Genomic DNA, 55054 nt, shown 5'->3' on the forward strand with positions numbered 1-55054 from the left:
AGATTTCACTTGACGTGAAACCCGCTCACTCGTTGTTCAGTTTTCAAAGATCAACTTCGTTTTCAGTGTCACTGCGTTTCAGCGGCGACTTTTATAATATAACATGTTGTTTCAGATTTTGCAATAGTTTTTTTTGACTTTTTAACTATCAGTTTGAACTACTGCATCATGGCAACTTATTCCGTCAAAAATCGGAACGTTTCATAATTTAACACATTACAAATAGCAAAGTCAAATACAATTTTATCCTATTGCTTGACCCGTGGGAAGCGTGAATTTCTAGCGTATTTGGAGAGCTCTTTAGAGGGGGCGAATCGAGCATACATACGAAATACAGTTTTATATCTCTTAGCAATCGCGTCACGGATATCCTGGTCCAAACGTTGATCGCTCATATCAAGCAGCATCTCGTCCAGTTCTTTGCGTAGAACATAGTCGAGCTCCTTGCATTCTTTATCATTGAACATCATTCCCAACATAACTACAGCTCCTCTATCGACTCAGTTTATATCTATATCAGCCATAATCCCAACTGCACATAACATATCCGCGGCTTTTGACCGCTTTACTGTTATGCACAGTTTTCGGGAAAATTATGACATCAATTATCAACGAACCAAGTAAAAAGTGAGCGTACTTTCAACTACCGCCGCGATCAACAGTAATATCACTGTCCAAAAAGCAGCTCTAATAAGTGAGTTAAAGAAATCCCGCCATTTAATCGTCCTTTCACTTTGATCCCGGGCCCCCAACTCTCCGAGACCTTTAAGCACATAGTAACCGAACTGAATCCCGAAGGCAGCAGCCATAATGATTGCTGGAATCTCGATAATTCCATGAGGCAGCAGTCCTTTTACGATGAGATCAAATAAATTAGCCCCGTGCTGTGCCGAAGTTGTAACCAGGAAACCAAGAACAAGCCCATTCATCAGCAGGAACACAGCTGGTAATATGCCAAACAATGCTCCCAAGATAATAACTCCTAGACTTTTAATCACGTTATTCAGAAAGATAAATTTAAAAAAGCTTAGCTCCGGCACCGCGGATTGGGATAATTGCTCACTATAATTTCGCAAAGTCTCAATATCAGGCATGACCAGGCTAGTAATTCGCTCCGTCTCCACCACCCCCATCAAAATGCCAACGGCAAAGAAGGCGATCGAGACCCACAGCGACTTTTTATATTTTCGTAAATCACGCATAAATAAGCGAAATGACAGCATGATATCTCCTCCTGTAGCAATTTTTTTACATAAAGTGTGTGTTCAAAAAGTTCGGTTTTCAGCACCGAGAAGGTTGGATGAAGCTAGGGTCTGAGGAATAAACTTTTGGGACAAGAAAGGGTCATATTCCCGAAAGGTACAGGCATATATTTGTACAAGCGAAATTCATTCTGATAACGAGAGGGGCTAATCAAAGCATGAACAACTTCTTCTATGTCCTTAACGGGAAGAAAATCAAAAGGTTTTTCTTTGTTTTTGCCGCGGCCCTGTTTGCAGCAGGTATCGTCTATGTGGAGCAGAGCCATATCACCGTATTCTCCGAAGAGAGCAGCCCCGCCGCCATCTACAGTGTGCCTACGGAGAAGAAATTGATTGCCCTGACCTTCGATATCAGTTGGGGAGACAAACGGGCAGAACCCATCCTGAAAGTACTCAAGGACAAAAATGTTCAGAAAGCGACCTTCTTCATCTCATCCCCTTGGGGAAAAAGTCATCCGGAAATTGTGAAAGCAATTCAGGAACAAGGATTTGAAATCGGCAGCCATGGACACAAACATGATAACTACAGCGAATTAACCGATGAAGAAATCTCCAAGCAAATTACTACAGCCCATTCTATTTTAACCGAATTGACTGGAAAAGCACCAAACCTCCTGCGACTTCCTAATGGCGATTTTGACAAACGTGTATTATCTATTGCTGACGGGCTGGGGTACAAAGTGATTCAATGGGATACAGATTCTCAGGATTGGCAAAATAAAGGCGTCGACAAAATTGTAAATCGCGTCGTTAACAAAGCACATCCTGGTGATATTGTTCTCCTGCATGCTAGTGATTCAGCCAAACAGACGCATGAAGCTCTCCCTATTATTATCGATCAACTTCGGCAAAAGGGATATGACTTTGTGACGGTCACTGACTTACTTCAGGAAGCAGGAGTAAAAGGCAGCGAGGTTCGCGATCAAGCCTGGATTCAGGAGCAAATCGATACAGCAGCTGGTATGTAATTCAACCATGACTGTACTTAATAAAAAAAGGACCCCCATCTCTGTTCTTAAAGATGGAAGGTCCTTTTTACATTTTATACTCTTTGAACAATTCTTAATTTATCATTTCTTGACTATGTACCTGTGGAGACTGCTTAGGTTTCAATATGCGGTGCAAAATCAATATCTGATAGGCATTACAAGCAATCAATGGACCAGCAATCCAGGCGGTCGCTTGATCCACCTCGATTTTCAGCACGCCGATCGTCTCTACAATTGTTACGGCAATCATGAAGAATAAAGTGGGTATCCATGCGGAGTCGTTCGTCATTCTTGCTTTGAAATAGGCCACGGCGATGGCGACAACTAAAATAATTCCCCCCAACACAACATCGGAGTAGGAACTTTTGTTACCGCCTACAAAAATACGCAAAAACATTAATTCAAATAAGGCCAGTGCTGTCAATACAAGTTGGATATATTGCCAGGTTCTACGGGAGAACACGCCCGTTCCCATATAATTGACCATCATATATGCGAAGAATCCCATCTGGGAGTATACGCTGACCATGACCCCAACACCTAACAATAAACCAATGTTGACAAAAAGATCTGCCGTCCCATTCAGCTTCATAGTATTCGTCAACTGTAGAACCAGACCAATCACGAGCGAACCGGCGGCTCCAACCACCAAGGTCGTCCAGAATAAATGCAACCATCTTTTTAAATTCAAATAAGCCACCTCCCACTATCGAAATATTTTACCAATGATGGCAGCAAAAAACCATCGTTTTTAATCGGATAATTCTTTTTTTTAGCCACATACTACAAACATTGATACTCATAAGGAGGCTGGAACCATGAAGTGGGTGGGTTACTACCGCTGGTCATTATGCATCATACTTACACTTACATTAACGGCATGCGGCTCTGAGCAAGGCTCATCGCAATCTTCCCAGGGCGGATATAAAGATACAAAATCGATGGTTATCGACATTTTGAAGACCGACGACGGTAAAAAAGCAATTTATGAGGCCCTAAGTTCACCGCAGAGCGAATCTGGCAGCAGCTCAGGCTCTTCCTCTGACTCCGGATCCGGATCTGAATCATCCGGTTCTGGTTCTGGATCAGACTCTGGGGGCTCCTCCGGATCAGGCAGCAGTTCGGGCGGTTCTGGTGGCGGGTCGGGCGGCGGTGGAGGAAATTATAAAATCAAGATGCTCCTTCCATCCAACACATCTGAGGAGGTCAAAATGGCCGTAAAGGACACGATTACCTCCCCGGCTTACAAAAAAGAAATTGAGAAAATTATGACGGACCCTAAATTTGCCGGCAATTTTGCCAAGGCCATTAGTGCTCAGAACAAGCAGCTTCATATGGATCTAATCAAGGACCCTACTTACCAGAAATCTATGCAAGAAATGATGAAATCGCCTGAGATTATGCAGATGTTCCTGGATCTAACTAAATCGTCCGATTACCGTAAGCAGACGATGACCATCATGCAAGAAGCGATGCAGAGCCCTATATTCAAGATGGAGGTTATGGAACTGCTCAAGACCGTTGTTCAAGAACAGCTTATTCCTAAGGTCGAGAAATCAAGTGAAAATCAAACCGAGAAGCAAGGCGGTAAGAGTGGTGGAGAGCAAAAGAAACAAGGCGGTGACAGCGGTTCCGGCTCCAGCGAAGAAAGCTAAGCATAATCATGTCCCACTTCGATATATATAATCGAAAGACTGAACCTATAGGTTCAGTCTTTTTGACATTTTGCTATTACTGTAGTAGCGATTTCGCCATAAATATATCCGCTCGGTGTATCCTCCTTATAAATCGATGGAGAGAAGTCTGGCTCCGACGGATGGTTGTCCGGCGTTCCAAGCGGGATTTGCGCTAGCAGGTCCGTGTGTAGTGTCTCGGCCAAGCGCGCACCACCACCACGACCAAAGATATAGTCCTTCTTATGGCAATCTGAACATTCATAATAGGCCATATTCTCCACCACACCAAGCACTTCATGCTCGGTCTTCAGCGCCATAGCGCCGGCTCTGGCAGCGACGAAAGCTGCTGTTGCATGTGGCGTTGTAACAATAATCTCGCGGCTCTGAGGGATCATCTGATGTACATCCAGCGCTACATCCCCCGTTCCTGGCGGCAGATCAAGGATCATATAATCCAGTTCTCCCCAATGGACATCTGCGAAAAATTGTCGCAGCATCTTCCCGAGCATCGGTCCACGCCAGATCACTGGTGTGTTCTCCTGAATGAAGAAGCCCATCGACATTACCTTAACGCCGAACCTCTCCACTGGCTGAATAACCCCATCCTCGATCGCTGGAGCCGTCTCGATCCCCATCATATCTGGGACACTGAAGCCATAAATATCGGCATCGATCAATCCGACCCTTTTACCAAGACGGGCTAGTGCTACGGCTAAATTCACAGCAACTGTGGATTTACCGACTCCGCCTTTGCCGCTGGCGATTGCAATGAAATGGACTCCGGATTTTGGGTCCAGAATCGATAATTGTTCTAGCCCTGCTCCATGTCCTCTTGGCGCCTGGGACGCAGCCCCTTCAGCTTCATTGGACGTAACGGCTTGTCCCGCTTCCTGGCGCTCATGCTCGGAAGGTTCGCGGAAGCGCAGATGCAGATTGTTGATGCCAGCTTCCTGAAGACGGAAGCGAATCTCTTCCTCCAGCTTCTGGCGCGTATTCTCATCCTGCTTCAAGCTGATTACTGTCAAAGAAACCTTATCTTCCTTGATCATCATATTGCGTATCCAATTCAAATCGATCAAGCTACGTCCCAATACAGGTTCTGCAATAGGTCTAAGTACGGCCTCAAGCTGTTCCTTTGTTAACACAGACAACACCCCGGATCTATTTAGTAATCGAATAGTTGGTATAAATATGATATTAATTATATCATTTCCTGCTGTTGTCTGCTTTGCTTCCACTTTCTTTTTTAGAAATATATTTCATGATTCCTTGATAGATTGAAGCGGCCACTTTCTGTTGGTATTTCTCATCCCCAAGCAGTCGGGCTTCCTCTGGGTTCGACAAGAAACCGACCTCTACCAATACCGCAGGAATTTTTAATTCCTCCAGTAAATACACCGATTTATCGGAGCGCTTGGCAACTCTGTCCGTGTTATTTAGGCCATTACGCAACTCATCCTGAATGAACTCGGCCAATGTAACGCTATCCCCGTTATTGGTTGAAAAGAAGGTTTGGGCCCCGCTCCACCGCGAAGAGGGAACACTGTTCATGTGAATGCTTACGAACACCTTCGCTTGCTTCTCCTCGATATAACGAACCCGCCGTTTCAAATCCTCCGTCTTGCGCTTCTTGTATCCCTTAGTATCTGCACTCGCTAGATCTCGATCTTCTTCCCTCGTCATATATACGACCGCGCCCGCCTGCTGCAAATAATCCCGCAAATACAACGTCACTGCCAGATTGATATCTTTCTCAATGATCCCCTGCTTGCTTACCGCACCACCATCAGGACCTCCATGACCCGCATCGAGAGCAATCGTCGTCCCCGCCAGCGGCAGGCTCCAATAGCTCGCGGTCTTTATGGTCGGAACTTCATATTTTGCAAATCCGATCAATAATCCAAGCAGTGCAATTCCGAGCAGTCCCCATTTGATATGATTTAACTTCAGCCAGACAGTTACCTTATCCTTGGAGTTCATAAAAAAGCCACCTCCATCCCCATAAATGACACTAATCATCTATATGGGACGAGGTGGACAAATATTACAAAATAACGATAGACTATATAAGTCCGTGATCAAAAAGGTCGGTTTTAAGCACCGAGAAGGTTGGATGAAGCTAGGGGCTGAGGAGCGGAGCGTACGTTTTGGGTACGTGAGCACCGGAAGGCCCGGCTGAATTCAAGATTCGATGTCGAATTTACTTCCTGATTCACTTCGTGATCAAAAGCGGCCTATATGACAACCTGATGACTCATTCCTTCGATCAGCACTCTTGCAACTTCAGGACGGGTAAATTCAGGCGGAGGACAAATTCCTTCGCGAAGAAGGCCTCTCACCTTGGTTCCAGACAAGGTCAAGTGATCCTCTGCGGGATGCGGACACGTCTTACTCGAAGCCATATTGCCGCATTTTGTACAGAAGAAGCTATGCTCAAAAAATAAAGGCGTAATCCCTAATTCTTCTGCTGTAAAATTGCTGAATATCTCCTGCGCTTCGTAAGTCCCATAGTAATCTCCTACACCCGCATGGTCGCGCCCGACGATAAAATGGGTGCAGCCATAATTTTTACGAACCATAGCATGAAAGATTGCTTCCCGAGGGCCCGCGTAGCGCATCGCCGCCGGGAAAACGCCGAGAAATGTACGACCCTGTGGATAATAATTGTCTAACAGCGCCAGGTAACTCTGCATTCTAACATCCGCTGGCACATCGTCCGACTTCGTCTCGCCAACTAGCGGATTAAGGAATAGACCGTCAACAATCTCCATCGCACTCTTCTGGATATATTCATGGGCCCGATGCACCGGATTTCTTGTTTGGAAGCCGACCACTGTATTCCATCCTTTATCCGCGAATATACGCCGAGTCTGTGCTGGATCGTAATAGAATTCAGTAAAGCGGTCCGGTCTTGGACGATGCAGCACTTGCACTGATCCGCCAATATAAATAGGTGAACGCTCCAGCAGCTTCTTAACCCCTGGATGCTCTGAATCTGTTGTCTTAAATACTTGTTTGGCCTCATACTGCTGATCTACCTTATAAATACTTCCGACTTCAAGCACGCCATATACTATGCCATCCTGTTCGCCCACTAAGGCAATCCGCTCTTCTATGGAGAGCTCCGCAGCTTCCTGTTCACTAAGCGACAGGGTAATCGGAATGCTCCATACTGTGCCATCTGCAAGTCGCATATGCCTCACAACCGAATAATAGTCATCCTCGTTCAGGAATCCTGTTAAGGGAGAGAATGCACCGACTCCAATTAAATCGAGATCAGAGATCGTCCAGGCATTGATACGTACGGACTTCAGTTTCTTCGCTTCCTCTAGCAAGCGTTCACGTTCCTCGCCGGTGACGAGTCGATTGACGAGCGTACCGCCATGTGGTGAAATTACAGTCATAATGTATCCTCCCTCTCATTAGCTTCATCCTATGCATCATTTATGCAATCCGCACTCTGTCTTCTCTGATTCTGCCCAACGACCTGCACGAGGATCCTCTCCCGGCCTAACCGGGCGCGTACATTGTTCGCAGCCGATACTTGGGTAGTTCTGATCATGTAATGGGTTGTATACGAGATCATGCTCCCGAATGTAATTCCATACATCTTCACTAGACCAATCTGCAATTGGATTGAACTTGATGAGCCCAAACTTCACATCGTATTCAATCTTCTTGGCATTTGCTCTCGTTGGAGCTTGATCTCGTCTGATTCCAGTAATCCAAGCTTCATATTTGGATAGAATCATACTTAACGGAGCTACCTTACGGATGTTACAGCAGGCATTCGGATCCCTCTTCCACAGTTCCGCTCCATATTGCTGCTCCTGTTCCTCTGGCGTAATTTCCGGGGACACTCTCACGAACTTTAGACCGTATCTCTCCACTAGTCGATCCCGGGTCTCATAAGTCTCCTTGAAATGAAAGTCGGTATCCAGGTAGAAGATGTCCGTCTTAGGACTTATCTTCTGAAGCATGTCTACAAGCACGACATCCTCCGCGCCGAAGCTGCAGGCAAAGGTTATGTTGGGAAATGTCTCAATTGCCCATGCGATAATCTCCTGCGGCGTAGCCGACTCAAATTCTACAGCTTTCTCCTCAATCAGTGCCTCTTTCTCCAGTAAATTCATGCTCCGCCCCCCATGTCTTGGAATAAGTCCTACTAATCAGATTTGAATTATCAATATATAGTATAAATATTTCCAGATAGAAGTCAATGAAAAAAGCGCCCAACTGGGCGCTTCAATTCATAATTAAAATCCGTAAGGGGGGTTCATATGATGGTTCGTAGGCTTCTGGGCAGCACTAATCATAAGAAGAATACCTGTAATCAAATGCATAATCATACCAAGGATAGGAATCCAGGCAACGACCGAAGTAACGATTCCGACAATCGAACCATATTTCGATTCGTTATTATTTGCAGATAGGACTAATGTAATAATATGTAGTACAAACATGATGAACAGCGGTATGTATGAAGTTCCCACAATGATCAGTCCGCCGATAAGCGGAATACCGAGGAAAATTTCCAGACCCCCAGTAACCCATTTTAGCGTTCTTGAGTTAGACATAGAATACTCCCTTTCTATAGTCAATTTTGTTCTAACAAGCCGAATATACCAGAACAACTCGCCAATTCCCACCATTTTATTTATATTCAGGAATACGTTTAAGGATGAATCCTCTACTGGAACCTTAATAAAATGCAAAAAGCCCCTGACCGAATGGCCAAGGGCATATATTGCAAATATTAACGCTTCGAGAATTGTGGCGCGCGACGAGCGGCTTTAAGACCGTATTTCTTACGTTCTTTCATCCGTGGGTCACGAGTCAGGAATCCTGCTTTTTTCAATGCAGGACGGAATTCTGGGTCAGCTTTGAGCAATGCACGGGAAATACCGTGGCGGATTGCGCCTGCTTGACCAGAGATACCACCGCCGTGAGCAATAACAATTACGTCATAGCTGCCAAGCGTTTCCGTCAAAGTCAAAGGTTGTTTTACGATCAGTTTAAGAGTTTCCAGACCGAAGTATTCATTGATATCACGCTTATTAATGACAATGCGTCCTTCACCCGGTACAAGGCGAACACGAGCTACCGAATGTTTACGACGACCTGTCCCATAGTATTGTACTTGTGCCATGAAACTGTCCTCCCTTTTTATTATCCGCGAAGTTCGTAAACTTCAGGTTTTTGTGCTGCATGTGGATGCTCTGTGCCAGCATAAGCTTTCAATCTCAGCTTCATTTTCTCGCCCATGCGAGTCTTAGGCAGCATTCCGAATACAGCCGATTCAATGACGCGTTCAGGTTTAGTGTTCAAAAGATCCTTAGCAACAGTCACTTTCAAACCGCCTGGATGCAGGGAATGACGATAGTATTTCTTGTTATCCAGCTTCTTGCCAGTAAGAGCAATCTTCTCAGAGTTGATTACGATAACAAAGTCACCGCCGTCAACGTGTGGAGTAAAGCTTGGTTTATGTTTGCCGCGGATAAGTGCAGCAACTTCGCTAGCCAGACGGCCCAGCGTTTTGCCTTCGGCATCAATGATGTGCCATTTGCGCTCAACTTCAGCCGGCTTCGCCATGTAGGTGGTACGCATGTAATGATCCTCCTTCATTCTCGTTCAAATGGTTCATTTATCTTCGTTCATTGTCATTTACTAATCAAGCAATTTGTAAATTAACGTACTGTGAATATCTTAATCGGGGCCGTGGGATAGCCATTAAGAAACACAACTTCTATTTTACAGGATGAAAAAGTAATGCGCAAGTATTTTTTGAATGAAATTCAGTCAAAAAGATCGCCAAATACATCGAGCACAGACTTCTTCTTCTTATACTTGTTGTTGTATCCCTGATTATGCTTTCCGGCATGATGATCATCATAGCCGCGCCCATGATTCGGTGAGTGGTCCGTATGCTGTGGGTTATCCCGATGATCATACCACTCGTTAAAGGCAGGCCTAGCCTCCCGTACCTCTCTCATCAGCTTCTCCAGTTCTCCACGATCCAGCCATACACCTTTACATTCAGGACAGACATCAATCATGACTCCGTCCTTCTCAACCTCTCTCATCCGAACATCATCGCATACAGGACATCTCATACCAACATTACCTCCTATAGTAACGTAATTGATTCATTCTGTATTAATGTACGGGCATAGATACGATCAAGTTTCGTAATTATTCAGCTCAGTTAGATCGCCTGCAGTGAGATCCGTCTCCTCATAGAGAACCTCCCACAGCATCAGCCCTTTACTCTCAGCGGTTGGTCCGGCGGCAGCACGGTCCTGCGCCTCCAATATACTCTTCATATCCTCCGGCTTACGCTTACCCTCGCCTACCTGAAGCAGAGTGCCCACGATAATCCGCACCATATGCTGAAGAAAGCCGCTCCCGGTCATAAATATATGGATGATCCCCTGCTCATGCGAGCCAGAGTAGTTACCCGACCGATCCACTTCGATCCATGCCTCATAAATCGTACGCACATGGCTCGCCTTGGTCGAATGACGAGAAGCAAAGGAAGTATAATCATGAGTCCCGATCAAGTACTTCAGACCCTCCTGCATGTTCTCAACATTCAACCGTCCAGGGTGGTGGACTTGATAACGACGGTTAAATACATCAGGTACCCGATTCGCATTGATTGAGAATCTATATGTCTTCCGTTTCGCCGATCGACGAGCATGAAAAGACATCGGGACCTCCTGCACATCCGTCACACGTATATCGGCTGGCAGCCGACCATTCAGCGCCATTCTCCAGCGATCCACCGGAATCCTGGATTCCGTATGCACGTGGAAAGGCTGCTCTCTGGCATGCACCCCAGCATCTGTACGCCCCGAACCGTGGATCTTCACGACCTCACCTGTCAACCCTAGAATTGCTGCCTCCAGATAGTCCTGAACGGTATTGCCATCGGGCTGGGTCTGAAACCCGAAGTATTCAGTTCCATCGTAGCTGACGGTCATTAACAGGTTACGCATTAAGATCCTCCCTTCGGTAAACAATAAGATTACCTTCTCGGAACCCTCTCACCCCTACACACAGAAAAACTCTCCGCTAGCTAAGCCACATAAGGCGAGCCGACAGAGAGTTTGACGTACAATGGGTTATTCCCGGTATTAAGCGCGATCTACCAATTCCAAGTAAACCATAGGCGCAGAGTCACCGCGGCGTGGTCCCAATTTCAAGATACGAGTGTATCCGCCTGGACGCTCAGAGTAGCGTGGTGCCAGCTCCGAGAACAGTTTTTGGATTGCATCTTGCTGACCGTCGATAGATTCACGACGAACATAAGCTGCAACTTGACGACGAGCGTGCAGATCTCCTTGTTTTGCCTTGGTGATCAGCTTCTCAGCGATAGAACGAACTTCTTTCGCTTTAGCCTCAGTCGTTTGGATACGTTCATATAAGAACAGGTCGGTTACCAGGTCACGGAACAAAGCCTTACGAGCGCTGGAATTACGGCCCAACTTTTGGTATGCCATTTGAGTTTTCCCTCCTTCGCTAGAGACGATTCACTAAAAAGAGTCTATTCTTCCGTACGAAGCCCTAAACCAAGCTCCTCGAGCTTCTCTTGAACTTCTTCCAAAGATTTGCGACCAAGGTTACGCACCTTCATCATATCTTCTTCCGTCTTCGTGGTCAGCTCTTGTACCGTATTAATGCCGGCACGTTTGAGGCAGTTATAAGAACGAACGGACAGATCGAGCTCTTCAATCGTCATCTCAAGAACTTTCTCTTTCTTGTCTTCTTCCTTCTCAACCATGATTTCAGCGTCCTTCGCTTCGTCAGTCAACCCAACGAATAGGAAGAGATGCTCGGTCAAAATCTTTGCTCCGAGACTAACCGCTTCTTCAGGTTTAATGCTGCCATCGGTCCATACTTCAAGCGTCAGCTTGTCATAGTTGGTCACTTGGCCAACACGGGTATTCTCTACAACGTAATTGACGCGAGTAATCGGGGTATAGATCGAATCGACGGGAATGACTCCGATCGGCTGATCGTCTCGTTTATTACGATCTGCTTGAACATAACCACGACCACGTCCCGCATAAATGCGCATATGAAGTCTCGAACCCGGCTCCAGCGTTGCAATATGAAGCTCCGGATTCAGAATTTCCACATCGCTGTCCGCACGGATATCTCCTGCTGTAACTACTCCTTCACCTTCCGCATCGATCTCAAGGATTTTCTCCTCATCCGAATGGATTTTAAGTGAAAGAGCCTTCAGGTTCAGAATGATTTCCGTCACGTCCTCCATTACACCTGGGACAGTCGAGAATTCATGCAGAACACCATCGATTTGGACCGAGGTTACCGCAGCACCAGGCAGGGAAGATAGCAAAATCCGGCGAAGCGAGTTACCCAAAGTGGTGCCATAACCACGCTCTAGTGGTTCCACTACAAATTTACCATAGGTGCCTTCATCGTTAACTTCAACGGTCTCAATTTTCGGCTTTTCGATTTCTATCACGAAAGTACCCCTCCTTCAAACACTCGTTCCTACGCAAACTGCCATGTCTACTGAAGTCTTATCATGTAGTATGCCTAAACAACCATTGTTACCAAAATATGCTGTTGCTATACCACATTAGATGCGGCTTCATTATACACGACGGCGTTTTGGAGGACGGCATCCATTGTGAGGAATCGGAGTCACGTCTTTAATCATGTTAACTTCAAGGCCTGCCGCTTGCAAAGAGCGGATAGCGGCTTCACGGCCGGCTCCAGGACCTTTAACCATAACCTCGACAGTTTTCATGCCATGTTCCATAGCTGCTTTTGCAGCAGATTCAGCTGCCATTTGTGCAGCAAACGGAGTGGATTTACGGGAACCCTTAAATCCAAGACCGCCGGAGCTTGCCCATGAAATTGCGTTGCCATGTGGGTCTGTAATCGTAACAATCGTATTGTTGAAGGTGGAGCGGATATGCGCTACACCAGACTCAATATTTTTGCGATCACGACGTTTTGTACGTACGACTTTTTTTGGTTTAGCCATTGTTCAGTTATCCTCCCTTCTTATTTCTTCTTGTTCGCTACAGTACGACGAGGACCCTTACGAGTACGGGCATTCGTTTTCGTACGTTGTCCGCGAACCGGCAGGCCACGACGATGACGTACACCGCGGTAGCATCCGATTTCGATCAAACGCTTAATATTTAAAGAAATTTCACGACGCAGGTCACCCTCAACCTTGACCGTCTTGTCGATCGATTCGCGTAGTTTGCTAACCTCATCTTCCGTCAAATCACGAACACGAGTGTCCGGATTGATGCCTGTTGTGCTCAGGATTTTCTGGGAAGTCGTTTTACCGATTCCGAAAATGTAAGTTAAGGCGATCTCAACGCGTTTATCACGTGGCAAATCCACACCAGCTATACGTGCCATTTTACGCTACACCCCCTTCTTTAACCTTGTTTTTGTTTGTGCTTTGGATTTTCACAAATCACCATGACGTGGCCTTTGCGACGAATGACTTTGCATTTTTCGCAAATAGGCTTTACAGAAGGTCTTACCTTCATGTTGACTACCTCCCTAAAGTTTTGCGAAGCAAAACTCTCTTCGTAAGGATTAGCTAGGTTGCATCGCAATCCTAACTTCTAACATGTGATCGAGCTTTGCTTGGCAAAGCCCTCTTCACAAAGATGAACAAGTCTTACGTATCGTAAAACTTGTCTCGATAGCAGCCTGTATTACAGACTATTCCATCATACTGTAAAGACTAAACTTCAATCAACCTTAATATAGTACCACAAAATAAAAGTAAAAGATATGGTATCTATTTACGATATGTGATACGTCCTTTGGTCAGATCATAAGGTGATAATTGAACCACCACTTTGTCTCCCGTCAGGATCCGAATAAAGTGCATCCGCAATTTACCGGATACGTGAGCGAGAATTTGATGACCGTTCTCAAGCTCTACCTTGAAGGTAGCGTTAGGCAACGGCTCAATCACCGTTCCTTCTACTTCAATGACATCTTCTTTGGACACATTCAGTCTCCTTTCTCTTCGGCATTAGCATTGGCGGTTGCTATATATACGCTAACTGCATGACGCAGTTTACCGTTTGTCACCCTACCGCTTTCTTGCAAACTTTGAACAACCTCGCTGCTGATCATGGACTGAAGTTCAAGATGTTGAACGTTCTTACGTTTAGGCTGATCAAATTTGCGTTTGTCTCCATTCGCGATCAACACGAATCGGTCATCCACAATATCAATAATCACATAAACGTCGCCTGCATCTCTGCCTTTCAGCACCTTCGCCAGCTGGCCAACTTGTGGTACGGAGCGGTGCATCATTATAACCACCTACTCATCCAGCTTGGTAAGGATCTCCATGCCGTCCGCCGTGACTGCTACTGTATGCTCAAAGTGAGCACAGAGTGAACCGTCCACCGTAACGACTGTCCAATTATCTTCCAGCGTTCTTACGAATCGCTCTCCCGCATTAACCATCGGTTCAATAGCAAGTACCATGCCCGCTTTGAGCCTAGGTCCGCGATCAGGCGTACCGTAATTAGGAATCTGCGGCTCTTCATGCAGCTCTGTTCCTACGCCGTGACCGACATATTCACGAACGACCGAGAAGCCTGCATCTTCAATGTAACGTTGGATTGCATGCGATATCGTATATAAGCGCACATCAGGCTTAACAAGAGCCAGGCCGGCGAAAAGTGATCCTTCTGTCACATCCAGAAGTTTCTGTGCATCAGCGGATATTTCACCAACTGGATACGTCCATGCCGAGTCTCCATGATAGCCACGATATTGCGCACCTATATCAAGCGTAATGATGTCGCCTTCGTTCAATTTGCGTTTGCCGGGAAAGCCATGTACCAATTCATCGTTGACCGAAGCGCAAATGCTATAAGGAAAACCGTTGTAATCCTTAAAAGACGGCAAAGCGCCTTGACTGCGTATGAACTTGTCGGCGATGTGATCGAGTTCACCCGTCGTAATTCCAGGCTCGATTGATTTCGCCATGAGCCTGTGCGTTTCCGCGACGATCCGCCCTGCTTCTCTCATAAAGCCTAGTTCCGTTTCGGATTTACATATGATCATTACACCTGACCTCGCAGTATAGATACGATCTCTTTGGAAACCGAATCAATTTCCTGTTCTCCATCAACTTGACGAAGCAAACCTTTATCTTCATAAAACTTGAGGAGAGGTGCAGTTTTGTTGATATATTCGTCCAGTCGAGTGCCTACGCTCTCTTCGTTGTCGTCGGAGCGTTGGTACAGCTCACCGCCGCACTTATCACAAACACCTTCCTGAGCAGGAGGATTAAAGATCACATGATACGTAGATCCGCAAGACTTGCAGATACGACGTCCGGTAAGACGCGCCATCAGCTTATCACGATCTACCTTCAGGTTAATGACATGCTCCAGCTTTCTACCAAGCTCGTTCAGCAGTTCTTCCAGCGCTTCCGCTTGCGAAAGGGTTCTTGGAAAACCGTCCAATAAAAAACCATTTTCGCAATCGGACTGCTGCAGGCGCTCACGAACGATGCCAACTGTAACATCATCAGGCACCAGGAGGCCCTTATCAATATACTCCTTCGCTTTCATTCCTACAGGAGTACCCTGCTTCATTGCCAGACGAAATGCATCGCCTGTCGAAATATGCGGAATGCCGAATTCATTAACGATAACCTCAGCTTGTGTCCCTTTACCTGCTCCAGGAGGCCCCATGAATAAAACGTTCATGTTTTTTTCACTCCCTCCTAGAATCTCCTTACAAGAAACAGCATAATAGGCGCCAGGAGAGCTGAAGTTCAAACTCGGCCTGGTACCTATCTACTATTTATTAATAAAGCCTTTATAATGCCGTTTAATCAATTGTCCCTCAATGGTCTTCATCGTATCCAGTGCAACACCGATCACGATCAGAATCGAGGTTCCACCGATTTGTACAGTCTTAGGCAGGTGAGCCAAAGCACCTAAACCAACCGGAAGAATCGAAATTACGGCCAGGAACAGAGCTCCTGTCATTGTCAGACGCGTCAATACCCGCGTCAAATAAGTTTGTGTCGCCTTACCCGGACGAATGCCTGGAATAAATCCGCCATTCTTCTTCATGTTCTCAGCAAGCTGCTGAGGGTTCATCTGCACGAAAGTATAGAAGAACGTGAATCCGATAATCATCACAACATAAAGCACCATACCTAATGCATGGTCAATGGCCAAGTTCTTGCTGACCCATTGCGCCCAGCCATGAGTTGACCAGAAGCTGGCAATGATAACCGGGAATTGTAGAAGCGATACAGCAAAGATGACTGGAATAACGCCTGCCGAGTTAATCTTCAGCGGAATATGTGTATTCTGGCCACCATACATCTTATTGCCCACAACGCGCTTAGCATATTGCACTGGAATTTTACGAATCGCTTGTTGGATGTAGATTACACCAATAACGATAAGTACGCAGACCAATACGATTGCAATTCCCTTTACCACATTCATGAAGGTTTGTCCTTCAACGATAAATTCGGAACGAGCAATGTTCTGGATATGAGACGGGAATCCAGCAACGATCCCAGCGAAGATAATCAACGAGATCCCGTTACCAATCCCTTTATCCGTGATCTGCTCACCAAGCCACATTAAGAACGAAGTACCAGCAGTCAGCACAATTGCAATAACAAGGTAATCCGCAAATGTAGCATTTGGTACCATATCAGTACCATACAAGCGGTTGAATCCGATCGAAGTCGCGAACGCTTGAATCAATGCCAAAATTACCGTGCCGTAGCGGGTAATCTGGGCCATTTTCTTCTTACCATACTCCCCTTGCTTCGCCCATTCCGCAAACTTCGGAATAACGTCCATAGAGAGCAGTTGAACAATAATGGACGCCGTAATATACGGCATGATCCCGAGCGCAAAGATGGAGAAGTTCTTGAGAGCACCGCCCGAGAAGGTGTTCAGGAACCCGAACAAGTCGCTCCCTGCATTGTTGACCGTCTCAAACACCCGGGTGTCAACACCCGGAACCGGAACAAAAGATCCGATCCGATAGATGATAAAGATAAACAATGTAAACAGAATACGCGTGCGCAGGTCCTTCACGTTCCAAATGTTCTTAATGGTTTTAAACATTAGATCACCTCGGTTTTACCGCCGGCAGCCTCGATTTTCTCTACCGCAGATTGAGAGAACTTATTTGCTTTAACCGTCAATTTGACAGTAACTTCACCGTTGCCAAGAATCTTGATGCCGCTTTTAGCGTTTTTCACGATACCTTGATCCATCAACAGTTCAGGAGTAACCTCTGTACCCGCCGCAAAGCTGTTAAGTTCCTCGATGTTCACAATCGCATACTCTTTCCGCGTCGGATTGATAAATCCGCGTTTTGGCAAGCGACGATACAACGGGTTTTGACCGCCTTCGAAGCCCGGACGAACACCACCGCCGGAACGAGCGTTTTGACCTTTGTGACCACGCGTAGATGTTTTACCCATACCACTACCAGTACCGCGACCAACGCGTTTGCGTTCGTGACGGGAACCAGCAGCTGGGGAAAGCTCATGTAACTTCATCGTTCGTTGCACCTCCTTATTTATTGTTGGCATTAGCCCATAACGTTAACCCGCTTAACGCGGGTCAGTCAGTACTGAATGCAGTTATCGCTTCAGATTACTCCGCAATCTCTTGAACCTTAACCAAGTGGCTTACTTGATTAACCATGCCACGAATAGCAGGATTATCGTTATGAACCACAGTTTGGTTAATTTTGCGAAGTCCCAATGTTTTCACGGTAGTACGTTGGTTCTCCGGACGTCCGATCAAACTACGCACGAGGGTAATTTGCAATTTAGCCATGAGAATTCCCTCCTTAACCGAGTAGTTCTTCGACGGATTTACCGCGTAATTTCGCAACATCCTCAGCGCGTTTCAGACGGGAAAGACCCTCCAAAGTCGCGTTGACCATGTTGATGGAATTCGAAGAACCTAAAGATTTTGTAAGAATGTCGCCTACGCCTGCAAGTTCGAGAACCGCACGAACAGGACCACCGGCGATAACTCCTGTACCTTCTGATGCTGGTTTCAACAGAACGCTACCAGCGCCAAAACGTCCAGTTACCAGGTGAGGGATTGTAGTCCCTACGATTGGTACGTAGATAAGATTTTTCTTCGCATCGTCGATACCTTTGCGAATCGCATCTGGAACCTCGCCAGCTTTACCGATACCAGCACCAACCCAGCCTTTGCCGTCACCGACAACAACCAGTGCGCTGAAGCTAAAACGACGTCCGCCTTTAACTACTTTAGCAACACGGTTAATGTGTACTACTCTTTCAGTCAGTTCTAAAGTGTTCGGATCTACACGCAAGTGATTAACCTCCTTTTATAAATATTTTTAGAATTCAAGACCTGCTTCACGAGCTGCTTCTGCCAAAGCTTGAATTCGTCCATGATACAAGTAACCGCCGCGGTCGAATACCACAACTTTCTTGCCTTGCTCTTGTGCACGCTTAGCGATCATTTCTCCAACTTTACGTGCAGATTCAACGTTACCGCCGTTCTTGATTTCACCGCTAAGTTCTTTATCAACTGTCGAAGCGGATACGATCGTTACACCAGCCACATCATCGATCAATTGAGCATAGATGTGTTTGGAAGAACGGAATACGTTAAGTCTTGGACGTTCAGCCGTACCAGTCACTTTTTTACGTACACGCAAATGTCTTTTTAGACGCGCTTTATTCTTATCGCCTTTAGTGATCATGACTTTCATTTCACTCCCTTCGGTTTACCTTCAAGCCATTTCGATTATGCTGCCTTCAGGCAAGCATAATAAGAAGAAACATTATTTCTTCTTACCAGCTTTACCTTCTTTGCGAATAATACGTTCGCCTTCATACTTGATACCTTTACCTTTGTAAGGCTCAGGTGCACGTACAGCACGAACTTTCGCAGCATATTCGCCTACGCGTTCTTTGTTGATCCCTTTAACGATGATCTTTGTGTTGGCAGGGACTTCAAATTCGATGCCTGCTTCCGGAGTGATTTCTACCGGATGGGAGTAACCCACGTTGAGTACCAGTTTCTCGCCGGATTTGCTTGCGCGGTATCCGACACCAACTAGTTCAAGAGTCTTGGAATAACCTTCAGTTACCCCGCTCACCATGTTGCTCACTACACTGCGAGTAGTACCGTGCAGGGAACGATGCAATTTATTATCAGAAGGACGTTCTACGAGGATTTGGTTGTCTTCAACCGTTACCTTAATGTCCTTATGAATCTCACGAGTCAAAGTGCCTTTAGGGCCCTTCACTGTAATGACGCTATTGTTAAGTGTGACATCCACACCACTAGGTACTGTAATTGGTTTGCGACCAATACGTGACATTTGCTGCACCTCCTTGTTTTGTGACGTTAATTACCAAACGTAGCAGAGAACTTCTCCGCCGGCTTTCGCTTGACGAGCTTCCTTATCGGTCATAACTCCCTTGGAAGTAGAGATAATCGCGATACCCAAGCCGCCGAGAACACGCGGAACTTCGTTACTCTTCGTATATACGCGAAGACCTGGTTTACTGATTCTTTTCAAACCAGTAATAACGCGCTCGTTATTGGATCCGTATTTCAAGAAAACACGAATGATCCCTTGTTTATTATCATCGATATACTCCGCATCACGGATGAAACCTTCGCGTTTCAAGATCTCAGCGATTTGTTTCTTGATCGTGGATGCAGGCATTTCCACCGTTTCGTGACGAACTGTGTTCGCATTACGAATACGTGTAAGCATATCTGCAATTGGATCTGAAATGTTCATTCATGAAACCTCCTTCCCGTTGTTGATGGTTTACCAGCTTGCCTTCTTAACGCCAGGGATCTGGCCTTTATATGCTAATTCGCGGAAGCAAATTCTGCAGATTTTAAACTTTTGCAATACAGAATGTGGACGACCACAACGTTCGCAGCGAGTATAAGCCCGCACTTTGAATTTTGGCGCACGTTGCTGTTTAACTTTCATTGAAGTTTTTGCCACTAAACCTGACACCTCCTAAATAATTTCGGAGCTGATATGCCATTTATTATTTAACAAATGGCATTCCGAGCCCTGTAAGCAGCTCGCGGGACTCTTCGTCCGTTTTAGCTGTCGTAACGATAACGATATCCATACCACGTACTTTATCAACTTTGTCATACTCGATCTCTGGGAAGATCAATTGTTCCTTAAGACCAAGTGTGTAGTTACCGCGTCCATCGAACGCTTTGTTCGATACGCCGTGGAAGTCACGAACGCGTGGAAGCGTTACATTGAACAATTTGTCGAGGAAATAGTACATACGCTCGCCGCGAAGAGTTACCTTCACACCGATTGGCATGTTCTCGCGAAGTTTGAAACCAGCGATGGATTTCTTAGCGCGAGTGATTACTGGTTTTTGACCAGCGATAAGTTGCATATCATTAACAGCAGAATCAAGCACCTTCGAGTTAGCAACAGCGTCACCAACACCCATGTTAATAACTACTTTCTCGATTTTCGGTACTTGCATCACTGTAGAGTAGTTGAATTTTTGAATCAAAGCAGGTGTTACTTCGTTCAAATAGCGTTCTTTCAATCTAACTGCCATGAATCATGGACCTCCTTTCTTAAGTTCCTGGATTAGTCGATTACTTCACCGGATTTTTTAGCTACACGAACCTTCTTGCCGTTGTCCAATACTTTGTAACCGATACGAGTTACTTTTCCGCTCTTAGGATCAACGTGCATTACGTTCGATACATGAATCGGAGCTTCCTTCTCGATAATGCCGCCTTGTGGATTCAACTGGCTAGGCTTTTGGTGTTTCTTCACCATGTTCACGCCTTCCACAAGAACGCGGTTCTCACGAGGATAAGCGGCGATGACGCGGCCTTTTTTGCCTTTGTCTTTACCGGAGATCACGATAACCGTGTCGTCCTTCTTAACATGAAGCTTATTGTTATGGGATTCCAGAATCTTTTTCAATCTAGGCATCTATTTACACCTCCTGTTTCGCACAGCTTAACGTACCATAGGATACGCCATCTTTATTAGATAACTTCCGGAGCCAAGGAAACGATTTTCATGAAGTCTTTATCGCGAAGTTCGCGGGCAACTGGTCCGAAAATACGAGTACCACGTGGGCTCTTGTCTTCTTTAACAACTACCGCTGCGTTCTCATCAAATGCGATGTAAGAACCGTCTTTACGACGTACGGAACGTTTTGTACGAACAACAACCGCTCTGACTACATCACCCTTTTTGACAACGCCGCCTGGTGTTGCTTGTTTCACAGAACAAACGATCAAATCGCCAATTTGTGCTGTGCGTGAACGACCAGTACCACCCAAAACGCGAATACACATCAGTTCCTTCGCGCCAGAGTTATCAGCAACATGCAAACGTGTAAATGGTTGAATCATCGTTATATCCTCCCTTCGATCAAAACTACGGTGCTATTAAATAACAATTGCTTTTTCAACAACTTCAACGAGTCTCCAGCGCTTGTCTTTAGACAACGGGCGTGTTTCAGCAATTTTAACAGTATCACCGATTTTAGCTGTGTTATTTTCATCATGCGCTTTAAATTTCTTCGTATATTTCATACGTTTATGATAAAGATCATGCTTCTTGTAGGTTTCTACTGCTACAACAATGGTCTTATCCATTTTGTCGCTTACGACTTTACCAATTTGCACTTTACGGGCGTTACGTTCGCTCATGGTTAGCCTCCTTCCTGAACATTCGCGCTTGGTCCGAGCCAGGCGCAATATTAGCTAATCCCAAGTTCTCTTTGACGTAATACGGTTTTAGCACGAGCTATTTCCTTACGCACATCACGGATCCGAGTCGGGTTATCAAGCTGGCCAGTAGCCAATTGAAAACGGAGGTTAAAGAGTTCTTCTTTAAATCCTGCAACTTTTTGTTCAATCTCAGCAGTGGTTAAGTTGCGAAGTTCATTAGCTTTCATTTGCTTCACCACCCAATTCTTCACGTTTCACAAACTTAGTCTTGATTGGCAGTTTGTGAGCGGCAAGACGCATAGCTTCACGAGCAACTTCCTCCGATACACCGGCAAGTTCAAACATGATCTTACCAGGTTTCACAACTGCAACCCATTTTTCTACGTTACCTTTACCGCTACCCATCCGAACTTCAAGAGGCTTTTGAGTAATCGGCTTGTCAGGGAAAATTTTGATCCATACTTTACCGCCCCGTTTGATGTAACGCGTCATTGCAATACGCGCTGCTTCAATTTGACGGTTTGTAATCCAAGTTGGCTCAAGAGCTTGCAGGCCGTATTCACCGAAGTTCAATTCAGTGCCGCCTTTTGCTTGACCTCTCAGACTACCGCGTTGTTGCTTGCGGTGTTTTACACGTTTTGGTACCAACATGATTAGTTGCCTCCTTCCTGAGCAGCTGGTTGTTTCTTAGCCGTAGGAAGAACCTCTCCACGATAGATCCATACTTTCACGCCAATACGTCCATAAGTCGTATGTGCTTCTGCCGTACCGTAATCGATGTCGGCGCGGAGCGTATGAAGTGGAACAGTTCCTTCACTGTAGCCCTCTGTACGAGCAATTTCAGCACCGCCGAGACGACCGCTGACTGCTGTCTTAATCCCTTTCGCTCCTGAACGCATAGTTCTTTGGATTGCTTGCTTCAAAGCACGACGGAAAGAAACACGACGTTCCAATTGTTGTGCGATGCTCTCAGCAACGAGAATTGCGTCAAGATCAGGGTGTTTAATTTCAGAAATATTGATGTGAACCTTCTTGCCGCCTGCGATCTTAGTAATTTCGTTACGCAGATTTTCAACTTCCGAACCACCTTTACCGATAACCATACCTGGTTTCGCAGTGTGGATCGTCACGTTCACACGATTAGCCGCTCTCTCGATTTCGATGCGAGATACTGCGGAGTCTTTCAATTTATTCTTCAGGTGTTCACGAATTTTAACGTCTTCAAGCAAGAGATCACCGAAATCTTTGCCTGCATACCATTTGGATTCCCAATCACGGATAATCCCTACTCGTAATCCGACCGGATTTACCTTTTGGCCCACACGTTTTCCCTCCTTATTTTTCGGATACCACCAAAGTAATGTGGCTTGTGCGTTTGTTGATCCGGCTAGCACGTCCCATTGCACGAGGGCGGAAACGTTTCATTGTCGGACCTTGGTTTACGTAAGCTTGCGTAATAACCAATTTATTTACATCCATAGAATAGTTGTGTTCAGCATTAGCAATCGCCGAATTCAGAAGCTTCTCCACGATCGGGGATGCGCCCTTTGGAGTATGGCGGAGAATTGCGATCGCTTCGCCAACTTGCTTACCACGGATCAAGTCAACTACGAGTTGAGCTTTGCGGGGAGCAATGCGAACAGACTTTACATGTGCTTTAGCTTCCATGTGTTGTTACCTCCTCTCAAACGAAGAACTTATCGTTTAGCGTCTCGTTTTCTTGTCGTCATCCGTATGACCTTTGTAGGTACGGGTTGGAGCAAATTCACCAAGTTTATGTCCTACCATGTCCTCTGTTACGTATACCGGTACGTGCTTACGTCCGTCGTATACACCAAAAGTATGGCCGATGAATTGTGGGAAAATCGTCGAACGGCGCGACCAAGTTTTAATAACCACTTTCTTGTTCGATGCGTTCGCTTCTTCCACCTTTTTCAACATATATCCGTCAATAAAAGGTCCTTTTTTAAGACTACGGCTCATTTAATATCCTCCCTTCATACTGCTTGTTTAGAACTATAATTCACTGCCGTGAAGTGATCCGCGAGGCGCGGATTACTTCGTGCGGCCACGAACGATATACTTGTCAGATGCTTTGCCTTTTTTACGCGTTTTGTAACCAAGAGTTGGTTTGCCCCAAGGAGACAATGGCGATTTACGGCCGATCGGAGCACGACCTTCACCACCACCGTGAGGGTGATCGTTAGGGTTCATAACAACACCGCGAACTTCAGGACGTTGTCCTTTCCAGCGATTACGACCAGCTTTACCGATCTTGATCAATTCATGGTCTGCATTACCTACAGAACCGATTGTAGCGCGGCAAACCTTGAGAATTTTACGCATTTCGCCAGAAGAAAGACGAACTGTTACGTATTTTTCTTCTTTACCGAGCAATTGAGCTTCAGTACCAGCAGCACGAACGAGTTGTCCGCCTTTACCTGGTTTCAACTCAATGTTGTGGATAACTGTACCCACCGGGATGTTCTCGAGTGGAAGTGCATTACCGATTTTGATGTCGGAACCTACGCCAGACTCGATAACGTCGCCCACTTTAAGCCCTTGTGGAGCAATAATGTAGCGTTTTTCACCGTCAGCATAGTGGATCAAAGCGATGTTAGAAGTCCGGTTCGGGTCGTACTCGATAGTAGCAACGCGGCCTGGAATTCCATCTTTGTTCCGTTTGAAGTCGATGATACGATATTTACGTTTGTGTCCACCGCCATGGTGACGCACAGTGATTTTACCTTGGTTGTTGCGGCCAGCTGTTTTGCTCAGCGGCGCAAGCAAGGATTTCTCCGGAGTATCTGTAGTGATTTCTTCGAATGTCGATACGGACATTCCACGTCTTGCCGGAGATGTCGGTTTATACTTTTTGATAGGCACTAGATTTCCCTCCTTACTTTAGACAATTTTATACCGATTCAAAGAATTCGAGCGGTTTGCTGTCCGGAGTCAAAGTCACGAACGCTTTCTTCCATTCCGGAGTATAACCGAAATGACGTCCATAACGTTTTGGCTTGCCAGGAACACGCAGAGTATTCACATTGCTCACTTTAACTTTGAAGATCTCTTCAACCGCTTTTTTAATTTCGGTCTTGTTAGCACGAATGTCAACTTCGAACACATATTTAAGCTCGTTCATGTAATCAGCAGTACGTTCTGTGATTAACGGACGCTTAATAATATCACGAGGATCCTTCATTACGCGAGCACCTCCTCTACCTTCTGAACTGCTTCCTTCGTAATGATCAGTTTGTCGTGCGCGAGCACGTCAAGAACATTAATGCCGTCAGCTGCTACGAACTTAACACCAGGAATGTTACGAGCGGAAAGTGCTACATTGTCGTCATAGCTAGGAGCTACAACAAGCGCCTTACGATCAACCTTCAGATTGTTCAGGATTGCAGCAAATTCTTTGGTCTTAGGTGCGTTCAAGCTCAATGCATCAAGTACGATAATGTCCTGATCGATCACTTTAGCAGACAAAGCCGATTTGATCGCCAGACGACGAACTTTCTTCGGCAGTCTGTAAGAATAACTGCGTGGAGTCGGTCCAAATACAATACCGCCACCAACCCATTGTGGCGAACGGATCGAACCTTGACGGGCACGTCCTGTTCCTTTTTGCTTCCAAGGTTTACGACCACCGCCGCGAACTTCGGAGCGTCCTTTTACTTTATGGGTACCAAAGCGAAGGGAAGCACGTTGCATAACAACAGCTTCATGAAGCACATGAGTGTTCGGTTCGATACCGAATACCGCATCGTTCAATTCTACTTCACCAACTTGGCTACCGCTAATATTAAAAAGTGCTACTTTTGGCATTTTCTGTTCCTCCTTTCTCAGTTAATTATTTTTTGATGGTTTCTTTAACTTTTACGAAACTATTTTTAGGACCTGGGATCGAACCTTTAACGAGCAGTACGTTACGTTCTGCATCAACTCTTACGATTTCAAGGTTTTGAATCGTTACAGTGTCGCTACCCATATGTCCTGGAAGACGTTTGCCTTTAGGAACACGGTTCGCTTGGATGGAACCCATGGAACCAGGTCTACGATGGTAACGGGAACCGTGAGACATAGGTCCGCGGCTTTGTCCCCAACGCTTGATTACGCCTTGGAAACCTTTACCCTTCGAAACACCTGTTACGTCAACAAATTCGCCCTCAGCAAAAATATCAACCTTGACCTCCTGGCCAACTTCATATCCTGCCAAGTCAACACCGCGAACTTCGCGAACGTAGCGCTTAGGCGTTGTATTTGCCTTTTTCGCATGGCCAGCTTCCGGCTTAGTTACTCTACTTTCTTTCTTATCGGAGTAACCAAGTTGGATCGCTTCATAGCCATCGTTCTCTACGTCTTTCTTTTGCAGAACTACGTTAGAGCTTGCTTCAATAACTGTTACAGGAATGACATTACCTTCTGGGGTAAATACTTGAGTCATTCCGAGCTTTTTCCCTAAGATACCTTTCATGTTGACACCTCTTTTCCTCTTTCGTTTCCATTCATTAATGGATATTACAATTTAATCTCGATATCTACACCGGACGGCAGGTCCAAGCGCATCAAGGCATCCACAGTTTGTGGAGTCGGGTTCACAATATCGATCAAACGCTTATGAGTACGCATTTCGAATTGTTCCCGAGAATCCTTGTACTTGTGTACCGCACGGAGAATAGTAATCACTTGTTTCTCAGTTGGAAGCGGAATCGGTCCAGATACACCAGCACCCGAACGTTTTGCCGTTTCAACGATTTTCTCTGCGGATTGATCAAGAATTCTGTGGTCGTAAGCTTTCAAACGAATACGAATTTTTTGCTTTGCCATTTCATTCCCTCCTTCTATCGCCCAATTTGAGATCGGACATACTCCGTGGAAATTTTCTAACTGCCAACCCATGGCAAAGGGGCCGGGTGTGTCAGTAACCTCCCACATCATCGCAACGTCACAGAACAACATTCATTATTATATAGAAAAGCTGTGCTCATTGCAAGCAAAATTTAATATATTTATCTTATAATTCTGAATCTTATAATTCTGAGGCTGCCGCGTTCAATTGCTCTGCTGATCTGGCGACCTGAGACATGGCTGAACCGATTTCTTCTATTATATAGACGAGATGTTTGAAGCTTCCTGACCTCCTGCGCTACCACGGTCAATCCCAGCCCATGTTCACCGGCTCTCGCCGCTTCAATAGCCGTGAGCAAAATCAGCCAAGTGCTGAATTACCCAACCCGCTTATGAACCTTTGCAATTGCCAGCCGTTTTATGATGAATTCCTGACCGATTTCACCGTTGAACATCTCAAGCAAATGCCCCTCCAACGTCTGTTTAAGTCGTTCGATCGTACTATGTTGCTCTATGATCTCCTTAAGCTTATCTATCGGTCGACGGAAAGAATAATATTTTGCTTTAATTCAACCGAACCGTACAGTGCAAAAAGACTCGTTCCATAAGGAACGAGTCTCTAAGAAGCGTGAGCTTAAATTATTTGCTGATGGATACAACAGCGCCGGATCCAACAGTACGTCCACCTTCACGGATGGAGAAGCGAGTTCCTTCTTCAATCGCGATTGGGGAGATCAGGGCAACGGCAACTTCGATGTTGTCGCCAGGCATAACCATTTCAGTACCTTCTGGCAGGCTGATAACACCTGTTACGTCAGTTGTACGGAAATAGAATTGTGGACGGTAACCTGTGAAGAAAGGTTTATGACGTCCGCCTTCTTCTTTAGTCAATACGTATACTTGAGCGGAAAACTCAGTATGCGGATTAACGGAAGCTGGTTTAGCCAATACTTGACCGCGCTCGATTTGGTTACGGTCAACACCACGGAGCAATGCACCGATGTTGTCGCCTGCTTCAGCGGAATCAAGCAATTTACGGAACATTTCTACGCCAGTTACGACGGATTTCTTAGTTTCTTCCTTGATACCAACGATTTCAATTTCGTCGCCGACTTTAACAGTACCACGCTCTACACGGCCTGTAGCAACTGTACCACGGCCAGTGATGGAGAATACGTCCTCGACAGGCATAAGGAATGGCTTGTCAACTGGACGCTCTGGAAGCGGAATGTACTCGTCGATGATTTCGAACATCTCAACGATTTTCTTAGCCCAGTCACCTTCTGGGTTCATAAGAGCTTCACGAGCCGAACCTTGGATGATTGGAGTGTCATCGCCAGGGAATTCGTATTCGTTCAGCAAGTCGCGAACTTCCATTTCAACCAATTCAAGAAGTTCAGCGTCTTCAACCATGTCGCATTTGTTCAAGAATACAACGATGTAAGGAACGCCTACGTTACGGGACAACAGGATGTGTTCGCGAGTTTGCGGCATTGGGCCGTCAGCTGCGGATACAACCAGGATCGCTCCGTCCATTTGTGCAGCACCAGTGATCATGTTTTTAACATAGTCGGCGTGCCCTGGGCAGTCAACGTGTGCGTAGTGACGGTTAGGAGTCTCATATTCCACGTGGGAAGTTGAGATCGTGATACCGCGCTCGCGCTCTTCTGGAGCCTTGTCGATTTGATCAAATGACATAGCAGCACCGCCGTAAGTTTTGGACAATACAGTTGTGATTGCTGCAGTCAGAGTAGTTTTACCATGGTCAACGTGACCAATTGTACCGATGTTAACATGCGGTTTTGTACGTTCGTATTTAGCCTTTGCCATTTTAAACATTTCCTCCTTAAAAATAAGATTAATATGTTGGACTAACCTGGGAGCAAATCCTTAATTCAGGTCATCTACTCCCGGCTAGCAAATACAATGATTACTCTGCAGAACCTTTATGCTTCGATACGATCTCTTCGGAGATGTTACGTGGAACTTCTTCATAGTGAGACAATTCCATCGAGAACACGCCGCGTCCTTGCGTACCGGAACGAAGAGTTGTGGAGTAACCGAACATTTCGGAAAGAGGCACTTTCGCGCGGATGATTTGAGCGCCACCACGTGAGTCCATACCTTCGATACGGCCACGACGAGAGTTAAGCATACCCATAACATCACCCATGTACTCTTCCGGAACAGTAACTTCAACCTTCATGATTGGCTCAAGCAGAACCGGTTGTGCTTTTTCCTTAGCAGCCTTAAGCGCCATGGATCCAGCGATCTTAAACGCCATTTCACTGGAGTCAACGTCATGGTACGAACCGTCAACGATTGTAGCCTTCACGTCCACTACAGGGAAACCAGCGAGAACACCGTTCTTCATTGCTTCTTCGATACCTTGTTGAGCAGGTGCGATGTATTCTCTAGGAACCGAACCACCGACAATCTTGCTCTCGAATTGGTTGCCTGAACCTGCTTCAAGCGGTTCGAACTCAACCCATACGTGACCGTATTGACCACGACCACCGGATTGGCGAACGAATTTACCTTCAACGCGCGCAGGAACCTTGAATGTCTCACGGTAAGCAACCTGTGGTTTACCCACGTTGGTCTCTACCTTGAACTCACGGCGCATACGCTCGATGATGATATCGAGGTGAAGCTCACCCATACCAGCCAAGATCGTCTGACCTGTCTCTTCGTCTGTATGAGCACGAAGGGTAGGGTCTTCCTCAGTCAATTTACCAAGGGCAACGCTCATCTTGTCTTGGTCCGCTTTTGTCTTAGGTTCAACAGCAATTTCGATAACCGGATCAGGGAAGTTCATCGATTCCAGAATTACTGGAGACTTCTCATCACACAGTGTATCACCAGTTCCTGTGTCTTTCAAACCAACAGCTGCTGCGATATCACCAGCGTATACTTCGCTGATCTCTTTACGGCTGTTAGCATGCATTTGCAGGATACGTCCGATACGTTCGCGCTTGTTCTTCGTTGCGTTCAGTACATACGAACCGGATTGCAAAATACCGGAGTATACACGGAAGAACGTAAGTTTACCAACGTAAGGGTCTGTCATAATCTTGAATGCAAGCGCTGAGAACGGCTCTTCGTCAGAAGAATGACGTTCAACCTCAGTACCGTCATCCAAGTGGCCTTGAATGCTTGGCACATCGATTGGCGCAGGCAAGAAGTCTACGACTGCATCAAGCATAAGCTGGATGCCTTTGTTACGATAAGAGGAACCGCACACAACTGGGAAGATCTTAACTTCTACTACACCTTTACGAAGAGCTGCTTTCAGTTCTTCGATAGTGATTTCTTCACCTTCAAGGTATTTCATAGTCAATTCTTCATCAAGTTCTGCAACCTTCTCTACCAATTCTGCACGAAGTTCTTCAACTTTTGCTGCATAATCAGCAGGAATTTCAGTTTCCTCGATATTTTGACCTAAGTCATCTTTGTACATGTAAGCCTTTTGAGCGATCAAGTCGATAATACCGACGAAATCATTCTCGGCTCCGATAGGCAATTGGATAGCTACTGCATTTGCTTGCAAACGCTCGCGCATATCGTTAACTACGTTAAGATAATCTGCGCCGATGATATCCATTTTATTGACATAAGCGATACGAGGAACGCTATATTTGTCAGCCTGTCTCCATACAGTTTCAGACTGAGGCTCTACGCCTTCCTTCGCACTGAACACGCCTACTGCCCCGTCCAATACACGCAGGGAACGTTCAACTTCTACTGTGAAGTCAACGTGTCCCGGGGTATCGATGATATTTACGCGGTGACCTTTCCAAGAAGCGGTCGTAGCAGCGGACGTAATCGTAATTCCGCGCTCTTGTTCCTGCTCCATCCAGTCCATCGTCGCGGAGCCTTCGTGAGTCTCCCCAATCTTATGGTTAATACCGGTGTAGAACAAGATACGTTCCGTCGTGGTAGTTTTACCGGCGTCAATATGCGCCATGATCCCGATGTTACGTGTATTTTTCAAGGAGAACTCTCTTGCCATGCAATTTTTCTCCCTTCAAAATAGAAGTTTATTATTAGTTGCTGAATCCTACCAACGATAGTGTGCGAACGCTTTGTTCGCTTCAGCCATTTTATGCGTGTCTTCGCGTTTCTTAACGGAAGCACCCGTGTTATTGGAAGCATCGATAATCTCTGCTGCCAAACGCTCTTCCATAGTCTTCTCGCCGCGGTTGCGGGAGTAGTTTACGAGCCAACGTAATCCCAAGGAAGTACGTCTTTCCGGTTTAACCTCGATCGGCACTTGGTAGTTAGCACCACCTACACGACGAGCTTTAACTTCCAAGACTGGCATAATATTTTTAAGCGCTGCTTCAAACACTTCCATTGGGTCATTGCCCGTACGTTCTTGAATGATGTTGAACGAATTGTACAGAATGCTTTGTGCAACGCCGCGCTTACCGTCGATCATAATGCGGTTGATCAGGCGAGTAACAAGTTTGCTGTTATACACCGGATCCGGCAATACGTCTCTTTTTGTAACTGGACCTTTGCGTGGCATAGTTATCCCCCTTTCATTATTAGTCCAAACCTATTTTCGAAAAATATTATTTCTTAGCTTTTGGACGTTTAGCACCATACTTGGAACGAGCTTGCATCCGGTTGTTAACACCAGCGGTATCAAGCGCACCGCGCACGATGTGGTAACGTACCCCCGGAAGGTCTTTTACCCGTCCACCACGAATCAAAACAACGCTGTGTTCTTGCAGGTTGTGACCGATCCCTGGAATGTAAGCCGTCACCTCAACACGGTTCGTCAAACGAACACGGGCATATTTACGAAGTGCGGAGTTCGGTTTCTTCGGAGTCATCGTACCTACACGAGTACAAACACCACGTTTTTGTGGGGAACTAAGATCGGTAGCTTCACGTTTAAGAGCGTTATAACCTCTTTGCAATGCTGGCGATTTAGATTTGTACACCTTGTCTTGACGTCCTTTACGGACTAATTGGTTAATTGTTGGCATGTTGTTGCCACCCCCTTCCTCGATTCTTTAACATTCTTTACAAACCTTTTGTTAAGCCCACAGACCCAGGCGGTTCATAAAAGAACAAATGAAAAGTTTTTGCCGTTAAGGAATCCCTTCAGCAAAAACATTCCTATCAAACTATGGTTTTACAACCGCAGCCATCGCTGCACCAACTTCAATCCCGCAGGCTTTGCCGAGATTATGCATCGTGTCCACTAAAGTGACCTTAACCGCATGCTGATTGCATAATGCGATGATCTTCGATTTCAAACGTGGATCTGCATCTTCAGCTACATATACTTCCTCGGCTCGTCCAAGCTCGACGATACGCATCGTTTGCTTGGTGCCGATTTTAACATGAGCGTCCTGTAATCCTTTATCGTAAGACATATCATCGTCCTCCAAAGTACAGGGAATTCCGTACTCACGCACTACGATATATTATCATTCTCGTTACGCGATGTCAAGCAATTTCTATCACTATTTTTTCCAGCCAAACAGTGACTGTAAGAACACAGATACAACACAGATAAACAGTTCTCTTCTGAACATAAATCGTGATCCGAACGGTACTATACCGCCCGGATCACGCTGTTAAGTTAGTTACTCTACAGATACAGTCTCCAGATTCTCCTCAGTCGCCTCGTTGCCTTCCGGCTCATCGAATTGAACATTGCGATACTGGTTCATACCAGTACCTGCCGGAATCAGCTTACCGATGATGACATTCTCTTTCAGGCCGAGCAGTTTATCCACTTTGCCTTTGATTGCCGCATCAGTGAGGACGCGAGTTGTCTCCTGGAAGGATGCTGCCGACAAGAAGGAATCTGTCTCAAGCGATGCCTTGGTGATACCCAGCAATACTGGCTTGGCCACGGCAGGCTCTTGACCTGAAAGAATCGCTTCTTTGTTGGCTTTCTCATATTCATGCAGGTCGACGAACGAGCCTGGCAAGAGCGTAGTATCGCCGGAATCGACAATACGGATCTTACGAAGCATCTGTCTAACCATAACTTCAATGTGTTTATCGTTGATTTCTACGCCCTGGTTACGATATACGCGCTGTACTTCCTGCAGAATGTAGTTCTGTACGCCGCGAATACCTTTGATACGCAGAATCTCTTTCGGGTCAATCGAACCGTCGGTCAGTTCATCCCCAGCTTCAATATGCTGGCCTTCGCTTACGCGCAGACGGGAACCGTAAGTAACCGAGTAGGTCTTGGTTTCTGCTTCGCCTTCAACTTCGATCTCACGACGATCTTTGGCCTCGCGAATCTCCTTCACGACACCATCAATCTCACTGATCGTAGCTTGCCCTTTCGGATTCCGGGCTTCGAACAGCTCCTGAATACGCGGCAAACCTTGCGTAATATCGTCACCGGCAACACCGCCGGTATGGAACGTACGCATTGTAAGCTGAGTCCCTGGTTCACCAATGGATTGAGCGGCGATAATACCAACTGCTTCACCAATCTCAACATGTTTGCCAGTAGCCAGGTTGCGGCCATAGCACTTCTTACATACGCCATGGCGAGCACGGCAGCTAAGCACCGAACGGATCTGCAGCTTCATAACGCCTGCATTTACAATCGCATTTGCCTTATCGCTATCGATCAACTCATTGCGATGAACGATAATCTCACCGGTCTCCGGATGCTTGATCGTCTCGAAGGAGTAACGTCCCTCAATACGGTCATACAGGTTCTCGATAATTTCCTTACCGTCTTCAATCCGGCTAACCGTGATCCCTTTGTCGGTTCCGCAATCATCCTCGCGAACGATTACGTCCTGCGCAACGTCAACGAGACGGCGTGTCAGGTAACCTGAGTCAGCAGTACGAAGCGCGGTATCGGCCAGACCTTTACGCGCACCGTGTGTGGAGATAAAGTACTCCAAGACTGTCAGACCTTCACGGAAGTTCGCTTTGATTGGCAGCTCATAAATTCGGCCGGATGGCGTAGCCATGAGACCCCGCATACCACCGAGCTGGGTGATCTGCGACTTGTTACCCCGCGCCTTAGAGTCAACCATGAGCATGATCGAATTGAAGCGATCCATGGATTTCATCAGGACATCGGTAATTTGGTCTTTGGCCTTCGACCAGATATCGATAACGCGGTCATACCGTTCTTCATCGGTAATCAAGCCGCGGCGATATTGATTGGTAATAACTTGTACTTTATCTTCAGACTCACGCATGATGTCCTGCTTCGCATCAGGCACGACAACGTCGGCAACCGCGATACTAACACCTGCGCGCGTCGAATACGTAAAGCCGGTTTGCTTGATTCTGTCGAGAATCACCGAAGTTTCCGTCGTTTGATAAATTTCAAAGCAACGGCCGATAATTTCGCCCAGATATTCCTTACCTACCCCACTCATCAGCTTCTCGCCCATGATGCGCTCTTGAACATTCGCGCCCTTCTCATGGATGAAGTAATGATCTGGAGTTCCCTCAAGCAGATTGGTACGAGTCGCTTCGTTGATGTATGGGAAGCTGGCTGGGAAGATCTCATTGAAGATAATCTTACCTACCGTCGTAACCAGCAATGCATTCTGTTGTGCCTCAGTGAATGAAGTCTTGTTCAGCGCTCTAGCTGGAATCGCCACACGTGCGTGCAGGGAAGCCGTACCACGTTGATATGCCGAGACCGCCTCATTTACAGAAGACAGAAGCATCCCTGTACCTTTGGCTTCATTGTTATCCATCGTCAGATAGTAGGAGCCGAGAACCATATCCTGTGAAGGAGTTACAACTGGCTTACCATCTTTCGGGTTCAAGATGTTGCCCGATGCAAGCATCAGAATCCGGGCTTCCGCTTGAGCTTCTGCGGACAATGGTACGTGCACGGCCATTTGGTCACCGTCAAAGTCGGCATTATATGCCGTACATACGAGCGGGTGAAGACGAATGGCGCGTCCTTCAACAAGGATCGGCTCAAAAGCTTGAATACCGAGACGGTGAAGCGTAGGTGCGCGGTTAAGCAGAACCGGATGTTCCTTAATGACTTCTTCGAGTACATCCCAAACTTCTGGGCTAACGCGTTCTACTTTACGTTTTGCACTCTTGATATTATGAGCCAGGCCTTTGTTAACCAGCTCTTTCATGACGAATGGCTTGAACAACTCAAGCGCCATTTCCTTCGGCAGACCACACTGATACATCTTCAGATAAGGTCCTACGACGATAACGGAACGACCGGAATAGTCAACCCGTTTACCGAGCAGGTTCTGACGGAAACGCCCCTGTTTACCTTTGAGCATATGGCTCAAGGATTTCAGCGGACGGTTACCCGGTCCGGTTACTGGACGGCCGCGGCGGCCGTTGTCGATCAGGGCGTCAACTGCTTCCTGCAGCATCCGCTTCTCGTTCTGAACGATGATATCAGGAGCGCCAAGATCAAGCAGACGCTTCAGACGGTTGTTACGGTTAATAACACGGCGATATAGATCGTTCAAGTCCGATGTGGCAAAGCGGCCGCCATCGAGTTGAACCATTGGGCGAAGCTCCGGTGGAATGACCGGAAGCACGTCAAGAATCATCCATTCCGGCTTGTTGCCGGAGTTGCGGAATGCTTCGATAACCTCAAGACGTTTGATCGCCCGGTTACGACGCTGCCCTTGGGCTGTACGCAATTCTTCTTTGAGGAAGTCCATTTCCTTCTCGATATCAAGATCCTGAAGCAATTCCTTAACTGCTTCCGCACCCATGCCGGCTTGGAATCCGTAGCCATACTTCTCACGGTAGCTACGGTATTCTTTCTCGGACAACAGTTGCTTTTTCTCCAGTGGAGTTTCCCCTGGATCGGTAACAACATAGGATGCAAAATAAATGATCTCTTCGAGAGAGCGTGGCGACATATCGAGTGCCAAGCCCATACGACTTGGAATCCCTTTGAAATACCAAATATGGGACACCGGAGCGGCCAGTTCAATATGACCCATCCGCTCGCGACGAACCTTCGCTCTCGTTACTTCAACGCCGCAGCGATCGCAGACAACGCCTTTGTAACGAACTCTTTTATATTTACCGCAATGACATTCCCAGTCCTTGGTTGGGCCGAAGATCTTCTCGCAGAAGAGCCCTTCCTTCTCCGGTTTTAATGTCCGATAGTTAATTGTTTCAGGTTTTTTAACTTCACCGCGGGACCAAGAACGAATTTTCTCTGGGGAAGCAAGCCCGATTTTCATATACTCGAAGTTGTTGACATCCAACAAGGAGCATCCCTCCTTAACAAGGTTTATCACCATTTGACGGCAAGCCGCCAAAAACTTTATTCTACTCCGACTTCAGCGCCTTCCAGGTTAAGGCTCAGTTTATCCCCTGTTGCATCATCTTCATCATCAAGTTCCTTCATCTCGATCTCTTGCTCATCTCCGGACAGGATCTTAACATCCATACCCAAGCTTTGAAGCTCCTTGATCAAGACTTTGAACGATTCTGGCACACCAGGTTCAGGGACGTTCTCGCCTTTGACGATAGACTCGTAAGTCTTCACCCGGCCGACCACGTCATCGGATTTGACAGTCAGGATTTCCTGCAACGTATACGCTGCACCGTAAGCTTCCAGCGCCCACACTTCCATCTCACCGAAGCGTTGTCCACCGAATTGAGCTTTACCGCCAAGCGGCTGCTGCGTAACGAGCGAGTAAGGACCTGTTGAGCGGGCATGGATCTTATCGTCAACCATGTGCGCCAGCTTGATCATATGCATGACGCCAACAGTAACTTCACGTTCGAATTCTTCACCTGTACGTCCGTCATACAAGATCGTCTTACCATTGCGCTGCATTCCCGCTTCTTCCATCGTATCGAAGACGTCATACTCATTGGCGCCGTCAAATACTGGAGTAGCAACGTGAATACCGAGTTGGAGAGCAGCCATACCCAGATGCACTTCAAGCACCTGACCGATGTTCATCCGTGAAGGAACGCCGAGCGGGTTAAGAACAACCTGTACAGGCGTGCCATCCGGCATGAACGGCATATCTTCCTCTGGCAAGATACGAGCTACGACACCCTTATTACCATGGCGTCCTGCCATCTTGTCACCCTCGGAAATTTTACGTTTTTGGGCAATATATACACGAACGAGCTGATTTACTCCTGGTGGAAGCTCATCACCGTTCTCACGAGTAAATACTTTCACGTCTACAACGATACCATCAGTACCGTGAGGTACACGAAGTGAAGTATCGCGAACTTCGCGAGCCTTCTCACCGAAGATTGCATGCAGCAAACGTTCTTCCGCAGTCAGCTCAGTTACACCCTTCGGAGTAACTTTACCAACGAGGATATCGCCTGCGCCGATCTCGGCACCTACGCGGATAATACCACGCTCATCCAAATTGCGGAGCGCTTCTTCACCGACGTTCGGAATATCACGTGTAATCTCTTCTGGTCCCAGCTTCGTATCACGAGCCTCGGACTCATATTCTTCAATATGAATTGAAGTGTAGACATCTTCTTTGACAAGCTTCTCGCTAAGGAGAATCGCATCCTCATAGTTGTAACCTTCCCAAGTCATGAAGGCAACGACTACGTTGCGTCCAAGCGCCAATTCGCCCATCTCTGTTGAAGGACCGTCAGCAAGGATATCGCCTTTCTTGATAACATCGCCGCGCTTCACAATTGGACGCTGATTGATGCATGTTCCTTGGTTCGAGCGCATAAATTTGTGTAATTTATGTTTAACAAGGTCGCCTTTGACTTCCTTGCCATCCACCATCTCAACGCGGCGCAGCCAGATCTCATTTGCTGCCGAGCGTTCAATAATTCCGTCATATTTGGACACGATACATACACCGGAGTCTTTTGCCGACTTATGCTCCATACCAGTACCAACAAGCGGTGCCTTAGGAATCAGAAGTGGAACGGCCTGCCGCTGCATGTTCGAACCCATCAGCGCACGGTTCGAGTCATCGTTCTCCAGGAACGGAATCAACGCCGTAGCGACGGATACAACCTGTTTTGGAGAGATGTCCATATAGTCAACCCGCTCACTTGGCATCGTCAAGATGTTATCGGATTGTTTATTGTAACGAACGATAACATTTTCGTCTTTGAATCTGTTATCTTCCGTAAGCTCTGCGTTGGCCTGAGCAATAACATAGTTATCCTCTTCATCTGCAGTCAGATAAGAGATCTGTTCTGTAACTTCTCCTGTCTTCGGATCAACCCAACGATACGGAGCTTCAATGAAGCCGTACTCGTTAATACGGGCGAAGGTAGACAGGGAGTTAATCAGACCAATGTTCGGACCCTCTGGGGTCTCGATTGGACACATCCGGCCATAGTGAGAGTGGTGAACGTCACGCACTTCCATGCCGGCACGTTCCCGTGTCAGACCGCCTGGGCCGAGTGCTGACAGACGACGCTTATGCGTCAACTCTGCAAGCGGGTTCGTCTGATCCATAAATTGCGACAACTGGGAGCTTCCGAAGAACTCCTTAATCGAAGCAATTACCGGACGAATATTAATCAGAGCCTGCGGCGTGATCAAGTTCGCATCCTGAATCGACATTCTCTCGCGCACAACGCGTTCCATCCGGGACAAACCGATACGGAACTGGTTCTGTAACAGTTCTCCTACCGAACGAAGTCTACGGTTACCGAGATGGTCAATATCATCCGTGCTGCCGATACCATGAAGCAAGTTCAAGAAGTAGCTGATCGACGAGATAATATCCGCTGGAGTAATGTGTTTCACCGATTTATCGATGTTGCGGTTAGCAATTACTTTGACAACCTTGCCATCCTCGATCGGTGAGAATACCTCGATGACCTGCAGAGGAACATCATCTGCATCAAGAACACCATTAGCTACATGATAATCCTTGAAACCTACACCGTTCTCGAGATAGGTCAGAATTTCATCAAGCAAGCGGCGATCTACCATTTGACCCGCTTCAGCAATAATCTCACCCGTCGAAGTATCAATCAAAGACTCAGCAAGACGATGATTGAACAGACGGTTCTTGATATGCAGCTTCTTATTGATTTTGTAACGGCCTACGTTGGCCAGATCGTAACGTTTTGGATCGAAGAAACGTGCCACTAGCAAGCTCTTCGCATTGTCTAGCGTAGGCGGTTCCCCCGGACGAAGACGCTCGTAAATCTCGATCAGGGCCTTCTCCGTAGAGTCGGTGTTATCCTTATCGAGTGTGTTGCGAATATATTCATCATTACCTAGCAAATCGAGAATCTCGGCGTCCGTACCAAATCCAAGAGCACGAAGCAGTACGGTTACTGGAATTTTACGAGTACGGTCAATCCGGACATAGACGATGTCCTTCGCATCCGTCTCCAGCTCCAGCCATGCGCCGCGGTTCGGGATTACTGTAGCGGTATAGGCTTTTTTGCCGTTCTTATCTACTTTAGTACTGAAATAGACGCTAGGAGAGCGAACCAACTGGCTGACAATTACCCGTTCCGCACCATTAATAATGAACGTACCGGTTTCCGTCATCAGCGGGAAATCTCCCATGAATACTTCCTGCTCTTTGACTTCGCCCGTTTCCTTATTAATGAGCCGGACTTTGACCCGAAGCGGCGCTGCATATGTTACATCGCGTTCCTTTGCATCATCTACCGTATACTTCGGTTCGCCGAGACTATAATCGATAAATTCCAGCACCAAATTACCCGTGAAATCCTGAATTGGAGAGATGTCCTGGAACATTTCCCGCAGTCCTTCTTCAAGGAACCACTCATAGGATTTCTGTTGGATTTCAATCAGGTTTGGAACTTCGAGTACCTCGTTAATTCGTGCATAACTTCGCCGAGTGCGTCGACCATATTGAACAAGATGTCCTGCCAACTTATACTCACCCCTTATGTCTACTCACTTTAAAAATCATTGCGAACCCGTGTTTGTACCCTTATAATAGGTTCTAACGGATTCATTCACAAATAAAGAAAAGCCCTTATCGAACATTTTCGAAAAAAGAGCGTCATTATCTGTGTCATCACTGTCCTAATGGCTCCGTATCAGTAGATTTACCCAAAATGTACATAATATACGTAGAACTATGCGGTTTTATGCATTGTCTTCGTAAAAAACTCTTGACATTTCAGTAAACTAAAGACATAAAGAGCATTCTAATACTGACATTTTATAATAATACCACAATGAAAATGCCAAGTCAAACATTATTTTCGACTTTTTTATGCCGTTAATATCATAGACGATGGGATTAAGCTGAATCTCTTATTTGATCGCCCGATAAATCCGGTAGCCTTTATCCTTCGTAACTTCCTCGACCTGGGTGAACAATGATTCCAGCTTCTGCTTCGCTGAAGGTGCGCCTTGCTTCTTCTGAATGACGATCCATAAAGATCCTCCTGAACGAAGCCGCTCATAAGCCCCTTCAAAAATAGCATGTACCACTTCTTTTCCAGCACGGATCGGCGGATTCGTCAGCACGACATCGAACTTTGCAGTTGAATCCAAAGCAGCGAACAAATCACTCTCTAGAATCGTGACATTATCGACTTTGTTATTTTGCGCATTTTCACGCGCCAATTCCACCGCCCGGCCATTTACATCTATCATCGTAACATGACCTTGACTAGCCAGCTTCGCTGCCGTCAGCCCAATCGGGCCATATCCACATCCCACATCCAGCACTTCTGCGCTTGCCGGAATCTCCATTGCTTCGATCAAAGTACGGCTGCCGTAATCGACGCCCCCTTTGGCAAATACACCGGCATCACTAACAAAGCGCAGCTTATAACCGTGCAGTTCCGCTTCCCAATTTCTCCGGGCATGCGCTGTAGTAGGACGACTGGTATAGTAATGATCAGACATTCTAACAGTTCCTCCGTAACGTCATTTCCTTACGTTTTCTAGGGCATCTTCTTCCTAGTTTAGCCAAAATACTGCAAATTCAACGTACTTCTTCTCTACTCTCATACCCAGCCCTACATTTTTGAGTCTGGGGATCCCTTGCGATCCGGGCTTAGTAATTCTATGTGAATTAAGGAAGGCAAAATGGTTCAATATTCAAATGAAAATCTAGTTTGAATATTGAACTTAGGAGAAATGATTCTGGAGAAGCTGAAAGCTTTCTGAAAGAAAGCTGCTTCGGAAGCATATGCTTCGTTCACCTTTGTGAGTGGATTTCTCCCTTGCTAGATTCTATAAGATCAAGAAATCCGCGAACAACAGCGATCGGAAGAGCATTTCAACCGGATGCCTTAATCCGAACTTCATTCAACTTTCACAGCCCGAAGAGCAGAGAGAACACCAGGATCAAAAATCAGAATTATTCAAAAACAAACCCCCTGAATCAAGTTCAAGGGGTTTGCTATAGAAGAAACGATTATTTTACTTCTACAGTTGCGCCTGCTTCTTCCAATTTTGCTTTTACAGCTTCTGCGTCTTCTTTGCTTACTTTTTCTTTCAATGGTTTTGGTGCGTTGTCAACGAGTTCTTTAGCTTCTTTCAAGCCAAGACCAGTGATTTCGCGAACCACTTTGATTACGTTGATCTTGGATGCACCAGCATTAGTCAAGATTACGTCAAACTCGCTTTGCTCAGCAGCTTCAGCGCCGCCAGCAGCGCCACCTACAACAGCTACTGGAGCTGCAGCAGTTACGCCAAATTCTTCTTCAATTGCTTTTACAAGATCGTTCAGTTCAAGAACAGTCATGCCTTTAATGGCTTCCAAGATTGCTTCTTTACTCATGATAGAACCTCCGTTATTTTATTTGAATTTTCGTTAAATTAACTAGCTAACTTTCTTAAGAAGATTAAGCGCTTGCCGCGCCTTCTTCTTTCTCTGCAACGGCTTTGACTGCCAAAGCGAAGTTGCGAACAGGTGCTTGAAGCACGCTGAGGAGCATCGAAAGGAGACCTTCGCGGGATGGAAGTTCCGCGAGCGCTTTGATTTGGTCTGCGCCAACAACACGGCCTTCAACCACGCCACCTTTCACTTTAAGCGCATCATTCTTCTTAGCGAAATCGTTAAGAATTTTTGCTGGAGCTACTGCATCTTCTACACTGAAAGCGATGGCTGTAGGACCAGTCAACACTTCGTCTAGTTCAGTAAGCTCGGCAGCTGCTGTCGCACGGCGAACAAGCGTATTCTTAAGCACTTGGAATTCCACGCCAGCTTCACGAAGCTGTTTGCGAAGTTCCGTAACTTGAGCAACGTTAAGTCCGCGGTAGTCAGCAACTACGGTAGTTGCGCTCTCACGCAGCTTCGAAGTAACCACATCAACGGCTTCTTGTTTTGCTTGAATCACTTTTGCGTTTGCCACACTGAACACCTCCTATAAGTTTTGGTAGAGGCTCTTCTCTTCATGAAAAAAGCCTCCGTAGAATTACGAAGGCTTGATAAGTCATCATAGGTTGACGCTCTATCAGAACACCTCGGTAGGAAATTAAGCCTTACGGCACCTACTGTCTACGGTAAACATATTCAAATTCAGATCCCATCTTAGAACAACTCAATCAGTTTACCAAGAGATTCACCTGAAGTCAATCCCGTTCTCGCTAGACGAGAGTGGTATTACTTGTAAGAAGCTGTGCTAACATGAGCACTTGGGCCCATCGTCGAGGAGATCGCGATGTTCTTCAAGTATACGCCTTTGGCAGCAGCTGGTTTAGCACGGTTCAGTGCATCAACAAGAGCCTTAAGGTTATCGTTCAATTGCTCAGCAGTAAAGGAAACCTTACCGACTGGCGCATGAATTTGACCTTGCTTGTCAAGACGATACTCAATTTTACCCGCTTTGATTTCTTGAACCGCTTTGGCAACGTCAAAAGTAACGGTACCTGCTTTAGGGTTAGGCATAAGGCCTTTACCACCGAGCAGACGGCCCAATTTACCAACTTCGCTCATCATATCCGGCGTTGCTACGCAGACATCGAATTCGAACCAGCCTTGTTGGATTTTGTTGATCATATCTTGATCGCCAACGAAATCTGCTCCAGCAGCTTCTGCTTCCTTCGCTTTTTCACCTTTGGCGAATACCAATACGCGTTGTGTTTTACCTGTGCCATGCGGCAAGACAACAACACCACGAACGGCTTGGTCTTGTTTACGAGGGTCTACGCCCAAACGAACTGCAACTTCAACGGTCTCGTCAAACTTTGCAGTCGCAGCCTTTTTCACCAATTCAACGGCTTCCAAAGGCTCATAAAATGCTTCGCTGTCAATCAGCTTAGCAGCTTCCAGGTACTTCTTACCGTGTTTAGCCATGAATTCGTCCTCCTTTTGTGGTATTAGCGGAAAATCCTCCCACTAGGGATGAATTGTCATATTAATACACTCAATATGGTCAATTCATCCTTGGATGAAAATAGTCAATATTCTCATCCGACCTCCAAGAGTTAGTCTTGGATCGTGATGCCCATACTACGAGCAGTACCTTCAACCATGCGCATAGCCGATTCAACGGATGCTGCGTTAAGGTCAGGCATTTTTTGCTCCGCAATTTGACGAACAACGTCGCGTTTAACGGTAGCAACCTTCTTTTTGTTTGGCTCACCGGAACCTTTCTCGATCTTCGCTGCTACACGAAGCAATACAGCTGCCGGTGGAGTCTTGGTGATGAATGTAAAGGAACGGTCTTCGAACACCGAGATTTCTACTGGAATAATCAAACCAGCTTGATCAGCGGTACGAGCGTTGAATTCCTTACAGAATGCCATGATGTTGACACCTGCTTGACCAAGCGCCGGACCTACCGGAGGCGCAGGATTCGCTTTCCCTGCAGGAATTTGCAGTTTCACCACTTTAATTACTTTCTTTGCCATGTGAGACACCTCCTTGCCCTAATAGTGGTAGACGGAGCGTTAGCCCCTCCCACGTGAAACCCTAAGAAACCTATATCTTTTCCACTTGATTGTAATCAAGCTCAAGCGGGGTTTCTCGACCAAACATGTTGACATGAACCTTCAGCTTGCTCTTGTCGACGAGAATTTCTTCAATGCTGCCGACAAAGTTAGCAAACGGACCAACTTTGATGCGTACGGATTCTTTGAGATCGAATTCTACAACTGGCTTCGGTTCTTCCATGCCCATATGTTGCAAAATCTGATCTGCTTCCTCAGGAAGCAGAGGCGTTGGCTTGGAGCCCGATCCTGTAGATCCGACAAATCCAGTTACACCCGGCGTGTTGCGAACAACATACCAGGAATCGTCAGTCTGGATCATTTCTACCAAGACATATCCGGGGTAAACTTTACGCATGACAGTTTTCTTCTTGCCATCCTTGTTCACCACTTCTTCTTCCATCGGAACAAGAACGCGGAATATCTTGTCTTCCATGCCCATTGACTCGACGCGCTTTTCCAAATTGGCTTTGACTTTGTTCTCATACCCAGAATAGGTATGAACGACGTACCATCTTTTTTCCATATCAAGCCACCTAAGGACCCTTCTTAAATTATCGCTTCGATCACAGCAGAAATGCCGATATCAAGTACCCAAAAATAAACAGCGACAACTACTATTGTACCTAGCACAACAAGCGTATAATTCGTCAGCTCTTTACGATTAGGCCAGCGAACCTTTTTAAGCTCAGCCCAGCTTTCAGAGAAAAAAGAAATCAACGACTTGAAACTGCGTTTCATGCGCGACTGCACCTCCAAAGACTATCTGGTTTCGCGATGAGGAACTTGCTCGTTACAAAACTTGCAATATTTCTTCATCTCCATGCGGTCCGGGTGGTTACGCTTGTTTTTTGTTGTCGTGTAGTTTCTTTGTTTGCAGTTCGTACAAGCCAACGTAATAATTACCCGCATGATGTGCACCTCCCGAAGACATTCTTCAACTGAGAAGTCTCATAAATTAGCCTAAACCCGCAAAAGTGAATTTAGGCCTACCTAAAACACTTTATCATATGGCTTTTTCTGTGTCAACGAGTGGTTCGATCCTGTTCAGCGATTAAATTTAGTATCGGTCACTGTTCTGGAAGATAAACCCGATCAGGCCTACTAAAAAAGGGCGGCTATGCACCTAGCCTCCCTTTATCTTCCAACTACTAAGTTCCATCGCTCTAGGAATTTTTAAATTCCAACATCGCGAATTTCCAAATAGCGTTCTAATTTTCGTTTTACTCTTTGCAGAGCATTATCGATCGATTTGACATGACGGTCTAAATCCACCGCGATCTCCTGATACGAACGGCCGTCAAGATACAGCATGAGAACTTTACGTTCCAGGTCGCTAAGTATTTCAGACATCTTATCTTCCAGGCCTACGAATTCTTCCTGGTTGATGATTAGTTCCTCAGGGTCGCATACCTGCGAGCCGCAGATAATGTCCAGCAGCGTTCTGTCCGAATCCTCATCGTATATCGGCTTGTCCAAAGAGACATATGAGTTAAGCGGAATATGCTTCTGCCGTGTAGCCGTCTTGATCGCAGTAATGATCTGACGTGTAATACACAGCTCGGCAAAAGCCTTGAACGAAGCAAGCTTATCACCCCGAAAGTCCCGGATTGACTTATAAAGACCTATCATTCCTTCCTGAATGATATCTTCTCTGTCGGCACCGATCAAAAAATAGGATCTGGCTTTAGCTCGAACAAAACTACGATACTTGTTGATCAAGTACTCCAACGCTTCACTGTCGCCATTCTGAACGGCTTCGACAATGTCCTCATCACTTTGGATTTCATAGTCAAACATAACCCATCTCTCGAGGTTGACACTCACTATAAATCCCTCCGGCTGCAACGCACGGTGCCCCGTCACTCATTCAAGTAATACGAACAGTATATACGAAGGTGCATGATAGCGTCAACAACAAAAGTGCCAAAAGATGTAAGGATAAACAATGTCAAGGGTATAAAGGCGAAAAAATGATAACGTTTTATTCTCTTCGCCAGCGTTCGAACATTTTCCGCAATTCTGGACTCAGTTTGGAATCGATTGTATTGCGACTTGTACTATTGCTCCGTTCAGCAATCTTGGTCTTAACTTCCTTCTCGCTCTGTTCGATCTGAATCAGCAATTCACGGGCCGACACGCGCAGCGCACCCTGGCCGAAAATCACGTGCTGCTCTACCATATCACTCGTCGCAACATAGATCTGCCGCCTGGGCCTTGCAAACTCGTGACAGAGCCGTTCGATACATTCATCAGCCGTCTCTTTCTCCTTGGTGAAGTGGACTTCCACCTGATTCTGAGTGAAGGATTTGCCTAGTCCGGGCACGCGATAAGCATCAAAAACTACGACGACCTGCCTGCCAGAGAAGGCTTGGTAATCCGCCAAACGCTCCAGCAGGGAATCACGCGCTGCCTCTAAATCCGTCTTGGACAATGCGGCCAGATTGGGCCAACCTCCGATCATATTGTATCCGTCTACCAGAAGAACATCGCGCTTGTCGCGCATAGGCGCTATCCTTCGGCGCGGCGAATGCGCATGACTTCATACATCATCACTCCGGCAGCAACCGAAGCGTTCAGCGAATTAAGGCGTCCGTTCATCGGAAGCTTGAGCAGTACGTCACAGGTCTCGCGTACCAAGCGCCCCATCCCTTTGTTCTCATTCCCGATGACAATCGCCACGGGTCCACCTAATATTTTGCCGCCCCTATATATTTCTTCCTTCGCCCCGACATCGGTTCCAACGATCCATACACCAGCTTCCTTCAGCTGTTCCATGGTCTGTACAAGGTTGGTTACTCTGGCAACAGGGACATATTCGACAGCACCGGCCGATGTTCTCGATACCGTAGCCGTAACAGCGACGGAACGGCGCTTCGGAATAATGACACCATGAACTCCTGTACATTCGGCTGTACGTAGAATCGAGCCCAGATTATGCGGATCCTCGAGCTCATCGAGAATGAGCAGGAACGGCGCCTCCCCTTGCTCAGCCGCCTTTGCAAGCAGATCCTCAACCTCGGCATAAGCATACGGAGCCGCCTGTGCTACTACGCCTTGATGCTGCACACCTGGTACCATCGTATCAAGCTTGCGCTTATCGACAAATTGCACGATAATGCCTTGAGCCTTGGCTTCGGCAATAATCGGTTGCGTCAAATGCTTCTGCGCGCCTTCTGCAATCCATATCTTGTTGATTGTTCGTCCGGCTCTAAGCGCCTCCATTAAGGAGTGCTTACCGGCAATCCATTCTTGATCCTCCATATCAGGTCCTCCCAATCGTTGCTATAAATTGTTGCTATTAATTGTAACGAAACTGGGTATCGCTATTTGCGTCAAAAAGAGCCTTTTAAAAATCTAACGAAACTAGGTATCGCTATTATGGCAAATATATGCCCTAAACTCCGAATTTCATCAAAATAGCGATATGGTGTTTCGTTAGATTTCAATTTCCTGTTTTTTTGCGGAAATAACGATATGGTGTTTCGTTAGAGTCAGTTCAGACTTATCGTTCTTCCTCTAGCAGCTCGAAGCCTTCAGCGATCAGACCGCGCAAGCGATCATGCGCTCCAGTGTAATATAAATATCCGACCAAGCTCTCGAGAGCCGTCGCTTGACGGTAATCGATTACGTTAGCGTTCTTCGGTACGGTACCCGACTTGGCATTGCGTCCTTGGCGAACGACATCCTTCTCGTCGTCGGTGAGCTGGGGCTCAAGCAGAGCAAGCAATCTGGCCTGTGCCTTAGCTGATACATATTTCGTGGATTGGCCGTGTAAATGATGCGGCCGTAAATTAGGCTTGGCCATCACGTGCTGGCGCACGGCTACCTCAAATACCGCATCGCCAATATAGGCGAGCGCCAGCGGCGGAAGCAGCCTGACCGGTTTGGCCGGCTGCTCCGGGAACCAGAGCGGCGCAGGCGAAGCCAAGCCCCCTGCTTCCGCCAAATGTTCTTGCTTCGCGCTATTTACCTCGCTGTTCGAATCTGTCATTTACGACGCCACCTCATACCCTGTGGCGTGTCCTCCAGGATGATTCCTTGCGTATCCAGTAGATCGCGAATCTCATCAGCCCGCGCCCAATTTTTCGCTTTGCGTGCTTCTGTACGCTCTTCGATCAACGCCTCAATCTCATCGTCCAGAAGCTCCGCTTCCGCTTCAACTGCGATACGTAGAACTCCGTTCATTTCCTTGAATAATTGATAAGCCGCTTCTAGATCTGCAAGGCTTACATCGCTCTGCTGCAGCAAGCTGTTCACTTCACTCGCCCAGTCAAACATAGCCGTGATCGCGTCCGCAGTATTGAAATCATCCTGCATCTTCGTATGGAACGCCGCCGAAATCCCCGCCAGCTTCTGCTCTAACGACTCCGAAATTTTAAGCTCTGAGCTTTGCCCTTCTGTACTGTTCAATCGATAGAGCAAATTGCTCGCCGCATTGGAGATCCGCTCTACACTGCGCTCTGCCTGTGCCATAATCTCTGCGGAGAAATTCACTTGATTGCGGTAATGAGTGGACAGGATGGCATAGCGAATGGCCTCCGGCTTGTGTCGAGTCAGCAAATCCTTGACCAGAACCCCGTTGCCAAGCGACTTCGACATTTTCTCGCCATCGATATTAACATAACCATTATGCATCCAATAATTAGCCAACGGCTTGCCCGTCATCGCCTCAGACTGCGCTACCTCGCATTCATGATGCGGGAATTCCAGATCCTGTCCGCCACCATGAATATCAAGCGTATCGCCAAGCAAGAGCCTTGACATCGCCGAGCATTCGATATGCCAGCCTGGACGACCTTGGCCCCACGGGCTCTCCCAGTGAATCTCACCTGGCTTGGCTGCTTTCCATAATACGAAATCGACTGGACTCTCCTTACGGGCGTCGACATCGATACGGATACCGAACTGCAGCTCCTCGATATTCTGTCCAGATAACTTGCCGTAATCGGCAAATTTGCTAGTGCGAAAGAAGACGTCCCCGCCTTTTTCATAGGCAAAGCCCTTGCGCTCCAGCTCACGAATAAAATTAATGATAGTCTCCATATTCTCAGTAACCCGTGGGTTCGCAGTAGCACGCGGAATGCGCAGACCCTCCAGGTCAGCATAGAACGCCTCGATGAACATGCTTGCCACTTGAGGTACAGGCAGCTTCATTTCCTCAGCTTTGCGGATCAGCTTATCGTCTACATCCGTAAAGTTCACTACGTAGTTCACATCATACTTCTGATTCTCCAGATAACTGCGAACTACATCGAAGAAAATAGCCGGCCTTGCATTCCCGATATGGATATACCCGTATACGGTTGGTCCGCATACATACATTTTAACGTTTCCCGGCTCCTGAGGAACGAATTTCTCCTTCGTGCGGGTTAATGTGTTGTAAATTTGCAGTGCCATGCTCTCTGTCCTTTCGTGTCCTGAATATATACATGAATCGCCTTATTGCTCCACTCGTGATTCGTCCAGCATATGTTGCCGCAGTGTCTTGATCTCAGCCCGCAATTGCTCAATCTCCTGTTGCATCGCCCGCATCGAGTCGACCATTGGATCGGGCAATTGATGATTCAAGCGATCCAGACGTTTGCCGTCCTGACGGACCACCTTGCCTGGAATCCCTACCACCGTGCTGCCAGGAGGGACCTCCTTAAGAACAACTGAGTTGGCGCCGATATTCGCCTGGTCGCCTACCTTGAAGGAACCGAGCACCTTCGCACCCGAACCAATGACGACGTTGCTGCCGATTGTCGGATGTCGTTTGCCCTTCTCTTTGCCGCTTCCCCCCAAGGTTACTCCCTGATAGATAACCACATCATCCCCGATTTCGCAAGTCTCGCCAATGACAACTCCCATGCCGTGATCGATGAACAATCGCTTGCCGATTGTGGCGCCAGGGTGGATCTCTATCCCGGTGAAGAAGCGACTGATCTGCGACACGGTTCTAGCTGCTGTAAACCAGCGATGTCGGTAGAAGAAGTGAGCAACTCTATGGCTCCATATCGCATGCAGGCCGGAATAGGTAAAGACAACCTCGAACCAGCTCCGTGCAGCCGGGTCATTCTCGAACACCGCCTGAATGTCGGATTTGATTGTTTTAAACATAGCTTCCCCTCTTTTCCTTGCGGATCCATCGCTCCTGCCGTCCCCTGCAGTGAGTATTCTCCGGACTAACCATTATTCAGCTGAAGGCAACCGGGTATAAATATGATCAACAATGAAAGTATCGCCAGCTTCCCCGAATGTAAAAAAGCGCCCCTGCAGCTTAGAGCTGCAGAGACGCTTCATGCGTGGTTCCACTCTGCTTCGGGTAAGGCGGTCTTCCATAACGTCATAATCATGACGGATGAAATCCGGACCCTCTCCCCTTTATGGAGATCCTTAACGCGGATAAAACGGCAGTACCTACCGGCCCTGGTGGACCCTTCGATTCTGCAGCTCCCGGGTGCATTTCCGCCGCGCGGGATCGAGATAACTTCCAGCCCAAGGCGATGAACATCGCCTCACGGTTATCTTCTCTGTTCAATCCGCATTCTTGCGTACTTCTCCCGATCTATGCCGATCACTTACAGAGTTCCCTCTGCAAATAAGTTATACATCCACTTCAATTTCTGTGCTGATATTTACTCTATCTTACCCGAAAGGGGCCAAAACTGACAATATCTTTATAAAGGTAATTCGTTGGAAACTGGCCTTTTTGAACTCCGATCAGAGTGGCAGCTTAAATCCGCGATTGCAGAAGCTCCTTCACGCGTTCCTGTCCAAGTAGATAGATCGTCTGGTTCAAATCTCGGCCATGCATTTGTCCGGTCAGTGCAACACGGATTGGCATGAACAGCCCTTTTCCTTTGACGCCCGTCTCTTTTTGAACCGCTTTGATAGAAGCACCAATGTTCTCAACGGTGAATTCATCCATCGCTTCGATCTTGGCCAGAAATGCGCTCAGCACCGTAGGCACTTGTGATTCAGTCATCACAGCAGCTGCTTCCTCATCATCAATCGTTACCTCAGTGCGGAAGAACATCTCTGATAGCGGGACGATATCTGATGCGGCCACCATCTGCTCCTGATACAGAGCAACCAGCTTCTTGGCCCATGCCTCCTGCTCGGCCGTCAGATCTGCTGGCAGGCGTGATGCTTCCTGCAGATGCGGGATGGCCATCGCTGCGATCCGTTCAGGATCAGCATTCTTAATATAATAATTATTCAAGTGGGCTAGCTTCTGCTTATCGAATACCGCGGGACTACGCGAGAGACGATTCTCATCAAAGATGGAGATCAATTCCTCCTTCGAGAAGATCTCCTGCTCCCCTTCCGGAGACCAGCCAAGCAGCGCGATGAAGTTGAACATCGCTTCTGGCAAGTAGCCGAGCTTGTCATACTGTTCCATGAACTGAATTACAGATTCGTCGCGCTTACTCAGCTTCTTATGATTGTCGCCAACGATCAAGGTCATATGTCCGAAGCGTGGCGGCTCCCAGCCAAAGGCCTCGTATATCATCAGCTGACGTGGAGTGTTGGAGACGTGATCCTCACCCCGAAGCACATGTGTAATTTCCATCAGATGATCATCCAGTGCTACCGCGAAATTATAGGTTGGGATCCCATCCTTCTTCAGGATGACAAAATCACCGCTAACGTCGGATTCAAACGTAATCGGTCCTTTAACGAGATCATCGAACGTATAGGTTCTTCCTTCCGGAACACGGAAGCGAATGCTGCAAGCGCGTCCCTCAGCCTCATAGGCCGCGATTTGCTCCGCACTCAGGTGCCGACACTTCCCGGAATAGCGCGGAGTCTCGCCGCGAGCCGTCTGCTCCTCGCGCTCTTTCTCCAGCTCCTCTTCTGTACAGTAACAACGATAAGCCAATCCGCGGTCCAGCAGATCCTGCCAGTAGGTCTTGTATATATCAAGCCTTTCCGTCTGCCGGTAAGGGCCGTAATTGCCGCCTACATCGACACTCTCGTCCCAGTCCATACCGAGCCATTTGAGATATTTGAATTGGTCTTCTTCACCGCCAGCAATATTCCGCTTCACATCGGTATCTTCAATACGAACGATGAATTTCCCGCCATGATGTTTTGCAAACAAGTAATTGAACAAAGCCGTTCTGGCATTGCCAATATGTAAATGTCCTGTCGGACTCGGCGCATAACGCACGCGAACTTCCGTCATTCCAATCCCCTCCCGATTCGTGTAAATAAATACAGCTAACTGTCGGAACTGGCTATATATTAAAATTAGTCAGTTAATTCATAAGTTAACCCTACAACCTCAAGATGATAGCATATCCTTCATAAGACATACAATACATTGTGCCGCAATTCCCTCGCCGCGGCCTGTGAAACCCAGCTTTTCCGTCGTCGTAGCCTTTACGTTAATCTGTTCGGGCATAGCTCCCAGCGCTCCGGCAATAATCTCTACCATTTGCGGAACATATGGCGCCATCTTAGGCCGCTCCGCGATGATCGTCGCATCCAGATTGCCGAGCCGATAACCGCGATCCTGTGCCATCTTCCAAACCAGTCTCAGCAGCTCAAGACTGTCCGCATCCTTATAAGCCGGATCGGTATCCGGGAAGTGCCGCCCAATGTCACCCAGCGCAAGCGCACCCAGAATTGCATCGCTAATCGTATGCAGCAGAACGTCCGCGTCAGAATGCCCTAGCAACCCTTTTTCATAAGGAATCGTTACCCCGCCGACAATGCAAGGTCTCCCCTCTACTAATTGATGCACGTCGAATCCTTGTCCTACAGCTATCATACCATCTCTCTCCCTTATTTAGTGGTAGTCCAAAAAGTCCATTTTTGATAAGAAAACCGATCGAAGTCATTCAAGGATGAGCGACCGCGATTCAAATGTAGGTTTTCTTGCGATATAGAATTTCATCAACTCCGTTGATAACGAATAAATTCTATATCTAACACGAAGTTAACACTGAGAGCTTATTGACATCGAATCTTGAATTCACCCGGGCCTAAGCGGATGCTTACGATGTCATGTTTCCTCCGGAAACATCTCAGGTGCTCACGTACAAACTACGTACGCTCCGCTCCTCAGTCCCTGGTTTCATCCAACTGAAGCGTTTTGAAAAAACGCACATCGGAAGCATAAGCTTCGGTGCTGAGGACCGAACTTTTTGAACACATACTTAGTTTTGTCGCAATATAAACTCGGCGTAATCCAAATCCTCCGGAGTGGTGATCTTGATGTTCCGATATCCCCCTTCAACCACCTTGACGGGAAGGCCTAGCCGTTCCAGCAGCATCGCATCATCTGTGCCGATGAAGCCATCCCGCACGGCCTGTTCATGAGCATCAAGCAGCTGTGAACAGCGAAAAGCTTGCGGGGTCTGAATCGCCCACAAGCTCCGACGCTCAAGCGTGGTAATCACCTGTCCCTGCTCATCGACCTGCTTGATCGTATCCTTCACAGGCGCAGCAAGCACGGATGCGCCATAATCAACGGCTGCCTCAATACAGGCCGTGATCTGCTCCTCCGTCACAAAAGGGCGTACGCCGTCATGGATCAGTACATAAGGGCCTTCGATCTGCCGAAGTCCCAGATATACCGACTCTTGACGCTCCGCGCCGCCCGGAATAACCTTTATTTTTGTTGTGATACCATACTCATTGACCCAGCTCTTGCAACGCTCAACATCCTGCTCACCGGTCACAAGTACAATCTCTTCAATCGAAGGGTGCCGGTCAAACATTTCCAATGTATGAATGATGATCGGTTTGTTCTGCAGTAGTAAATACTGCTTACTCTCTTTCGTGCCCATACGGGTTCCCCGACCGGCCGCCACTACGATAGCCCCCACTTGTGGGCTTGTCTCAGTATTCATGCGCTTTTGCCTCACCCTGACCAGAATTATGCAAATAGTGGTAGTTCAGAAAGTCTACTTTTGATAAGAAAACCGATCGAAGTCATTCAAGGATGAGCGACCGCGATTCAAATGTAGGTTTTCTTGCGATATAGAATTTCATCAACTCCGTTGATAACGAATAAATTCTATATCTAACACGAAGTAACACTGAGAGTTATTCGACATCGAATCTTGAATTCAGCCGGGCCTTCCGGTGCTCACGTACCCACTACGTACGCTCCGCTCCTTTCGTCCCTAGCTTCATCCAACCTTCTCGGTGCTGAAAACCAGACTTTTTGAATACATACATATAGGTACCCCTCGCATTTAAAACTCAGGGGCATCCTCGCATTTATTCTAATCATACCGAATTTACTGGGCTTTTTCCAACAGTTTCGGCTTGGCAAAGATCATTCGTCCCGCAGAAGTCTGCAATACGCTTGTCACAAGCACCTCAGTGATGCTACCGATAAAATCCCGCCCACCTTCAACGACGATCATCGTTCCATCATCCAGATAGGCCACGCCTTGGCCATGCTCCTTGCCATCCTTGATCACCTGCACCATAATCTCTTCGCCTGGCAGAACGACCGGCTTAACCGCATTGGCCAGATCATTAATATTCAGTACAGATACACCTTGAAGCTCGCATACCTTATTTAAGTTAAAATCATTGGTAACGACTTTACCCTGAAGCACCTTAGCCAGTTTGACCAGCTTGCTATCCACTTCCGAGATCTCTTCAAAATCCCCTTCATAGATCATGACCTTCACGTCCAGCTCTTTCTGAATCTTATTCAGAATATCCAGACCGCGGCGGCCGCGATTGCGCTTAAGCAGATCTGAAGAATCCGCAATATGCTGAAGCTCCTCAAGCACAAATCCCGGGATCACAATCGTCCCTTCAATGAAACCCGTCTTACAAATATCCGCGATACGTCCATCGATAATGACGCTAGTGTCCAATATTTTATGATGCTCCAGCTTCTCTTCTTCCTGCACAGCGCTTCCCCACTGTCCTGATTTCCACAGAGCGGACAGTTCATCCTTCTTCTCCAGAGCAACATATAGTCCTATGTAGCCAAATAGGGTTGAAGCCGCCAATTGGGCGAATACCTCTAGCGAACCTAGCCAGGACAATACGGGATAGAGCAGTAATGAAAGAAGAAGTCCTGCAGTTAATCCGAGCGTTCCGGCCGCCATTTTATTCATAGGAATCTCCGTCAACCGGGTTATCAGGCGCCCAATTTGTGTAGCAAGCGTCTCAGCAACAAGCGAGTACATGAATAAAAAAAGGCAAGCACCAGCAACCGCCAGAATAAGCTGCCCCGCAATCATCGGCAAGTCAGCAAACCAGGAGCGAAGCGGTTCCGGGAAAACTCCGGAGAGTCCTGTAGCGGTATATCCGAACCAGGCACCAGCCAGACCGGATAAAATCAATAAACTTTTCTTAAGCATGTCCTTCTCTTCACCTCCAAAAATTGTATACTTTCTTTATCCAGTATGATCCAATTTTTCACAGTGTAATCCAGAGAAAAAGACTTTTTTTCCTCATTTTTCCGTTTGTCGGCTGCTAACGATGATCATATAATTTGCCTCCCCATCCCGTTATTATGGGATTTCTGGTTGATTAGTGAGGAAAATGTGGCATATAATGGACTCAATTCATAATATTGAGGTGGATGGAAAATGAGCGCACCAAGCCTTCATTCTTTTCAAGATCAAGTTTCTGAACTGTTGCTCCGTCACCGCAGTTTGCTGGACGTTATGTCCAAAATGGGACAAACTAACGCCGCAGCGACCCGTTCCGTTAC

Annotated in this window: 73 protein-coding genes, 1 pseudogene and 1 other annotated feature (1 of these 75 cut by a window edge); of the genes and pseudogenes, 4 read left to right on the forward strand and 70 right to left on the reverse strand. The window is 46.9% G+C overall.

Annotated features, from left to right (window positions below; genetic code table 11):
- Window positions 1–248: 248 nt before the first annotated feature.
- The gene (locus ABD014_RS00920) at window positions 249–479 is read right to left on the reverse strand and encodes a hypothetical protein (RefSeq protein WP_068779141.1); all 231 of its coding nucleotides are present in this window, start codon (window positions 477–479) and stop codon (window positions 249–251) included.
- Window positions 480–608: 129 nt separating this feature from the next.
- On the reverse strand, window positions 609–1223 hold the full coding sequence (locus ABD014_RS00925) for a stage II sporulation protein M (protein WP_343856343.1): 615 nt from the start codon (window positions 1221–1223) through the stop codon (window positions 609–611).
- A 197-nt stretch (window positions 1224–1420) separates the two neighbouring features.
- Between ABD014_RS00925 and pdaB the strand changes: the two genes are divergently transcribed.
- Complete coding sequence (gene pdaB, locus ABD014_RS00930; protein WP_343856345.1) at window positions 1421–2230, forward strand: polysaccharide deacetylase family sporulation protein PdaB; 810 nt, start codon at window positions 1421–1423, stop codon at window positions 2228–2230.
- Between the two features lie 94 nt (window positions 2231–2324).
- Here the strand turns inward: pdaB and ABD014_RS00935 are convergent, their stop codons facing one another.
- Window positions 2325–2942, reverse strand: coding sequence for a KinB-signaling pathway activation protein (locus tag ABD014_RS00935; protein WP_343856348.1), 618 nt, complete (start codon window positions 2940–2942; stop codon window positions 2325–2327).
- Window positions 2943–3069: 127 nt separating this feature from the next.
- Between ABD014_RS00935 and gerD the strand changes: the two genes are divergently transcribed.
- Window positions 3070–3906 carry a spore germination lipoprotein GerD gene (gene gerD, locus ABD014_RS00940; protein ID WP_343856351.1) on the forward strand — a complete coding sequence of 279 codons (837 nt, stop codon included), beginning with the start codon at window positions 3070–3072 and terminating at the stop codon, window positions 3904–3906.
- A gap of 53 nt (window positions 3907–3959) precedes the next feature.
- On the opposite strand, the gene ABD014_RS00945 is transcribed toward gerD, so the two are convergent.
- The 63 genes and pseudogenes from ABD014_RS00945 to cysE all read right to left on the reverse strand — a co-directional run bounded on the left by ABD014_RS00945 (window position 3960) and on the right by cysE (window position 49476).
- A complete protein-coding gene (locus ABD014_RS00945) occupies window positions 3960–5072 on the reverse strand; it encodes an Mrp/NBP35 family ATP-binding protein (RefSeq protein WP_343856354.1) in 1113 nt (370 codons plus the stop codon).
- Window positions 5073–5133: 61 nt separating this feature from the next.
- Entirely contained in the window at window positions 5134–5907 is a 774-nt protein-coding gene (gene cwlD / locus ABD014_RS00950) for an N-acetylmuramoyl-L-alanine amidase CwlD (RefSeq protein WP_343856356.1), read from the reverse strand.
- A 254-nt stretch (window positions 5908–6161) separates the two neighbouring features.
- Entirely contained in the window at window positions 6162–7331 is a 1170-nt protein-coding gene (sat, locus tag ABD014_RS00955) for a sulfate adenylyltransferase (protein WP_343856358.1), read from the reverse strand.
- 36 nt (window positions 7332–7367) lie between these two features.
- Window positions 7368–8060: a phosphoadenylyl-sulfate reductase gene (locus tag ABD014_RS00960; RefSeq protein ID WP_343856360.1), complete on the reverse strand. Its 693-nt coding sequence runs from the start codon at window positions 8058–8060 to the stop codon at window positions 7368–7370.
- Between the two features lie 123 nt (window positions 8061–8183).
- Window positions 8184–8504, reverse strand: coding sequence for a hypothetical protein (locus tag ABD014_RS00965; protein WP_343856362.1), 321 nt, complete (start codon window positions 8502–8504; stop codon window positions 8184–8186).
- A gap of 179 nt (window positions 8505–8683) precedes the next feature.
- Window positions 8684–9076 (reverse strand): 30S ribosomal protein S9, encoded by a 393-nt coding sequence (gene rpsI, locus ABD014_RS00970; protein ID WP_068779130.1) that lies wholly within the window; start codon window positions 9074–9076, stop codon window positions 8684–8686.
- Window positions 9077–9096: 20 nt separating this feature from the next.
- On the reverse strand, window positions 9097–9534 hold the full coding sequence (gene rplM, locus ABD014_RS00975) for a 50S ribosomal protein L13 (RefSeq protein ID WP_068779129.1): 438 nt from the start codon (window positions 9532–9534) through the stop codon (window positions 9097–9099).
- A gap of 188 nt (window positions 9535–9722) precedes the next feature.
- Window positions 9723–10040 (reverse strand): TFIIB-type zinc ribbon-containing protein, encoded by a 318-nt coding sequence (locus ABD014_RS00980; RefSeq protein WP_343856366.1) that lies wholly within the window; start codon window positions 10038–10040, stop codon window positions 9723–9725.
- 66 nt (window positions 10041–10106) lie between these two features.
- The gene (gene truA / locus ABD014_RS00985; protein ID WP_343856369.1) at window positions 10107–10925 is read right to left on the reverse strand and encodes a tRNA pseudouridine(38-40) synthase TruA; all 819 of its coding nucleotides are present in this window, start codon (window positions 10923–10925) and stop codon (window positions 10107–10109) included.
- 138 nt (window positions 10926–11063) lie between these two features.
- Window positions 11064–11429 (reverse strand): 50S ribosomal protein L17, encoded by a 366-nt coding sequence (gene rplQ, locus ABD014_RS00990; RefSeq protein WP_068779126.1) that lies wholly within the window; start codon window positions 11427–11429, stop codon window positions 11064–11066.
- A gap of 44 nt (window positions 11430–11473) precedes the next feature.
- The gene (locus ABD014_RS00995) at window positions 11474–12418 is read right to left on the reverse strand and encodes a DNA-directed RNA polymerase subunit alpha (protein WP_068779125.1); all 945 of its coding nucleotides are present in this window, start codon (window positions 12416–12418) and stop codon (window positions 11474–11476) included.
- Window positions 12419–12550: 132 nt separating this feature from the next.
- Window positions 12551–12946, reverse strand: a complete 396-nt coding sequence (rpsK, locus tag ABD014_RS01000; RefSeq protein ID WP_009226663.1) for a 30S ribosomal protein S11 — start codon at window positions 12944–12946, stop codon at window positions 12551–12553.
- Between the two features lie 20 nt (window positions 12947–12966).
- On the reverse strand, window positions 12967–13335 hold the full coding sequence (gene rpsM, locus ABD014_RS01005; RefSeq protein WP_127002972.1) for a 30S ribosomal protein S13: 369 nt from the start codon (window positions 13333–13335) through the stop codon (window positions 12967–12969).
- Window positions 13336–13355: 20 nt separating this feature from the next.
- Window positions 13356–13469 carry a 50S ribosomal protein L36 gene (gene rpmJ / locus ABD014_RS01010; RefSeq protein WP_068779123.1) on the reverse strand — a complete coding sequence of 38 codons (114 nt, stop codon included), beginning with the start codon at window positions 13467–13469 and terminating at the stop codon, window positions 13356–13358.
- A gap of 257 nt (window positions 13470–13726) precedes the next feature.
- Complete coding sequence (gene infA / locus ABD014_RS01015) at window positions 13727–13942, reverse strand: translation initiation factor IF-1 (RefSeq protein ID WP_343856390.1); 216 nt, start codon at window positions 13940–13942, stop codon at window positions 13727–13729.
- Between the two features lie 2 nt (window positions 13943–13944).
- The gene (locus tag ABD014_RS01020) at window positions 13945–14253 is read right to left on the reverse strand and encodes a KOW domain-containing RNA-binding protein (protein ID WP_343856393.1); all 309 of its coding nucleotides are present in this window, start codon (window positions 14251–14253) and stop codon (window positions 13945–13947) included.
- 9 nt (window positions 14254–14262) lie between these two features.
- Window positions 14263–15015 carry a type I methionyl aminopeptidase gene (map, locus tag ABD014_RS01025; RefSeq protein WP_343856396.1) on the reverse strand — a complete coding sequence of 251 codons (753 nt, stop codon included), beginning with the start codon at window positions 15013–15015 and terminating at the stop codon, window positions 14263–14265.
- Window positions 15015–15665, reverse strand: coding sequence for an adenylate kinase (locus tag ABD014_RS01030; protein WP_127002978.1), 651 nt, complete (start codon window positions 15663–15665; stop codon window positions 15015–15017). The genes map and ABD014_RS01030 overlap by 1 nt, the downstream gene beginning before the upstream one ends.
- Before the next feature lie 93 nt (window positions 15666–15758).
- Complete coding sequence (gene secY, locus ABD014_RS01035) at window positions 15759–17057, reverse strand: preprotein translocase subunit SecY (protein WP_343856399.1); 1299 nt, start codon at window positions 17055–17057, stop codon at window positions 15759–15761.
- A complete protein-coding gene (gene rplO, locus ABD014_RS01040; protein ID WP_343856401.1) occupies window positions 17057–17497 on the reverse strand; it encodes a 50S ribosomal protein L15 in 441 nt (146 codons plus the stop codon). Before rplO ends, secY begins: the two co-directional genes overlap by 1 nt.
- A gap of 97 nt (window positions 17498–17594) precedes the next feature.
- A complete protein-coding gene (gene rpmD / locus ABD014_RS01045; RefSeq protein WP_120463611.1) occupies window positions 17595–17780 on the reverse strand; it encodes a 50S ribosomal protein L30 in 186 nt (61 codons plus the stop codon).
- Between the two features lie 13 nt (window positions 17781–17793).
- Window positions 17794–18291 carry a 30S ribosomal protein S5 gene (gene rpsE, locus ABD014_RS01050; RefSeq protein WP_068779115.1) on the reverse strand — a complete coding sequence of 166 codons (498 nt, stop codon included), beginning with the start codon at window positions 18289–18291 and terminating at the stop codon, window positions 17794–17796.
- A gap of 27 nt (window positions 18292–18318) precedes the next feature.
- Complete coding sequence (gene rplR / locus ABD014_RS01055) at window positions 18319–18687, reverse strand: 50S ribosomal protein L18 (protein WP_343856407.1); 369 nt, start codon at window positions 18685–18687, stop codon at window positions 18319–18321.
- Between the two features lie 81 nt (window positions 18688–18768).
- Window positions 18769–19311, reverse strand: coding sequence for a 50S ribosomal protein L6 (gene rplF / locus ABD014_RS01060; protein WP_179016228.1), 543 nt, complete (start codon window positions 19309–19311; stop codon window positions 18769–18771).
- Between the two features lie 30 nt (window positions 19312–19341).
- Window positions 19342–19740, reverse strand: a complete 399-nt coding sequence (rpsH, locus tag ABD014_RS01065; RefSeq protein WP_068779112.1) for a 30S ribosomal protein S8 — start codon at window positions 19738–19740, stop codon at window positions 19342–19344.
- 30 nt (window positions 19741–19770) lie between these two features.
- The gene (locus ABD014_RS01070) at window positions 19771–19956 is read right to left on the reverse strand and encodes a type Z 30S ribosomal protein S14 (protein WP_010348808.1); all 186 of its coding nucleotides are present in this window, start codon (window positions 19954–19956) and stop codon (window positions 19771–19773) included.
- A gap of 46 nt (window positions 19957–20002) precedes the next feature.
- Window positions 20003–20545 (reverse strand): 50S ribosomal protein L5, encoded by a 543-nt coding sequence (rplE, locus tag ABD014_RS01075; RefSeq protein WP_343856421.1) that lies wholly within the window; start codon window positions 20543–20545, stop codon window positions 20003–20005.
- Between the two features lie 32 nt (window positions 20546–20577).
- A complete protein-coding gene (rplX, locus tag ABD014_RS01080) occupies window positions 20578–20931 on the reverse strand; it encodes a 50S ribosomal protein L24 (protein WP_127002990.1) in 354 nt (117 codons plus the stop codon).
- Window positions 20932–20987: 56 nt separating this feature from the next.
- The gene (gene rplN, locus ABD014_RS01085) at window positions 20988–21359 is read right to left on the reverse strand and encodes a 50S ribosomal protein L14 (protein WP_251418002.1); all 372 of its coding nucleotides are present in this window, start codon (window positions 21357–21359) and stop codon (window positions 20988–20990) included.
- A 36-nt stretch (window positions 21360–21395) separates the two neighbouring features.
- Window positions 21396–21659: a 30S ribosomal protein S17 gene (gene rpsQ / locus ABD014_RS01090; RefSeq protein ID WP_068779109.1), complete on the reverse strand. Its 264-nt coding sequence runs from the start codon at window positions 21657–21659 to the stop codon at window positions 21396–21398.
- Window positions 21660–21709: 50 nt separating this feature from the next.
- Window positions 21710–21907 (reverse strand): 50S ribosomal protein L29, encoded by a 198-nt coding sequence (rpmC, locus tag ABD014_RS01095; protein WP_068779108.1) that lies wholly within the window; start codon window positions 21905–21907, stop codon window positions 21710–21712.
- Window positions 21897–22331, reverse strand: a complete 435-nt coding sequence (gene rplP / locus ABD014_RS01100; RefSeq protein WP_120463617.1) for a 50S ribosomal protein L16 — start codon at window positions 22329–22331, stop codon at window positions 21897–21899. Before rplP ends, rpmC begins: the two co-directional genes overlap by 11 nt.
- Before the next feature lie 2 nt (window positions 22332–22333).
- Entirely contained in the window at window positions 22334–23002 is a 669-nt protein-coding gene (rpsC, locus tag ABD014_RS01105; protein WP_068779107.1) for a 30S ribosomal protein S3, read from the reverse strand.
- 13 nt (window positions 23003–23015) lie between these two features.
- Window positions 23016–23348 carry a 50S ribosomal protein L22 gene (gene rplV, locus ABD014_RS01110; protein ID WP_127002996.1) on the reverse strand — a complete coding sequence of 111 codons (333 nt, stop codon included), beginning with the start codon at window positions 23346–23348 and terminating at the stop codon, window positions 23016–23018.
- A 36-nt stretch (window positions 23349–23384) separates the two neighbouring features.
- Entirely contained in the window at window positions 23385–23663 is a 279-nt protein-coding gene (gene rpsS, locus ABD014_RS01115) for a 30S ribosomal protein S19 (protein ID WP_343856433.1), read from the reverse strand.
- Window positions 23664–23735: 72 nt separating this feature from the next.
- A complete protein-coding gene (rplB, locus tag ABD014_RS01120; RefSeq protein WP_343856436.1) occupies window positions 23736–24566 on the reverse strand; it encodes a 50S ribosomal protein L2 in 831 nt (276 codons plus the stop codon).
- 28 nt (window positions 24567–24594) lie between these two features.
- The gene (gene rplW / locus ABD014_RS01125) at window positions 24595–24885 is read right to left on the reverse strand and encodes a 50S ribosomal protein L23 (protein ID WP_127003000.1); all 291 of its coding nucleotides are present in this window, start codon (window positions 24883–24885) and stop codon (window positions 24595–24597) included.
- Window positions 24885–25508, reverse strand: a complete 624-nt coding sequence (gene rplD / locus ABD014_RS01130) for a 50S ribosomal protein L4 (RefSeq protein ID WP_343856438.1) — start codon at window positions 25506–25508, stop codon at window positions 24885–24887. Before rplD ends, rplW begins: the two co-directional genes overlap by 1 nt.
- Window positions 25509–25533: 25 nt before the next feature.
- Entirely contained in the window at window positions 25534–26157 is a 624-nt protein-coding gene (gene rplC, locus ABD014_RS01135; RefSeq protein WP_343856440.1) for a 50S ribosomal protein L3, read from the reverse strand.
- Between the two features lie 44 nt (window positions 26158–26201).
- Window positions 26202–26510, reverse strand: a complete 309-nt coding sequence (gene rpsJ / locus ABD014_RS01140; protein WP_006676490.1) for a 30S ribosomal protein S10 — start codon at window positions 26508–26510, stop codon at window positions 26202–26204.
- Window positions 26511–26734: 224 nt separating this feature from the next.
- Window positions 26735–26896 (reverse strand): annotated as a pseudogene (locus ABD014_RS24785) (methyl-accepting chemotaxis protein); the annotation flags it as partial.
- A gap of 12 nt (window positions 26897–26908) precedes the next feature.
- Complete coding sequence (locus ABD014_RS24790) at window positions 26909–27100, reverse strand: protoglobin domain-containing protein (RefSeq protein WP_425542041.1); 192 nt, start codon at window positions 27098–27100, stop codon at window positions 26909–26911.
- 70 nt (window positions 27101–27170) lie between these two features.
- On the reverse strand, window positions 27171–28361 hold the full coding sequence (gene tuf / locus ABD014_RS01150) for an elongation factor Tu (protein WP_251417995.1): 1191 nt from the start codon (window positions 28359–28361) through the stop codon (window positions 27171–27173).
- 100 nt (window positions 28362–28461) lie between these two features.
- Complete coding sequence (gene fusA, locus ABD014_RS01155) at window positions 28462–30543, reverse strand: elongation factor G (RefSeq protein ID WP_343856444.1); 2082 nt, start codon at window positions 30541–30543, stop codon at window positions 28462–28464.
- Window positions 30544–30591: 48 nt separating this feature from the next.
- Window positions 30592–31062 (reverse strand): 30S ribosomal protein S7, encoded by a 471-nt coding sequence (gene rpsG / locus ABD014_RS01160; RefSeq protein WP_343856447.1) that lies wholly within the window; start codon window positions 31060–31062, stop codon window positions 30592–30594.
- Between the two features lie 46 nt (window positions 31063–31108).
- Window positions 31109–31528 carry a 30S ribosomal protein S12 gene (rpsL, locus tag ABD014_RS01165; protein ID WP_068779097.1) on the reverse strand — a complete coding sequence of 140 codons (420 nt, stop codon included), beginning with the start codon at window positions 31526–31528 and terminating at the stop codon, window positions 31109–31111.
- Between the two features lie 141 nt (window positions 31529–31669).
- On the reverse strand, window positions 31670–31921 hold the full coding sequence (locus ABD014_RS01170; RefSeq protein ID WP_120463627.1) for a ribosomal L7Ae/L30e/S12e/Gadd45 family protein: 252 nt from the start codon (window positions 31919–31921) through the stop codon (window positions 31670–31672).
- A gap of 213 nt (window positions 31922–32134) precedes the next feature.
- A complete protein-coding gene (rpoC, locus tag ABD014_RS01175) occupies window positions 32135–35749 on the reverse strand; it encodes a DNA-directed RNA polymerase subunit beta' (RefSeq protein ID WP_343856453.1) in 3615 nt (1204 codons plus the stop codon).
- Between the two features lie 56 nt (window positions 35750–35805).
- A complete protein-coding gene (gene rpoB, locus ABD014_RS01180; protein WP_343856456.1) occupies window positions 35806–39351 on the reverse strand; it encodes a DNA-directed RNA polymerase subunit beta in 3546 nt (1181 codons plus the stop codon).
- 390 nt (window positions 39352–39741) lie between these two features.
- Window positions 39742–40341, reverse strand: a complete 600-nt coding sequence (locus ABD014_RS01185; RefSeq protein WP_343856458.1) for a class I SAM-dependent methyltransferase — start codon at window positions 40339–40341, stop codon at window positions 39742–39744.
- A 514-nt stretch (window positions 40342–40855) separates the two neighbouring features.
- Window positions 40856–41221, reverse strand: a complete 366-nt coding sequence (gene rplL, locus ABD014_RS01190; protein ID WP_343856460.1) for a 50S ribosomal protein L7/L12 — start codon at window positions 41219–41221, stop codon at window positions 40856–40858.
- 64 nt (window positions 41222–41285) lie between these two features.
- Entirely contained in the window at window positions 41286–41795 is a 510-nt protein-coding gene (gene rplJ / locus ABD014_RS01195; RefSeq protein WP_068779091.1) for a 50S ribosomal protein L10, read from the reverse strand.
- Between the two features lie 36 nt (window positions 41796–41831).
- Window positions 41832–41965 (reverse strand) — a sequence feature (ribosomal protein L10 leader region).
- A gap of 81 nt (window positions 41966–42046) precedes the next feature.
- Window positions 42047–42739 (reverse strand): 50S ribosomal protein L1, encoded by a 693-nt coding sequence (gene rplA, locus ABD014_RS01200; protein ID WP_343856463.1) that lies wholly within the window; start codon window positions 42737–42739, stop codon window positions 42047–42049.
- A 131-nt stretch (window positions 42740–42870) separates the two neighbouring features.
- Entirely contained in the window at window positions 42871–43296 is a 426-nt protein-coding gene (gene rplK / locus ABD014_RS01205; RefSeq protein ID WP_044482537.1) for a 50S ribosomal protein L11, read from the reverse strand.
- Window positions 43297–43366: 70 nt separating this feature from the next.
- Window positions 43367–43900 carry a transcription termination/antitermination protein NusG gene (nusG, locus tag ABD014_RS01210; RefSeq protein WP_068779089.1) on the reverse strand — a complete coding sequence of 178 codons (534 nt, stop codon included), beginning with the start codon at window positions 43898–43900 and terminating at the stop codon, window positions 43367–43369.
- Window positions 43901–43923: 23 nt separating this feature from the next.
- Window positions 43924–44115 carry a preprotein translocase subunit SecE gene (gene secE, locus ABD014_RS01215; RefSeq protein ID WP_068779088.1) on the reverse strand — a complete coding sequence of 64 codons (192 nt, stop codon included), beginning with the start codon at window positions 44113–44115 and terminating at the stop codon, window positions 43924–43926.
- 21 nt (window positions 44116–44136) lie between these two features.
- Window positions 44137–44286 (reverse strand): 50S ribosomal protein L33, encoded by a 150-nt coding sequence (gene rpmG / locus ABD014_RS01220; protein ID WP_009226622.1) that lies wholly within the window; start codon window positions 44284–44286, stop codon window positions 44137–44139.
- A gap of 264 nt (window positions 44287–44550) precedes the next feature.
- Window positions 44551–45174, reverse strand: a complete 624-nt coding sequence (gene sigH, locus ABD014_RS01225) for an RNA polymerase sporulation sigma factor SigH (protein WP_218653073.1) — start codon at window positions 45172–45174, stop codon at window positions 44551–44553.
- Window positions 45175–45358: 184 nt separating this feature from the next.
- Entirely contained in the window at window positions 45359–45880 is a 522-nt protein-coding gene (locus ABD014_RS01230; protein WP_343856481.1) for an NYN domain-containing protein, read from the reverse strand.
- A 5-nt stretch (window positions 45881–45885) separates the two neighbouring features.
- Window positions 45886–46638: a 23S rRNA (guanosine(2251)-2'-O)-methyltransferase RlmB gene (gene rlmB, locus ABD014_RS01235; RefSeq protein ID WP_343856484.1), complete on the reverse strand. Its 753-nt coding sequence runs from the start codon at window positions 46636–46638 to the stop codon at window positions 45886–45888.
- Between the two features lie 241 nt (window positions 46639–46879).
- Window positions 46880–47368, reverse strand: a complete 489-nt coding sequence (locus ABD014_RS01240; RefSeq protein ID WP_343856486.1) for a Mini-ribonuclease 3 — start codon at window positions 47366–47368, stop codon at window positions 46880–46882.
- The gene (cysS, locus tag ABD014_RS01245) at window positions 47365–48774 is read right to left on the reverse strand and encodes a cysteine--tRNA ligase (RefSeq protein ID WP_343856489.1); all 1410 of its coding nucleotides are present in this window, start codon (window positions 48772–48774) and stop codon (window positions 47365–47367) included. Before cysS ends, ABD014_RS01240 begins: the two co-directional genes overlap by 4 nt.
- 42 nt (window positions 48775–48816) lie before the next feature.
- Window positions 48817–49476 (reverse strand): serine O-acetyltransferase, encoded by a 660-nt coding sequence (cysE, locus tag ABD014_RS01250; RefSeq protein WP_343856492.1) that lies wholly within the window; start codon window positions 49474–49476, stop codon window positions 48817–48819.
- Window positions 49477–49578: 102 nt separating this feature from the next.
- Between cysE and ABD014_RS01255 the strand changes: the two genes are divergently transcribed.
- Window positions 49579–49866, forward strand: coding sequence for a hypothetical protein (locus tag ABD014_RS01255; RefSeq protein WP_343856494.1), 288 nt, complete (start codon window positions 49579–49581; stop codon window positions 49864–49866).
- Window positions 49867–50092: 226 nt separating this feature from the next.
- Here the strand turns inward: ABD014_RS01255 and gltX are convergent, their stop codons facing one another.
- From gltX to ABD014_RS01275, 4 genes are all read right to left on the reverse strand, one after another.
- Window positions 50093–51547, reverse strand: a complete 1455-nt coding sequence (gene gltX, locus ABD014_RS01260; protein ID WP_343856496.1) for a glutamate--tRNA ligase — start codon at window positions 51545–51547, stop codon at window positions 50093–50095.
- Between the two features lie 99 nt (window positions 51548–51646).
- The gene (gene ispF, locus ABD014_RS01265; protein WP_343856498.1) at window positions 51647–52135 is read right to left on the reverse strand and encodes a 2-C-methyl-D-erythritol 2,4-cyclodiphosphate synthase; all 489 of its coding nucleotides are present in this window, start codon (window positions 52133–52135) and stop codon (window positions 51647–51649) included.
- A 388-nt stretch (window positions 52136–52523) separates the two neighbouring features.
- Window positions 52524–53219 (reverse strand): 2-C-methyl-D-erythritol 4-phosphate cytidylyltransferase, encoded by a 696-nt coding sequence (gene ispD, locus ABD014_RS01270; protein ID WP_343856501.1) that lies wholly within the window; start codon window positions 53217–53219, stop codon window positions 52524–52526.
- Window positions 53220–53612: 393 nt separating this feature from the next.
- On the reverse strand, window positions 53613–54698 hold the full coding sequence (locus ABD014_RS01275; protein WP_343856503.1) for a PIN/TRAM domain-containing protein: 1086 nt from the start codon (window positions 54696–54698) through the stop codon (window positions 53613–53615).
- Between the two features lie 231 nt (window positions 54699–54929).
- On the opposite strand from ABD014_RS01275, the gene ABD014_RS01280 reads away from it, so the two are divergent.
- A protein-coding gene (locus tag ABD014_RS01280; RefSeq protein ID WP_343856505.1) for a nucleoside triphosphate pyrophosphohydrolase family protein crosses the window boundary here: on the forward strand, window positions 54930–55054 show its 5' end (the start). 271 nt of this gene lie beyond the right edge of the window; the window shows 125 of its 396 coding nt (coding positions 1–125); the start codon lies at window positions 54930–54932; its stop codon lies off the right edge, out of view.

The sequence above is a fragment of the Paenibacillus motobuensis genome (assembly GCF_039521865.1).
In the GTDB taxonomy this organism is placed as follows: Bacteria; Bacillota; Bacilli; order Paenibacillales; family Paenibacillaceae; genus Fontibacillus; species Fontibacillus motobuensis.

Excerpts from the sequence above, each read along its gene's own strand:
- ABD014_RS00920 (WP_068779141.1), bottom strand. The coding sequence starts at position 479 with ATGTTGGGAATGATGTTCAATGATAAAGAATGCAAGGAGCTCGACTAT.
- ABD014_RS00925 (WP_343856343.1), bottom strand. The coding sequence starts at position 1,223 with ATGCTGTCATTTCGCTTATTTATGCGTGATTTACGAAAATATAAAAAG.
- pdaB (WP_343856345.1), top strand. The coding sequence starts at position 1,421 with ATGAACAACTTCTTCTATGTCCTTAACGGGAAGAAAATCAAAAGGTTT.
- gerD (WP_343856351.1), top strand. The coding sequence starts at position 3,070 with ATGAAGTGGGTGGGTTACTACCGCTGGTCATTATGCATCATACTTACA.
- cwlD (WP_343856356.1), bottom strand. The coding sequence starts at position 5,907 with ATGAACTCCAAGGATAAGGTAACTGTCTGGCTGAAGTTAAATCATATC.
- sat (WP_343856358.1), bottom strand. The coding sequence starts at position 7,331 with ATGACTGTAATTTCACCACATGGCGGTACGCTCGTCAATCGACTCGTC.
- ABD014_RS00960 (WP_343856360.1), bottom strand. The coding sequence starts at position 8,060 with ATGAATTTACTGGAGAAAGAGGCACTGATTGAGGAGAAAGCTGTAGAA.
- ABD014_RS00965 (WP_343856362.1), bottom strand. The coding sequence starts at position 8,504 with ATGTCTAACTCAAGAACGCTAAAATGGGTTACTGGGGGTCTGGAAATT.
- rpsI (WP_068779130.1), bottom strand. The coding sequence starts at position 9,076 with ATGGCACAAGTACAATACTATGGGACAGGTCGTCGTAAACATTCGGTA.
- rplM (WP_068779129.1), bottom strand. The coding sequence starts at position 9,534 with ATGCGTACCACCTACATGGCGAAGCCGGCTGAAGTTGAGCGCAAATGG.
- ABD014_RS00980 (WP_343856366.1), bottom strand. The coding sequence starts at position 10,040 with ATGAGATGTCCTGTATGCGATGATGTTCGGATGAGAGAGGTTGAGAAG.
- truA (WP_343856369.1), bottom strand. The coding sequence starts at position 10,925 with ATGCGTAACCTGTTAATGACCGTCAGCTACGATGGAACTGAATACTTC.
- rplQ (WP_068779126.1), bottom strand. The coding sequence starts at position 11,429 with ATGGCATACCAAAAGTTGGGCCGTAATTCCAGCGCTCGTAAGGCTTTG.
- rpsK (WP_009226663.1), bottom strand. The coding sequence starts at position 12,946 with ATGGCTAAACCAAAAAAAGTCGTACGTACAAAACGTCGTGATCGCAAA.
- rpsM (WP_127002972.1), bottom strand. The coding sequence starts at position 13,335 with ATGGCACGTATAGCTGGTGTGGATTTGCCACGTGATAAACGCGTTGAG.
- rpmJ (WP_068779123.1), bottom strand. The coding sequence starts at position 13,469 with ATGAAGGTAAGACCTTCTGTAAAGCCTATTTGCGAAAAATGCAAAGTC.
- ABD014_RS01020 (WP_343856393.1), bottom strand. The coding sequence starts at position 14,253 with ATGATGCACCGCTCCGTACCACAAGTTGGCCAGCTGGCGAAGGTGCTG.
- map (WP_343856396.1), bottom strand. The coding sequence starts at position 15,015 with ATGATCATATGTAAATCCGAAACGGAACTAGGCTTTATGAGAGAAGCA.
- ABD014_RS01030 (WP_127002978.1), bottom strand. The coding sequence starts at position 15,665 with ATGAACGTTTTATTCATGGGGCCTCCTGGAGCAGGTAAAGGGACACAA.
- secY (WP_343856399.1), bottom strand. The coding sequence starts at position 17,057 with ATGTTTAAAACCATTAAGAACATTTGGAACGTGAAGGACCTGCGCACG.
- rplO (WP_343856401.1), bottom strand. The coding sequence starts at position 17,497 with ATGAAGTTACATGAGCTTTCCCCAGCTGCTGGTTCCCGTCACGAACGC.
- rpmD (WP_120463611.1), bottom strand. The coding sequence starts at position 17,780 with ATGGCTAAATTGCAAATTACCCTCGTGCGTAGTTTGATCGGACGTCCG.
- rplR (WP_343856407.1), bottom strand. The coding sequence starts at position 18,687 with ATGATCACTAAAGGCGATAAGAATAAAGCGCGTCTAAAAAGACATTTG.
- rplF (WP_179016228.1), bottom strand. The coding sequence starts at position 19,311 with ATGTCACGTATTGGTCGCAAACCAATTACAGTACCTAGTGGTGTGGAT.
- rpsH (WP_068779112.1), bottom strand. The coding sequence starts at position 19,740 with ATGAACATTTCAGATCCAATTGCAGATATGCTTACACGTATTCGTAAT.
- rplE (WP_343856421.1), bottom strand. The coding sequence starts at position 20,545 with ATGGCAGTTAGATTGAAAGAACGCTATTTGAACGAAGTAACACCTGCT.
- rplX (WP_127002990.1), bottom strand. The coding sequence starts at position 20,931 with ATGCCTAGATTGAAAAAGATTCTGGAATCCCATAACAATAAGCTTCAT.
- rplN (WP_251418002.1), bottom strand. The coding sequence starts at position 21,359 with ATGATTCAACCATTTACACGTTTGCATGTTGCTGATAACTCTGGCGCG.
- rpsQ (WP_068779109.1), bottom strand. The coding sequence starts at position 21,659 with ATGAGCGAACGTAACGCCCGTAAAGTGCAAATTGGTAAAGTCGTAAGC.
- rpmC (WP_068779108.1), bottom strand. The coding sequence starts at position 21,907 with ATGAAAGCTAATGAACTTCGCAACTTAACCACTGCTGAGATTGAACAA.
- rplP (WP_120463617.1), bottom strand. The coding sequence starts at position 22,331 with ATGTTGGTACCAAAACGTGTAAAACACCGCAAGCAACAACGCGGTAGT.
- rplV (WP_127002996.1), bottom strand. The coding sequence starts at position 23,348 with ATGGAAGCTAAAGCACATGTAAAGTCTGTTCGCATTGCTCCCCGCAAA.
- rpsS (WP_343856433.1), bottom strand. The coding sequence starts at position 23,663 with ATGAGCCGTAGTCTTAAAAAAGGACCTTTTATTGACGGATATATGTTG.
- rplW (WP_127003000.1), bottom strand. The coding sequence starts at position 24,885 with ATGAAGGATCCTCGTGATATTATTAAGCGTCCGTTAATCACAGAACGT.
- rplD (WP_343856438.1), bottom strand. The coding sequence starts at position 25,508 with ATGCCAAAAGTAGCACTTTTTAATATTAGCGGTAGCCAAGTTGGTGAA.
- rplC (WP_343856440.1), bottom strand. The coding sequence starts at position 26,157 with ATGAAAGGTATCTTAGGGAAAAAGCTCGGAATGACTCAAGTATTTACC.
- rpsJ (WP_006676490.1), bottom strand. The coding sequence starts at position 26,510 with ATGGCAAAGCAAAAAATTCGTATTCGTTTGAAAGCTTACGACCACAGA.
- tuf (WP_251417995.1), bottom strand. The coding sequence starts at position 28,361 with ATGGCAAAGGCTAAATACGAACGTACAAAACCGCATGTTAACATCGGT.
- fusA (WP_343856444.1), bottom strand. The coding sequence starts at position 30,543 with ATGGCAAGAGAGTTCTCCTTGAAAAATACACGTAACATCGGGATCATG.
- rpsG (WP_343856447.1), bottom strand. The coding sequence starts at position 31,062 with ATGCCACGCAAAGGTCCAGTTACAAAAAGAGACGTATTGCCGGATCCG.
- rpsL (WP_068779097.1), bottom strand. The coding sequence starts at position 31,528 with ATGCCAACAATTAACCAATTAGTCCGTAAAGGACGTCAAGACAAGGTG.
- ABD014_RS01170 (WP_120463627.1), bottom strand. The coding sequence starts at position 31,921 with ATGTCTTACGATAAAGGATTACAGGACGCTCATGTTAAAATCGGCACC.
- ABD014_RS01185 (WP_343856458.1), bottom strand. The coding sequence starts at position 40,341 with ATGTCTGATCATTACTATACCAGTCGTCCTACTACAGCGCATGCCCGG.
- rplL (WP_343856460.1), bottom strand. The coding sequence starts at position 41,221 with ATGAGTAAAGAAGCAATCTTGGAAGCCATTAAAGGCATGACTGTTCTT.
- rplA (WP_343856463.1), bottom strand. The coding sequence starts at position 42,739 with ATGGCTAAACACGGTAAGAAGTACCTGGAAGCTGCTAAGCTGATTGAC.
- rplK (WP_044482537.1), bottom strand. The coding sequence starts at position 43,296 with ATGGCAAAGAAAGTAATTAAAGTGGTGAAACTGCAAATTCCTGCAGGG.
- nusG (WP_068779089.1), bottom strand. The coding sequence starts at position 43,900 with ATGGAAAAAAGATGGTACGTCGTTCATACCTATTCTGGGTATGAGAAC.
- secE (WP_068779088.1), bottom strand. The coding sequence starts at position 44,115 with ATGAAACGCAGTTTCAAGTCGTTGATTTCTTTTTTCTCTGAAAGCTGG.
- rpmG (WP_009226622.1), bottom strand. The coding sequence starts at position 44,286 with ATGCGGGTAATTATTACGTTGGCTTGTACGAACTGCAAACAAAGAAAC.
- sigH (WP_218653073.1), bottom strand. The coding sequence starts at position 45,174 with ATGTTTGACTATGAAATCCAAAGTGATGAGGACATTGTCGAAGCCGTT.
- ABD014_RS01230 (WP_343856481.1), bottom strand. The coding sequence starts at position 45,880 with ATGCGCGACAAGCGCGATGTTCTTCTGGTAGACGGATACAATATGATC.
- rlmB (WP_343856484.1), bottom strand. The coding sequence starts at position 46,638 with ATGGAGGATCAAGAATGGATTGCCGGTAAGCACTCCTTAATGGAGGCG.
- ABD014_RS01240 (WP_343856486.1), bottom strand. The coding sequence starts at position 47,368 with ATGACAGATTCGAACAGCGAGGTAAATAGCGCGAAGCAAGAACATTTG.
- cysS (WP_343856489.1), bottom strand. The coding sequence starts at position 48,774 with ATGGCACTGCAAATTTACAACACATTAACCCGCACGAAGGAGAAATTC.
- cysE (WP_343856492.1), bottom strand. The coding sequence starts at position 49,476 with ATGTTTAAAACAATCAAATCCGACATTCAGGCGGTGTTCGAGAATGAC.
- ABD014_RS01255 (WP_343856494.1), top strand. The coding sequence starts at position 49,579 with ATGATCAACAATGAAAGTATCGCCAGCTTCCCCGAATGTAAAAAAGCG.
- gltX (WP_343856496.1), bottom strand. The coding sequence starts at position 51,547 with ATGACGGAAGTTCGCGTGCGTTATGCGCCGAGTCCGACAGGACATTTA.
- ispF (WP_343856498.1), bottom strand. The coding sequence starts at position 52,135 with ATGATAGCTGTAGGACAAGGATTCGACGTGCATCAATTAGTAGAGGGG.
- ispD (WP_343856501.1), bottom strand. The coding sequence starts at position 53,219 with ATGAATACTGAGACAAGCCCACAAGTGGGGGCTATCGTAGTGGCGGCC.
- ABD014_RS01275 (WP_343856503.1), bottom strand. The coding sequence starts at position 54,698 with ATGCTTAAGAAAAGTTTATTGATTTTATCCGGTCTGGCTGGTGCCTGG.